The sequence below is a fragment of the Chryseobacterium sp. MMS23-Vi53 genome (assembly GCF_047651245.1).
Classification (GTDB): Bacteria; Bacteroidota; Bacteroidia; order Flavobacteriales; family Weeksellaceae; genus Chryseobacterium.
This window is the reverse complement of record NZ_CP180265.1, coordinates 2,997,004-3,054,674: the sequence shown is the minus strand read 5'-3', so window position 1 is coordinate 3,054,674 and position 57,671 is coordinate 2,997,004. Positions and strand designations below refer to the sequence as shown.

The following is a 57,671-nucleotide window of genomic DNA, read 5'->3' as shown; positions in this document are numbered from 1 at the left end:
ATATTACCGATGAAGCCGGAGACGAGGGTACAAACTCGCAGATGAGCGACTATATCACAGAACAGGAAAAAGAAGTTTGGATGTACAATTCTTATCTTGGAAAATAGTTTTTTTGGCTGGAAGCTGGATGTTATGACAGTTTTAATAAAAATTCTGTCGTATCTTCTCCATCTTCCAACTACATTGAAATAAAATTTTACTAAAAAAATAAAAAAATCACCTTACATTTAGGTGATTTTATTTTTAATTATTAAATTTGCGTATAAATTACACAATTATGCACGACGTACGATTAAACTCTATTCTAGATAACGACTTTTATAAAATCACCATGCAAAACGCAGTGGTAAAATTATTTCCTAGTTCTATTGTAAAATATGAATTCATCAATAGAGGAAAACATCAGTTTCCGGAAGGTTTTGATGCTGCTTTAAGAGAAGCCGTCAACAAAATGGCAGAACTTAAACTGACCAAAGACGAGAAAAAATTCATGGCAAGAACTTGTCCATACATCGATCTTCCTTATTTGGATTTCCTTGAAGGTTATCATTTTGATCCTTCTGAAGTTAAAATACACCAAGAAGGAAGTGATCTTTCTGTAATCGTTGAAGGACTTTGGTATAGAACAATTCTTTGGGAAGTTCCGTTATTAGCTTTAATCAGTGAATTACATTACGAAATGAATCACATGGAAAGAGATTCCAACGAAGTCGTGATGAGCAAAACGCTTGAAAAAGCTGAGGGTTTAGGAAAACTAGGTGTAAATTTTGCAGAATTCGGGACAAGAAGAAGACATTCTTATAAAGTTCAGAATCTGGTAATGGAAGCATTAACACAGAAGAAAGATTCAACTTTCATCGGAAGTTCAAACGTGCATTTCGCAATGAAATACGGTGTGAAACCAATCGGAACTCATGCACACGAATGGTTTATGTTTCACGCTGCGGAATATGGTTTCAAAATGGCCAACGAATTAGCTCTTGAACATTGGGTGGACGTTTACAGAGGCGATTTGGGAGTTGCGCTTTCAGACACTTACACGACCGATGTTTTCTTCCAGCAGTTCGATAAAAAGTTTGCAAAACTGTTCGACGGCGTTCGTCATGACAGCGGCGACCCTCTTGAATTTGCAGACAAAACCATCGCTCATTATGTGAAACATGGAATCAATCCATTATTTAAATATATCATTTTCTCTGATGCTTTAAATCTTGAAAAAGTGGAAGAAATCACCAATTACTGCAGAGGAAAAATCGGTATTTCTTTCGGAATCGGAACAAATTTAACAAATGATGTTGGCTTAAAACCAATGAATATCGTGATGAAATTAATCGGAGTTCAGGCTCCAAATCAAGAATGGATTCCAACGGTTAAACTTTCCGACGAACACGGAAAATATACTGGAGATCCAAAGATGATCGAACTGGCAAAAGAATTTTTAAGAATAAAAGATTAACACGATGAAAAAGAAATTTATTTTAACAGCTTCCCTTTTTGCAGCATTTTTTCCATTTGCTCAAAAGAAAATAGAACCTCCTAAATTCAATCAGGAATTAGCGACAAAGTTAGGTGCTGATAAATACGGCATGAAACCTTACGTCATCGTCATGTTGACAACCGGAACTGCCAAAATTGAAGACAAAGCCAAGATGGGCGAAATCATGAAAGGACACATGGCAAACATTCAAAAATTGGCCGATGAAGGTAAAATTGTTGTTGCCGGACCTTTTATGGGAGACAATAAACAAAATTTTGAAGGTATGTTTATTTTCAACACAAAATCTAAGGAAGAAGCAGAACAATGGGTAAAAACAGACCCTTCCGTTCAGGCAGGAGTTTTTAATTATGAAATTTTCCCATGGTACGGTTCAGCGGCGTTACCGATGTATTTGGAGCATCATAAGGAGATTTCGAAGGAGAATCCGTAAAATAATTTCAAAATTTAACATCAAAAAATCTATAGTTGTTGGCAATTCTGAATTGATAAAAACTTAGTAACCAAACCTCTTTTAATGAAAATGAAAAGTAAAATAAGCATTCAAATACACGCTATTTTTTACATCTCTATTGGTTTATTATTTTCATGTGAAAAAAACTCACAAAAAGATAGCAATTCATATCTGAATGAAAAAAAACACTTTCATTCAAAATTAATTAAAAAAGAAAAAGCCCCTCAAGAATATCAACAATTAGTAAATACCGAAGATTTATTAAAAGTAGAATATCCTTCAAATAGAATGAAATTGCAAGGATTAATTGTCAAAAAAAATATTGATTCTACAAAGCGAAAGCCGATACTTGTATATTTACATGGAGGTTTTGCCTTGGGAGAACAAGATTTATTAGATTGTCAAGTTTTTACCGAACAAGGTTACATTGTATTTGCTCCAAGTTATAGAGGTGAAAATGGAAATGATGGAAATTTTGAGTTGTTTCAGGGAGAAGTTGATGATGCAAAAGAAGCAATAAAATGGATTGCAAAACAGCCATTTGCAGATAGTACAAAAATCTATGTATTTGGACATAGTATCGGAGGAGGGATATCATCAATGCTATCTTTAGAAAAGAATGTTCCCATTGCAAAAAGCGGAAGTAGTGGTGGTTTATACACACCAGATTTTTATGGTTGGGAAGAAATAATTCCTTTTGACAATAAAGATCCATTGGAAGGTAAAATGCGTGTTTTATTAGAAAATATTCCGTCCATGCAAACTAAACATTATGCATTTGTAGGGAAAGAAGACGAAGGATTATACTATCTAAAGGATGGACTTGACGCCAGATCTTACAATTCAAAATTGGAAATAATTTATATTGACGGTGATCATTTTACAAGTTTAGAACCATCAATGAAAAAATTTATTGATATAATAAATGATAAGAAAAAATAAGATTGCAATGAAATAATATCCAAATCCATTTTTTTATCTTTAAATCAAAATAAAAACTAAAATGAAAACCATTGAAGAAGTTCTAAAAAAATTAGACGAAATCATTATTTGGGCTAAAGAAAATCAAAGTCCGATTGGATATTTTACGTGTACTTACCGAATTATGACCGCACAGGTTTTAAAGGGAATTCAACAGAAAAAATTCGAAGACAATCCGCGAATGACACAGCTTGATCTGGCTTTCGCAACCCGTTATATTGATGCCTGGGAAGCTTATTCAAAAGGTAAAAAATGTACAAATTCCTGGTATATTGCTTTTGAAGCTGCAAAAAATAAAAACTATCTTATTCTACAACATATTTTCCTGGGAATGAATGCGCACATCAACCTCGATTTGGGAATTTCTGCAGCTTCCATAATGCCTTACCGAAAAATTAATCCTCTAAAAAAAGATTTTGAAAACATCAACAACGTTATTGCATCCATCAACCAAAAAGTTCAGGATTCATTAAATAAAATATGTTATCCCGTAGATCTGATTGATAAAATTTCGAACGGAAAAGACAATGCTGTTTTAGATTTTGCTATTTCAAAAGCAAGAGATACATCCTGGGCAACGGCTGTTATCGCTTCCAACACACCCAACTTTTTAAGAGAAAATGTGATTGGAATTGTTGATTACGCTGCGGCAAAGGTTGCTTCACAAATTTTAAATCCAAAAATATTGACTCCAGCTTTATTGAAAGAATTAAAGAAATGCGAAAGCAGTGATGTGGTGAAAAATATTGAAATTTTGGCGGCTACGAAAAATGTTTAATTAAAAGAGACACCTATAAAATTTTACGGTTTTCCATAAAAGAAATCCACTTTCCTTTTTGTAATTTTGAAAAATGGAGATGACATATTTAATTATCGGATTTATAGCCGGAGGAATTCTTGGAGCAGTTATTCTTTATTTTGCATTGAAATCATCAACGGTTTCAAGAAATTCTTATGATGAACTGAACAATTTACACATTAAAAACAATTCTGATTTAGAAAATTCTAATCTTAAAATTCAGGAACTGACTCAGAATATCAATAAAGAAAAAGAACTCAACAGCCAACAAACCGATTTACTGAATGATTTAAAGAATGAATTTGCTAAGATTTCCGCAGAATATTCATCTTTGAATTCACAATTTTCGGAGCAAAAGCAATTGAATTCAAAACAAACTTCGCAGATCGAAAGCCTTTTAACTGAGAAACAAAATATTTTCGCGAAAAATTCTGAGCTTTCAGCCATTAATGAAAGTTTGCAAAAGTCTTTGGAAACTCAGAAAGAAGAGATTACGAAAATTCAGGAAGAATCTAAATTGCAATTTGAAAATTTAGCCAATAAAATTTTAGAAGAAAAAACAGAAAAATTCACGACTTTAAATCAAAATAATTTAAAAACAATTCTTGAGCCTTTTCAGGAAAGGATCGTTGAATTAAAAAATAGAGTGAATGAAGCTTACGAAAAGGAAAATAAAGAACGTTTCTCTCTTGCCGAAAAAGTAAAAGAATTGGCCGAATTGAATCAGCAAATTTCTGATGATGCTAAAAAATTAACAAGGGCTTTAAAAGGCGAAAGCAAAACACAGGGAAATTGGGGTGAAATGATTTTGGAAAGCATTTTGGAGAAATCTGGTTTGGTAAAAGGAAGAGAATATTTCCTCGAGCACGAACTTCGCGATGAAGATAACAAAGCGCTTTTCTCTGAATTTTCGGGTAAAAAAATGCGTCCCGATGCTGTGATAAAATATCCGGATGAAAGAAATGTAATCATCGATTCGAAGGTTTCTTTGACTGCATTTACGGAATTGGTTGATGAAACTGATCAAGATGTTTATTTGATAAAATTAAATCAACATTTGTCTTCCATAAAAAATCACATCACGCAATTGAGTCAGAAAGCATACGATGATTATGGCAAATCTTTGGATTTTGTGATGATGTTTATTCCAAGTGAACCTGCTTATATTGCAGCAATGCAGGCGGATCAGAATCTTTGGAATTACGCCTATGAAAGACGAATTCTACTGTTAAACCCAAGTAATTTGATCACTTCATTAAAATTGATCGCAGATCTTTGGAAGCGTGAATATCAAAACAGAAACTCTATGGAAATTGCAGATCGCGGTGCAAAACTGTATGATAAATTTGTCGGTTTCGTGGAAAATTTAGAAAAAGTAGGAAAGAATTTGGATCAGGCAAAAAATGTTTACAATGATGCTTACAAACAGCTTTCGACAGGAAATGACAACCTTGTAATTCAGACACAAAAGCTGAAATCCTTAGGAATTAAAAATAAAAAAGATCTTCCGCAAAGCTTGGTTGATAATTCACAAATCACGCTGGAAACTTCAGAAGAATAAAATGTAGCACCTCAGATCATCTCTGAGGTTTTTTATTTCATAGATTTAAAAATAAATTTTACATAATTTTGCGGAATGTTAATAGAAAGTTTCCAAAACGAAAAAGTTAAAAATATCACTAAACTTCTTACAGATAATAGATTCAGAAAAAAATCTAATGTATTTGTGGTGGAAGGTCAACAGGAAAATGATCGCGCTCAGAAATATGATTTTGAGCCTGTTGAATTTTATATCTGTGAAAATATTTTTCAGAGAGAATTGCCAAAAGGAAAAATTCATTTGGTGAACGATAAAGTTTATGAAAAAATAGCTTACAGAGGAAGTTCGGAAGGAATTATCGGGGTTTACAAAACAAAGGAAACCCAATTAAATTCATTTAAACCAAAAGAAAATTCCACCATCATTATTGTGGAAGGTGTTGAAAAACCTGGAAATTTGGGGGCTATTTTAAGAAGTTGCGAGGCTTTTGGCATTGATGCTTTAATTGTTTCTGATGGAAAAACAGATTTTTACAATCCAAATGTAATCAGATCAAGCGTTGGTTGCCTTTTTGGAATGGACGTTTTTCAAGCGGACAATCAAGAAACATTAGAATTTCTTCAAAAAAACAGCTTCAATATTTATACAACAATCATGGATGAAACGGCTGAAGATCTTTACATAAGAGATTTCAAACAAAAATCTGCAGTTTTGTTTGGGACAGAGCATTCAGGGTTAAGTGATTTCTGGATCGGGAAAGGAAAAAATACATTAATTCCAATGTCCGGAAGCATCGATTCTTTAAATTTAAGTAATGCAGTAGCAATTACTTGCTATGAAACTTTGAGACAGAAGAAGGGGTAATTTGGTTGATGGTTATTCATTGACCGTTGTTAGATTCAACCATTACTAATTATTCATGAAATATAATGCATAAAAAAACCGCTTACTGGGTAAGCGGTTCCTTTATTTTTAAAGCTTAAGCTAAAATTATTTCTTAGCAGCTTCTTTAGTTGCATCTTTAGCAGCATCAGCAGCACCTTTAGCAGCATCAGCAGCTCCTTTAGCAGCGTCAGCAGCTCCTTCAGCAGCACCTTTAGCAGCATCAGCTCCAGCAGCAGTAGTAGCAGCAGCAGCATCTTTAGTAGCATCTACAGCAGTAGTAGCAGCAGAATCAACAACTTTAGCAGCAGAATCAACTACAACAGCAGCAGAATCAGCAGTAGCAGCAGCAGCTGAATCAGTTCCTTCAGTAGCAGTAGCTTCAGTTTTTTTACAAGCAACTAGAGAGATTGCAGCGATAGCAGCTACGAATAATGACTTTTTCATAATAAATTAAATTTAATTTTGTTAATATTGTTTTATAAAATCTTTTTCTGTTCTGTTATTTGAACAAGACAAAGGTATAGCAGATAGAAAATTTGTTTAGGAAAAATAATTGTAATACCTTTGTAAAATAGTTTTACAAATAAACATTACTGAAAATCAATAAATTAATTATTTAAAAATAGTTTGACAGATTTAGATCTATTACATTTTGAGCAGCTAAAAAGGGATGTACAGGCTCAATATTTGAAAGAATACACTCCTTCCTTTGATGATATTTCAAAATGGAAGGGTATAGATATTATATATTTCCAGGAAGATCTTCGAAAAAAAGCTAAAGGAAACATTAGCGAGAAATCTTTTTACACCTATTTTAAAAACTCACCAGTCACCAAAATACCAAGAATAGATATGCTCAATTTGTTGAGTATTTATGCGGGTTATGACTCATGGTATGAATTCAAAAAGCAGCATCTTTTTGCAGGAGAATTATTGACGGATGATGAAGATATGGAAGAAAAAGATATCAAAGAATTAGAAAAGACCGTCTCCGCATCCCTTAATCTTCCAAAAACAGAAATTACACCTCCAAAAATTGAATTTAAGACTCAGGAAGATACTGATTTACAAAAATCGATTACTGAAAATCAAATAATTAAACCAAATTCGGAAAATTCAAAAAATACAGAGTTTGAAGCTCAAAAACAAGATAAAAATTTCTTAAAAAAGAATGCTTGGGCAATAATTACTTCAATTTTAGTTGTTCTTACCGGACTTCTTGGTTTTAAAGATGTAATTTTTTCAAAAACTTATAAATACTGTTTCACAGATGCAGATCGAGGTGTTGGAGTAATCAATACTTTAGAAATAAAAGTGATTAAAGAAAACGAATCCCCAATTCTTTACAAAATAAAGCCGGGAGAATGTTTCTACTATTCTACTAAGGACAAAATCCTAAAAATGCAAATCAGCGCACCATTTTACGAGTATCTGGAAGTAAACAGAAGTCTTGAAAATGCTCCGGAAGAAGAAATGATCGAGCTAAAACCGGATGATTATAAGATGGCAGCTTATTATTTCTCCATAAAAGATGTAACGGGAGCTCCAAAAGAAGAGCAATTGGCTTTAATTAAACAAAAAAGAAATCAGCTAGAGAATTTAATCAGTAATAGTGCGGTTATTTATCAGGTTTATGATAATAATACTTACGGAATCGAAAGACTTGATAAACAAAAATATATTACACTGGTTACAACACCAACCACATCCTTAAAAAATTTAAGTGTAATCGAAATGAAAAAGGATGCGAAAGGAAAAATTATCTCCATTAAATTTAAAATTGCAACCACAGATGAAAAGAATAAATAATTTTTTACTATTTGCAATGTTGCTTCTTGCATTTATTTCCTGTAATGATAAAAAAACAGAAGTAAGCGACCTAGACAAGCTGAGAAACAGCAATAATACAAAGAGTTATCCTGCAACTCAAATGGACAGTGCGCAGGTAATTAACCTGATTACAAAACAAAAAGTTCAGGAATTGCTTGATTTATCTACACTTTATCTTTCTGGAAATAGAAATACGGAGATCGATACCGTCATCTACTCCCAGATGCAAAGTTATTTTCACAAGCCAGACAGCCTGACTTTCAAACGATTATTCAAAGAGTTGGACAGTCTGAAAGTAAAAAGTGTAAAGGTGAATAATCTCGAAGTATATAAAGATTTCTATAAAAAGGATACTTTGGATTTTGCGAAATTCACTGTAGAATATTTTGACAATAAGAATAAATCTTTGGGTAATTTTGAGAAAAATGCTCAATATATCTTAGTTTCTACGCCAAATACAAATAAAGAGTTTAAATTTTTCTTTTTAGATTTTTACTCAAAACCATTAGTGAAGAAAGACAGCACGTCGGTTGCTGTTACCAAATAGTCTAGTGGAATATCATTTTCCCAGACATCATCGATATTTTCATCGGGGTTAAAATAATTAACTCCGATTTTTTTCGTCTTAGTGGAAATATCCTCAAAAAAAACATCATAAAAGCCTTTACCGTAACCTACTCTATTTCCTTTATCATCACAATATAAAAGTGGAGTTATGATATAATCGAAATCGATTTCACCCAAATTTTCATTAGAAATTGGCTCAGGAATTCCCCAATTGCTGGTTTCGAAAACTGTGTCCTTGAAAATCTCAATGTTAATTAATTGATCATCATTAACTTTAGGAACAAAAACACGAATATTTTGATCTAAAAAATAATCAATGAAAATCTGTGTATTAATTTCTTTTCTTTCCAAAATCGGAATGAAAATATGCATCTTCTCTCCTACTTTAGGTTTAAAATAATTAATAAAATTCTCAAAAATCTTTTCAGATAACAAGAAAGCCTCATCAACTGACAAGGCTTTTCTTTTTTGCATATATTTTTTTCTAAGTTCAGCTTTTAACATCTTAATGATATGTTTTTAAGCTTCTAGAATTTTGTATAATTTGTCTGACAAACGAACCCTGAAAGGCAATTCAAAAGTAATTTGATCCCCTACTTTAGCTGTTTCACTGAAATCTCCGTTTACAAAAATCTGATTAATTGTAACTTCCTGCTCTCCCGTTGTAGGTCCTGAAATCAAAACTTTATCTCCAACTGACAATTCATTATTTTCAATTAAAAACTGAGCAATTTTGGATTTAGAATAATAATGCTCTGCTTTTCCGATCAACGTTTTCTTAATTTTTATTTTTTGGCGAATATCTTTCGTTTCCGCTTGTGTCGCTTTTGCTAAAGTCTGAGTTGAAAGATCTCCTGAATTTTTAAATTTCAAGGCATCAGATTTTCCTTTTCTGAAGACTTTATTTCCAACCTGAAGACCTTTTCTTTTTGCAACCTGCTCTTCCCAAGGCAAATGAATCGTTTCATGGCATTCTGTAGAACATGTATTTTCCATTATTGCTTTACACTCATCACATTGGATAAATAATAAATGACAAGCATCATTCGCACAATTCGTATGATTATCACAAGGTTTTCCACACTGATGACATTGCGAAATAATATCATCCGTAATCCTTTCTCCCAAACGGTGGTCGAATACAAAATTTTTACCGATGAATTTACTCTTTATGCCTTCTTCTTTTATCTGACGGGTATATTCAATAATTCCTCCCTCCAATTGGAAAACATTTTTAAAACCTTGATGTTTAAAGTAAGCACTCGCCTTTTCACAACGGATCCCACCTGTACAGTACATCAATAAGTTTTTATCTTCTTTAAAATCCTGTAATTGATCGTTGATGATGGGTAAACTTTCTCTGAAATTTTCCACATCCGGAGTTATCGCGCCCTCAAAATGACCTACTTCGCTTTCATAATGATTTCTAAAGTCCACAACAATTGTGTTCGGATCATCAAGCATATCATTAAATTCCTGAGCTTTCAGGTGAATTCCTTTGTTGGTAACGTCAAAAGTTTCATCATTCAATCCATCGGCAACGATTTTATGTCTTACTTTTATCGTTAATTTTAAAAAAGAATAATTATCCTGCTCCACCGCTACATTCAGGCGGATTCCCTTCATAAAATCGTACTCTTCCAGCGTATTTCGGAAAGCCTCAAAATTGTCCGCCGGAACACTCATCTGAGCATTAATTCCTTCATGAGCAACATAAATACGACCTAAAGCATCAAGTGCATTCCAGGCAATAAATAAGTCGTCGCGAAATTTTTTGGGATCTTCAATTTTGGCATACGCATAGAAAGACAACGTAAGGCGTTCCTTACCAGCTTCATCAATAAGTTGAGCTCTTTCTTCTGCGCTTAAGGTGTTGTACAGTTGCATGCTATAAACGTTTTAAGTGAGAAAAATTTTTGCAAAGGTAAGAATTTTAAAATTAAATTGATTTTGATTAGCGTAATAGCAATTTCAGCAATCAAAAAAACTGTAATTTTTATTTGAAGCTATTTCCCGCTTTCGCTACTCGCTTTTTCTGGTTTTTGGTTCGGCGGCTTCGCCGCCGAACCAAAAACCAGAAAAGAGCTCAAACATGCCGCTCAATCGTGGCTAGGGAGGCAGTCATCCTTTTAAAAATTAGAAATAATCGTCAAGTTTATCATTCCGCAGGAATCTAGGCATGAATTTTTACATAATATTTCTCATACTACGCTTAGATCCTGCCGGGAAAATAAGCTGTTTGTAAATCGAATGGAATCTGAAAATGTAATAATTTGACTAAATTGAAATTTAACTTTTGTCATCTTCACTTCATCATACATATGACACTTTGACATTAATAAAATTTTAAGATTAGTTAATTGTGACAAATAATTACCACTTAATCTGTAAAATAATGTTATTGTAGTTAAATTTTAGTTAAAACTGAAACATTTAATACCAATTGCATACCTATTTAGCATTAAATTTGTTTACAGTAAAAGCGAAAAGATAAATAACATAAATAATTAAGAAAGATATACAATGAAGAGTACTTTAAAAAAACTATTACCATTTGCAGTAGTAGGCGTTATTTCAGGAGCTACTACCGTTGGAACCATTCAATATTTCGGTCATGATTCTAATAACGGAGACCAATCATACTTTACGAAGGCATCAAACGTCTCGTTTGCAGGAATGAATTCTGCTGCGGTAGGAGATGATTTCGTGAAAGCAGCTAAAACAACCGTTCCGGCTGTAGTTACCATCAAAAATTACCAGTCAAGAACAACCAACAGAGCTTCGGATCAGGACTTATTCGATTTCTTTTTCGGAGATCCTTTCGGAGGAAGAGGCGGGCAACAGAGACAAAAACAGCAGCAACAGCAGGCACCGGAAAATATGCCTTCAGGAATGGGTTCCGGAGTAATTATTTCGCCTGACGGATATATTATTTCAAATAATCACGTTGTAGCAGGAGCTAACAAGCTTGAAGTCGTTTTAAGCAATAAAAAATCTTATATAGCAACATTAGTAGGAACGGATCCGAATACAGATATTTCATTATTAAAAATTGAAGAAAAAGGATTGCCTTATCTTAATTTTGCCAATTCTGATAATATTGAAGTCGGACAATGGGTACTTGCCGTAGGAAATCCACTAGGACTAAACTCTACCGTAACAGCAGGTATTGTTTCTGCAAAAGGAAGAGGAATAGGAATTTTAAGTTCACAAGGAAAAGCAGCAAACCCGATTGAAAGTTTCATTCAGACGGATGCGGCAATTAATCCCGGGAACTCAGGAGGTGCGCTGGTAAATACAAACGGAGATCTTATCGGGATCAACTCTGCGATTCAGTCTACAACAGGGTATTATCAGGGATACGGGTTTGCGGTTCCTGCAAACTTAGCCAGAAAGATTGTTGAAGATATCAAGAAATTCGGTATTGTACAAAGAGGTTTCTTGGGTGTAACATCATTGGATTTATCAGACGACCAAATGGTGGCAGCTTACAACAAACAGAAAAAGACAAATTATAAATCCGGTTCCGGGATATTGGTAACAGGATTCGGAGATAACAGTGGTGCTGAAGACGCAGGATTGAAAACAGGAGATGTCATTACCAAAATTGATAATATTGCAATTACAGACTTCGCAGATCTTTCAATGGCGATAGGAAGCAAACGTCCGGGTGATAAAGTTCAGGTAACGTATTCCAGAAATGGTAAAGAAGCTGTGACCACAGTTACTTTGAAGGATCAAAAAGGTGGAACTTCTACCAGAACAAAGGCAGATCTTTCGGTAACCGAAAAAATAGGAGCTGAATTTGACCCATTAAGCGACAGATTCAAAACCGATTATGGATTGAACAGCGGTGTTGTTGCTAAAAACGTAACCGAAGGAAGCGAAATCGCCAAAATCGGAATTGTAGACAACTACATCGTAATCGAGATCAATGGTAAGCCTGTAAATTCACAGAAAGATGTTGAGAAAATTCTTGATAAATATTCCGGAAATGTATCGGTGAAATTTGTGGATGCTTACGGACAGATCTATACAAGAGGATTTAAAATGCCTTAATTGAAGAAATAAGCATATACTTCATATCAAAGAAAGACGCTACAAATTTATTTTGTGGCGTCTTTTTTTAGCTTAATTTAAAATTTCCTTTCTTCTATTTCATCGAAAAAAAGTTTTAATTTTTCTCGTAAAATATCTTTACTTATCTGAGTTCCTATTAAATATCTTTTGCCATTTTTTAACGCGACAAAAATACCGGTTTTTCCTTTAATATTATAAGCCGTAGTTCCGCTTTTCCCGTATCTTACTCCCCAACCACCAAAATCTAAAAGAGGATTGTATGTAACAATACTTATTTCCGATATTTCATCTTTTTTAAAAATCTTCTTCTTGAAAAAAGGAAAATATGAGATAACAATTTCTTGTTCAAAAATTGAATACTTTAAAGTAATCGACAGGAAAAATAATATTAGAATTCCAACGATCAATACAGGAATCAAATTAGATGTTAAAGAATTTTTGAAATAATTAAAAACTACAAATATCAGTAATCCTATTAACGGTAACCATATCAGTAATTGATTAAATTTTTGCTTTTCTTCTAATATAATTTTCAAACTTTTGGAATTTATAATTAAATATAAAAAAACGCTGCAAATTGCAGCGTCCTATTTTATTATGATTTATTCATTTTTTCAGCGATTCTTCTTTTCTTTTTTCGTTCATAAATGACGGCTACAATTTTACCCCCAATCCACGAAAACGGGAAGAATGTAAGGAAAATTGAGACTTTATAGAATGTAGGATGGTAAGGAAAGATTATCACATCCAGCATGGCTATAAAAAGCATTATGAAGCCGATAAGAATAGCATAAGCCACTTTGGCATACTTTACAATGATTGCCGTTGCAACACCTCCAACGGTAGTTCCCAATCCGGAAATAAACAAAAGGAAGCCGAAGAAAGCACCATCATTCTGCATGCTTTGAAGAAATCTTTGCCAATGCTCAAACGGAGCAAAAGCGTCGAAAGTAACCCACTGCGGAAACGCCCTTATTCCAAGAGTAATGATAAGCCCGGCAATTGCGAGACCTATGATAACCGCAAATGTATTTCTTAAAAAGTTCATTAATCCTGATGTGCGATCATTGAAATTTCGATATCAACATTTTTTGGCAGGCAAGAAACCTGTACAGTCTCACGAGCCGGATAGCTGTCTGCATCTAAATAAGAAGCATAAATATCATTCATTACAGCAAAATCGTCCATGCTTTTAAGGAAGATTGATGCTTTTACAACATTTTTAAACGTCATTCCTGCCTCGGTAAGGATAGCCTCAAGATTTTTCATTACCTGATGTGTTTCCTTCTCGATTCCTTCTACCAATTTACCCGTTGCAGGATCTACAGGGATCTGACCAGAGATGTATAAAACACCATTTGCAAGATTTGCTTGTGAATAAGGTCCGATAGCTGCAGGAGCATTTACAGTGTTGATGATTTTTTTCATTAGAATTTATTTTGGGTGCAAATATAAAATTTATATTCTATTTCTATAATCAAATATTAAAAAGGTGCATTTGGCTGCGTAAAACTTCTGTCTTTGTATTTCAGAGCATCGCTTAAGATGTTGGCTTTGATACCGATAAAGAAGTCATATACTTTGTACTGACCAAACGGAACCCAGTTGAAATTGATCGTAAAACTTCGCTGATCTCTCGCAAAACCGATTCTTGTATACGCCAGTTCCTTTGTCACCATGTCATAATGTGTACTTCCGTTGATGTTCCAATAAGGTGTTAATTTAATACTTCCATCCAAACCAACAGAAGCCAATCTTGTCGGAGTTCTTGAAGCCGAACTTTTTGTGTAAGCATAATTAGCGTTAATATTCAATGTCCATGGCTGATCGAAATGAGCGTAATTATCATCATCAAAATAATAATTTTCATTTCTCACCTCTCCTTTCGATTTGTATTTTTTAGCGTAATCTGTTTTCTCTCCGAAAATCTCACTGCTCAAAGGATAAGACATCTGAACATTGAAACCTTGTACACTGAAATGTCCAAAATCCTCTGTTCTGATTCCAACCTCCTGTCCTGGAAGATAAATGATTTTATATGGATCCAATGACAAGCTTGTATTTACGCTTAACTTATTATTAAAGAAAGAGGATTGCCCGTTGATCGTTAAAATCGAGAAAGGGTGATCTTTAGCCGCAAAGTTATAGCTTCCGGAAAGGTTTAAAGATTCAAAAAGTTTTACTTTTTTTACACCAGTAGAATCACTTTTAGATTTCACTTTCATCTCGATGTTGTTCCCGATGTTGAAACCTAAAGCTCCTACCAATCCGCTAGACGGTGCTCCTATAATTCCTCCTTCAAAAATTGAATAGGGTGTTAAAGCTCCGTTTGCATCATAATAATTTTTATAATATCCGTATCCAGAACCCCCAAAATCAGGAGAATAAGTAAAGCCGATACTTGGCGTCATCATATGTCTGATTGCTTCAATGGCAGAACCTTTTTTAAATTTCATCATACCATATAAAGTAGTCTGAATACTTGCTGTTGTAGAAAAAGTAGAATAGCCTGAAATTCCTTTATTGGTTTCTGTAACAACTTTGTTTTGTATCGGGTCGTAAAACTTCTCTACCGTTTTTGTTGTTAAAGCATTATCAATATTAGCTCCTAAACTGAAAGTGAAATATTTTGCAACCGTGGTATTTGTTCCCAAAGCAATATTGTTTTTCAAACCGGTCTGCATTTTATCCCACATCTCCTTTTTGAAAAGCTCGCCTTCATCGGTTTGAACGTAATTCGTTAAGTTGATTCCTGTATTTACCGTTAAGTTTTCCAACAAACCAGTTCTTACCCCTGTTTTAGATTTAAATAAATAAAACTGATTGATCGCAATATTCATCTGTGGCAAACGAAGATCCGACAAACCTGTCGCAAAGTTCTGAGAATAAGAAGCCGTCCCCGTAATCGTTGCTGGTAACTTCAAAAATCTCTTGGTGATCGTTACCGTCGAGTTTTGCTGTGTATTTAATACGTTTTGGTTTAAGATATAATTGTTATTCAGCGTATTGTTATAAAATTTTGTGCTTACAATATCCACCGAAGCCGAAAAAGTAAGGAAAGGATTTGCTTTGGTATCCTGTGTATGTCTCCAAGCAATTCTGTATGTACTTGTTTTTCCGTAATCATCTAGCCCTTTGATTCCACGCACCATGGTTCCGAAATCTGCCGAAAAATTACCATTGTAACGGTATTTCTTTACATAATTCATTTCCGGTCGGAAGTTCCAGCTTCCTTTTGTGTAAATATCGGTAAGAATTTTAAGATCAAAATGTTCCCCAATCGGCTGATAATAACCTAAACCATTCAGAAAGAAACCAACATCCTGCCTTTCCCCGAAACTAGGAATTAAAATACCGGCAGCTCTTTTACTCGAAAAAGGTAAAATCGCAAACGGCATTACCAAAGGTGTCGGAACATTTTCGATATACATCCAGATTGGTCCGGAAACAATGGAAGATTTATTTTTAGTTTTAATTAATTTAAGATAATTAGCCCTTAAAAAATAATCTGCCGCTGTGTCTTTTTTCTTTATAAAATAATCATCGGTCGTATAATCTGCCTGCCTCATGGCAAATACCGAATCATTGTACTTCTTTGTTTTTTTGGCATTAATTACCCCTTCACTTTCCTCAGTACGAGCATCATAAGCAATTGCCTGTTTCGTTTTTGTATTATATTGAAACTGGCTGGTCTCATATTTTTTCCCTGCCTGAGTTGTAATTACAGGTTCAATGATCTTTCCTAAAGAATCTTGTTTTCCGCGAGCGTACATAACACTTTTTTGTTCGTCGATAGAGATATAATCTGCATCAATCTGCATATCTTGGTATTTCACCTGAGCATTTTTGTTCAGATAAACCATTTTTTTCGGAAAATCTCTACGTATATTGTCGGCTTTTGTCTGAAGAACATCTTCTAACGACTCTTTTTTTACGACAATGGTATCCTTTTTGGAAATAGTATCATTAACCGCATTTTTAGGCAATTTTTCAGGAGTTTGTTGTGCTAAAAAATTGTTAAAAATTAGGATAATTAAAATTTGTAATATATTTTTGAAGACGGTTTTGACCAATTTTTTGTTATATTTATATGTATACAATTAAGGCTCAAAATTAATATAATTTTTAAAACTGTAAGATGCACAAAGTAAATTTTAAAATAATTTTATCATTTCTCTTCCTACTCCTTAACACATTTATTTTTTCGCAAAAGAAATTTACCATCGTTTTAGATGCAGGACATGGGGGAAGTGATCATGGAGCAAACAGAAATTATGCAGACATCGGAAGAGTCGCAGAAAAAGACGTTACTCTCGCTATTACGCTGAAAGTCGGTGCAATGCTTGAAAAAAATAAAGATTTCAAAGTAATTTACACAAGAAAGATCGATGAATATCCTTCGCTTTCAGATAGAACAAACCTTGCCAACAGAAGCAAAGCAGATCTTTTTGTATCGATCCACTGTAATTCTTCGGTAAGACCGACAGCCTATGGAACAGAAACTTACGTACAAGGCCCCGATCAGAACGACACCAACTTAGAGGTTGCAAAAAGAGAAAATGATGTAATTTTCTTGGATGAAAAAGATAAACAGACGTTTGGTTCTTACGACGCCAGTTCTCCGGAATCCTTAATAGCATTAAAACTTCAGCAAAGTAAATATCTCGAATCCAGTCTTCTTTTAGGAGGATTGGTTGAGGATAACTTTGTAAATAAAGACAAAAGATCTTCAAGAGGTGTTTTCCAGAAAAACCTACACGTTCTTCGTATGAATGCGATGCCTTCTGTACTTATTGAAACAGGATTCATTAATCATCCGGAAGAAAGTCATTATTTGGCATCAGAAAAAGGTCAGGACGAAATTTCAGAAAGTATTTATCAAGCAATTATTGATTATAAAAAAGCAGTGGATAGAAAATCCGGAGGTCCTGTCATAACAAAAAAACCTGAACCGGATAAACTGGCAGAAGTTGCTTTGAAAAATGATTTCAGAATTTTATTATTAAGTTCTCCAACAAAATATAATGATGGAGATCCTGCTTTAAAAGGATTGAATTACATTCTTCCTATTAAAGAAAATGGACAATACAAATATTATTACGGAGTATCAAATCTGGCTTCGGTAAGAGATATTAATATTAAAACCGCCAAAGACGCAGGATTCCGAAATGCATATGCGGTAGGGTTTATGCCGAATCAAAAATTAAGCGCAGGATATTACACCATCGAGGTGTATGTTGGTGACAAATTGAATGGAAATTCATTTATCATGCAAACCCTGAAAGATGTTGAAAGAAACAAAGAAAGTGGAGTTTTCTACTATACCTACGGAAAAGTGTATACTTTGGAGGATGCCGTGAAGTTACAGAAAGACATTGAAGCTAAGGGAATTAAAAATACCGTGATTCAAAAAGTTCAAAAATAATGTAAAATAATTTTGAAGTTAAAAAGTAATTTATTACTTTTGCAACCTCAAAATTTGGCCTATTCGTCTAGTGGTCAGGACTCAAGGTTTTCATCCTTGCAACAGGAGTTCGATTCTCCTATAGGCTACCAAATTTGATATCATGCCGGATTTAAAAATACAAGAGGCAAATTTGCTTTTTAAGAAAATCCACTCTAACCCAAAAAGTTACGATTTAAAAATCAATGAAGACGGGATTACAGGCAGGGATGATAAAATAAGTTTCAGACTTTACAGGACGGGAGAAAGTGTCGCTTTTGCAGTAACGATTGACGGACTTACCTTCACCAATACCACTGGAGAATGGAACAACGCTATGATTATGCTTTCGAGCACAATCAGGAAAATAGAAAGAGAAGACGAGAATTTTAAAATAGAACAAGCGATCGATAAACTAAGAAAATATTTATCAGAAGAAAATTAAAAATTTCTAAAAATAAATTTGGTAGATAAAAAAAAGTTTATACTTTTGCAACCACATTTGAACGATATGGCAAATCATAAATCAGCATTAAAAAGAATCAGACAAAACGAAGTAAGAAGACTTCGTAACAGATATTACCACAAGACTGCTAGAACAGCTTTGAAGGTGTTAAGAAATGAAGAGAATAAAGCTGCTGCTGCAGAACAATTGCCAAAAGTTATCTCTTTGTTGGATAAATTAGCTAAGAAAAATATTATCCACAAAAACAAAGCAGCTAACTTAAAAAGCAAATTAACTAAGCACGTTAACAAACTAGCTTAATAAGTATAGTTGGCCCGTTCGTCTATCGGTTAGGACCTCAGATTTTCATTCTGGTAAGAGGGGTTCGATTCCCCTACGGGCTACAAACTTAATCACTACTAACCGAGTGTTTAGGATAAGAGTTGAAACTTATAAAAACAAAATACTAACCCTGTAATTTATTTTACAGTTTGGTAGATGGCCCGTTCGTCTATCGGTTAGGACCTCAGATTTTCATTCTGGTAAGAGGGGTTCGATTCCCCTACGGGCTACATAAAAGAGATTCATTTTTTGAATCTCTTTTTTTATTTCTCTTAATAGTGAATTAAGTCAATAGAGATGTAATTAAAATTCCTCTAAAATCCTTTTAATAGGGCTGAACTCAATTAATTTTTGTTTACTAAAATCTTTATAATTAAAATTAACTCAAATATTTATTAAAATTAAAAGTTTAATTCTTAACTTTGTAATTCATCAGATGATATGATGTATTAATAAATATGCAGATCCAAAGAAAAACATTAGCACAGGAAGTAGCAGAAAGATTGGCGGAAGGAATCGTCAATAATGAATTTGCTGTTGGTGAAAAATTACCCACCGAACCTGAGTTGATGAAACTTTTTGGTGTTGGTCGCTCAAGTATTCGTGAAGCGATAAAAATTCTTTCGATTAAGGGAGTTTTGGATGTTCAGCAAGGTGTGGGAACGTTTGTAGTTTCAAATACCATTCAGGAATCTCTGGAATCACAAATGGATAAAGCTCAGATTGAAGATGTGCAGGAGGTACGATCTTTACTGGACGCTAAGATCGCAGCAAAAGCAGCTATTAACAGGAGTGAGGAGCAGTTGAAAAACATTAAAATGTATCTCGATCAAAGAAACAAATTTGCAGAAGAAAATAAAGATCTTGAATGTTATCAGGCGGATATTAATTTCCATATCGCTATTGCGGAAGCTTGTGGTAATACACTTTTAAAGGAAATTTTTAAAATCGCAAGCTCTCATATTCTAAGATCTTTTGAAAGCAGACATAATGATACCGAATCATTTATTATTTCTCAGGATATTCATAATCGCCTCTATTTAGCTATCGAAAATAAAAATGCAAAAGAAGCTGCATTTATAGCTCAACAAATCGTTGATCGGGTTTATTAAAAATTAAAATTTAACAAAATTCATCAGATGACCTGATGAATTTAAAAAAAATAATTATGGAAAATAGTACAATAAAAACCATTGACACAAGTAAAATTGTTTATCCGATTTTATTCATGATCAGTTTCTCACATTTTTTGAATGACCTCATCCAGTCAACAATTCCCTCACTCTACCCGATTATGAAGGGTGAATTCAATTTATCTTTTGCGCAAATCGGAATTATTACGTTGGTTTTTCAATTAACGGCTTCAATTTTACAGCCGTTTGTGGGAATTTATACCGATAAAAAGCCCAATCCAAGATCATTAGCTATCGGAATGGGATTATCCATGGCTGGGTTGCTTTTATTGGCAGCGGCACCTCAATATTATGTTATCTTAATTGCTGTTGGATTGATCGGAATGGGATCGTCGGTATTTCATCCGGAAGCATCGAGAGTTGCACAATTGGCATCGGGCGGGCAAAAAGGTTTGGCACAATCGATATTTCAGGTTGGTGGAAATTCGGGAAGTGCGATTGGACCTTTGCTGGTTGCTTTAATTATTCTGCCTTTAGGACAAGGTTATGTTGGGTTATTTGCCATCGCGGCTTTTATCGGAATTATTGTTCTATGGAGAATCGGAAATTGGTATGCAGAAAGATTAAGTTTAAAAAAATCAGCCAAACATCCGAGTGATGTTATTCATATTAATCTTTCAAAGAAAAAAGTTATTTTCTCGATTACGATTTTATTAGCGTTGGTCTTTTCGAAATATATTTATCTGGCTTCCATGACAAATTATTTTACCTTCTTTTTGATTGATAAATTTCACATTTCGGTAAAAGATTCTCAGTTATATCTCTTCATGTTTTTGGCTGCTGTTGCTGTCGGAACAATTTTAGGTGGGAAATTGGGCGATAAATACGGAAGAAAGAAAATTATCTGGATTTCGATTTTGGGAGCGGCACCATTTACGCTTTTCCTACCCTATCTTTCATTATTTTGGACGATTGCTTTTGCGGTTATCATTGGATTAATTATCGCTTCTGCATTCTCTGCCATTTTGGTATTTGCAACTGATCTTTTGCCCAATAAAATCGGTTTGGTTGCAGGGCTATTCTTCGGATTTATGTTTGGAATGGGAGGAATAGGTTCGGCCGTTTTAGGCGCAGTTGCAGATGATACAAGTATCGAATATGTCTTTAAAATCTGTGCTTTTTTACCATTAATGGGAATCATTACGGCATTTTTACCAAATCTTAAAAAATAAATTTAAAACAAATAAAAGCCTCCACCAAAGGCAAAAGGTGGAGGCAAACAAAATTAGGATATGCTACTAAAGATTTAGTTTTTTATCAATTTCTGCTGATATACTGCTTTCTCGGTTTTTGCAATTAAGATATACACCCCTTTCGGAAGCATACTTACACTTACCTGTCCATTGCTGAACGGTACATTAACCAATTTACCAGACATATCATACACAGAAACGTTTAAAACTTTCTCCTGAGTACGAATATTAAGAATATCAGTCACCGGATTCGGATAAATACTGAATTCTAATTTTTTCACTTCAGTTGTTGCCAATACTGAAGTTGAACTTGTAACTGTTACCGTTTTTTCAACCACTTTTCCGTTTGAATTAAAACTAATTACAATATCAGCCGTTCCGTTTCCAAGCGGAGTGATTATCAACTCATCATTTGTATTGATTGTTGCAGAAACTACATTCGGATTGTTGTTTGACTTCACAGTCTTCACGATTGCAGCCGATAAATTATCTGTATCTGAAATTACGGATTTTAGATCAATTGTTATTACAGAATTTGCATTTACTTGTGTTGGCAAAGTATTATTTATTGTTGGTAAACTATTATCCGGGAAAACCGCTATTGCAGGGAACCAGTAATAATCATTTAAGATTTTTGTATTGGTAATAGCTCCTGTACTGCTGCTATACGTATAAATCCAATTTTTCTGATAATGTGCTCCGTAACCGCTTTCCGTTGTATTTACAATAATTTCGTCTGTTACAGGATTTACTCTTAAACCTGCTCCGTAAGGAATTTGTTTGTAAGTTCCAGTCTGCCCAGGAAGCACACCAAAATTTTCATTAAAAGTTTTATTTGTTACATCAAATTTCACGATCTGAATTCCGGAAACGAAACTGTTAACAGAATTGATCCAATATAAAGTATTATTCTGGCTACTTGCTGTGAAGCTTCCTGCGTTCCAAGCTTCCCAAGATCCTAAATATTTTGTTGTAGGAATGTTGTAAGCTGTCGTTGCAAAAGTTGATGGATTAATATTCACCACTTTCTGATCCTGAATCGCCCAAACACTTCCGTCTTTCGCCTGAACAACCGAGTGATAAGCTCCTGCAATTGTCGCAACCACCATATCTGTATTGGGATTAATCACCAAAACTCCAGTCGATTGTTTTACTGCATAAACGTATTGAGAAGTTCTGATCATGTTTCCGATCTGTCCTGCGTATGCACTTCCACCTCCGGTTGTGGGGATCAAACTTCCAATCGTCATATTATCAATATTAAAAGTAAAAATACCCGTTGATGTTCCGATATAACCTTTATGCTCATTTACCCCGACAAAAGATCTCCCGTCTCCTCCACCGATATTATTAAATCCAGCGATTTTCTGCATGGTCTGCGCATTAGCAACAACCAATCTTCCACCCGGAGTGTATTGAGTATCTCCACCGTCTGCAGCTTGTTTTGAAATAAAATAAAATTTATCCCCATAGATTGTTCCATACTGAGTTGTAGCTCCGAAAGCCTGATTGTTATTGGCATTGCTGTACACTCTGTAATTTACGTTTCCATTAGAATCAATAAAATTAACAGAACCATTAGTGTGACCAAACCACTCTTCATTCACCATAAAATATCCTGCTGAAAAGTTTGTTGAAGCTACATAAGGCGAAACCGCTGTAAATGTAGGAGCAATCGCAACTGGATTAAGAGAAGGGTTGTAATTCCAAACATCATAAGAACCATTCGTCAAAGTTCTGCTAGTTGCACCTACTCCGGAATATCCAAAATCCGCATCTGTAGGATCTTTTACCCAATAAGACCAATATCCGTTGGTTGCCCAACCCGACTGCCAGTGATCTGCTGCGTCTGCAGAAGTATAATCATCAAAATCATAAGAGGTTGTGTTTACAATGCCTGCAACTGGATAATATGGATAGGTTGTATTTCCGTTTTTGTAAAGCGCATTTGTTCCGGTTCCGTTTAGATCAAAACCAAAACCTCCGACAGCAGTTCCAAATTGAGTTCCCTGATACAAAAGAGAGAAAAATCTGTGATCTGCACTGGCAATTGCTTTCAGCATATCTTCACCGGTTGCCGTTCCGTTCCATCTGAAACCCCAAACCAGAGCGTCCGGATTTTTGCTGTCATTCCATTGTACAACGAAAGCTGCTTCGTTTGTTCCTGTTCCTACCCAATATTGGATATCAGAAAAATTAATAGTCGTGACATTTTTAGCCGTGTGATTCTTTTTGGCAGAATTCAGTTGAATATCATTTCGGGGAACCCCCTGTACTTTTATCTGCGCATTCGTAAAAAATGCAAACAGAAAAAGCATTGTTAAAAGATAAAACTTTTTCATTTTTAATTTAATTATAAACATTTAGATTGAATTTTAATTAAGTCGTAAATCATACGCTCCTGCAACTTCCGTAGAAACTTCTCCAAGCCATCCCGCTTCCTGATTGGTTCCCGTATAAACTTTCACAAAATCGATTCCCGGAAGTTTTACATGCTTTCCGTTTCTATCGACTGCCCAGGAAATATCAATATTGGAAGCGTCATCATTATTCGGGGCATTGTCCGCATATCCGTAGTCATAGGATTTTCCTACCCAATAATCGCCCGTTCCGCTTTGATCATAAAAATTGTTCTGAAGTTTTGTTCCGGCAAGCGTGTACGAAGTCCCCGAAAGCCACTGTGGATAGTAGCTTTGGACATGGAAGGTATTTTTTGTTTTATATCCCGAATTCCCCAGATTATCCTCCCATTTCAGATATTCTACATCGGTTTGCCAAAACTCGCTTCCTGGAACGGGCGGTTTATTTTCATTGGGTTTAAAGTATGTAATACTGTAATTTTTTACGGTTGTATTTTTAAAATATTCGCTACCTGCGATTTCGTACCATTCATCTTCGTCTGGTTTTCCATTTTTGTTTCGGTCGTAGGCAACCATGATGATTCCCGGTTCACAAGATCCCGAACGAGACTGACTGGCATCATTTCCCCAAAATGCATTTCCGAGAATTTTAAAATCTCTTCCGTCCATATTCGGAATCGTGTGATCGAAACCAAAAGTCACAGATCCACCGAAACCGCCTAAAGAAATCATGGTAGAGCCTTCTCCAACCAAAGAACTTTTAGCCTTTTGAAGCATTTTATCATAGGTATCTCCATTTTCATATTCTGGAATTTCATTCATGAATTGTCCTACAGCAGGACGAAAATCGAAAACATTAGAAATATATTTACTAAAGTTTCCAGCTTCGTGATTCACAATAATTTTTGAGTTGTAAGTTCTTGTCGTTCCGTTTGATTCAATTTTTAAAGTCAAAGGATATGTTTTCACAACCGGACTGATAAAATCTAATTGAGAATCTTGAGAAATAATAGAATCGTTGATGCTCCAGGTGAAAGTTCCGCCTGTTTTCGGATCTATATTTAAAACTTTAAAACGATCGATCGTATAAGAATCCTGAAGACCATTGAACGTGAGATCTTCTTCGTCATTATCACTTTTACAGGCAACAATTACACTTGCAAGAGAAAGTGATGTGAAAGCAATTTTTAAAAATTTAGTGGTATTTCTTTTCATATTTCAATTCAGTTTATTTGTATAAAAAAGTGAAATGTGCAGGGATATTCCCGCCTTCCGTTTTCCATTTAAAATGTCCGTTTTTATCAAAACAGTAGACAAATCCAGTTGAGACATAATTTCTCGCATCGGTTAAATAAATATCTTCTGTGATTGGATTTACCGCAATTCCGTAAGGCGTTTTGATCGCATCCACATATTCCTGATCGATCAATTTATTTGAAATAATTTCTTCGGTTTTTACATCAATAATTCCGAAAGATTTTTTGTAAGTATGGGTATTGTAATTGAACTCGTTTCCGTAATAATAAAGTTTATCATTTACGATCGTCATTTCGCTTACCGAAAGATGAAAATCTTTCTTTACAATTCCTGTCACCGGATCGACCAAGAACAAACTGGACGGAACCGTATAATAATCACCTCTTGAAGTGACATACAAATCGCCATAATTGTCTTTTTTAACATGATGAAGATTGATTGCAACATCTATCTTATTAGTTTCAGTAAAAGAACTTAAATCTACCACAGAAACCGTTCTGTCATAATTCGGGAACTTGTATCCGCCTGAGTTTGCAACAAATAATTTATCCCCAATAATTTCCATTTCTTCTGGCTGATAACCTACAACCGCTGTTCTCTGGATCGTTAAAGAAGTCGTATCAATTTCAACCACTTTTCCCAACGGAGCGTTTGGATCAATAGAAACAGGCCCTGCATAGCTTGAAGCATAAGCTTTTCCGTTTTTGAAAGTGATGTAACGGCAGTTTTCAAGATTAATGGTTTTAATTCTTTTCGCTGTCTTTGCATCGAGAACTTCAATTTTATTGGAAACATTAATCACTGCGTACATTTTATTTCCATAAATCTGAATATCGTTTCCAACATCTCCCAATTCCTTCACAACATTTGGATTGATTTCTGCATAAATGTTCCGGTGGTAAGTTCCTGTCGTGTAATCGAAAAAATCCAAAGTTGCTTTATTACTTCCCATATTTCCTTCATTCAAAAGATAAAATCCTTTGATAGCAGTATTTTCTGGTGCTGCAAGTCCGGATTCCGTTTCTTCACGATTAATGTATTCATCTGTTCGACAAGAGATCAGCGAAAAAAATGCAAAAATAATGAGACAAAAGTTTAATTTTTTCATAATGTAAAACTTACAATGAGTTTAAAATTTCTTCCCGGCATCGGATAATTCAACACCACGTCATAATATTGGTTGAAAACATTATTCACTTCAAAACTGGCTTTAAACTGATGCGACTGCCAGTTGAATTTTTTCTGAATCGATAAATCGTGTGTATACCAAGGCTGAATATAGTTGTACTGAATATTATTCTGATTCACGTCGTAACGCTCACCAACATAAACAAAACTATAATTGAAACCCCAGTCTTTATACTCAGACATCAGGGAAAAAGTCCCGCTGTGCCACGGTGTGTAAGGAATCTGATGTCCAAAATAAGACTCTTCACGATCTGAAAAATCCCTTGCTCTCTGGAAAGTATAATTTAATAATGGTCTTATTTTTAATTCTCCGAACTTAAAATCTCCCTGAACATTCACATCTGTTCCCAAGATTTCAACGACGCCGAGATTCAGCATTGTCCATCGGAACATACTTCCGTTGGGAGCTGCGATAATCTTGTCTTCGACTTTGTTGAAATAGCCATCAACTTTAGCATAAATTCTCTGGAAAATTTCACTTTTAAATCTTTTCTGATAGGTAAATCCAAAATTGTATTGATTGGTAAATTCAGGTTTTAGCGATGTATTTCCGATCATTGTATAATACAGATCATTAAAAGTCGGCATCCTAAAAATTCTTTTGTAAAAAGCACGTATTGTAAAATCTTTTCCTGCAAAAGGTTGATAATTAAGAAAAGCAGCAGGAGTCCATTCCGTTCTGTCCGGTGATTTTGAATTTTTTTCAACATTTTCTGAAACGAAAGTTCCTAAAACACTTCCTAAAAATTTCAGTCTTTTCCATTCATACGTTGTAGCGAAAGCAGCTAAAGTTGTATAACGGGTAGGATAAGAAAAATTAACCAAGTCTGCATAGAGATTGTTATATTGAAAATCTACGCTTGCACTAATATCCCAATCAGCAGTAAGTGAATATAAGTTGGACGAAGACACATACAGTTCCTTTTGTATATATTGATTTTGTATTTTTATGGACGAAACTGTATCAATATAATGGGTATAATCGTAAGCAAACTTGGCTTTAATCTGAGTTTCTAATTTTGGGAATATTTTTTTCTTAAAACTTCCCTGTACGAAATAATTTTCATCAACCTGTCTTTGTCCTCTTCCATCGAATCTATTGTTTACAATTGCTGCAGGAATTCCACGATTTGATAAATAACCGTAACCTCCGATGTTCCAGCTTCCATTTTTGATGGTTCCGTTTAGGCTTGTTTCAAAGCGTTTGGCGTGAATATCTGAATCAAATCTTTTAGCAATCGTGTCATACGCAATTTCTCCATCCGGATATTTTTTCTTATAACGGTATTTGTAAACACCATCACTTTGTAAAAATTCTGAACTAAAACTCGCTGAAATATTTTCCGATATTTTCTGTTCTAAGCGAAAAGATGGATTAAATAAATCAATCGAACTATTTTTAAATCTTACAACAACATTTGTTTTTTTATTTCCTTTAAAAACAGGAGTTTTAGATTTTAAATAAATCGACCCAGAAGATCCAAAATCTTTTGCAGGTTGAAAAATTTCACTTTTTTGTCCGTTATACAAAGAGATTTCCTCTAAATCATCCAAGGAATATCTTCCTAAATCCACAACTCCATTCTGAGCATTTCCTAATTGAATTCCATCATAAAAAACACCGACATGCTGGCTTCCCATACTTCGGATATTGATTGTTTTTAAACCGCCAATTCCACCGTAATCTTTAATCTGAACACCAGAAAAATACCTCATCGCATCTGCAACCGACTGACTATTCAGTTTTTCCAGATCTTCCCCCGACAAAACCTGCGCAGGAAGGATTTCTTTAAAATTTTTCTTCTTGACATTAACGGTGACAATTGTTTGTTCCTTAATGGTATCTTTTCTCGATTGTGAATATAAAAAGGCAGCTGTTAACACAAAAACTGCGCAAACAACCTTCTGAAGTTGAGATGTAAAAAATGTTGTCACCATTAGCTCATTTCGAATAATGATGACGCTAATGGATATAAGAATACAACGACTAAGCACAGTTGTAAACTGCACAAAATCAGTGATGTCCTAAGCTTTATTCCACGAAAGCGTCAAACGTTAAATCTTCTGGCAGGTCTTCTGACTTACTCCATTTTTGAAATCCTTCCCATTAAAAAACAGTGAATATAATCTTCAAAAACTTGTTTTGTGGAGCTTACAGCAGCGGGTCTGTTCCGGATTTTCACCGGATTCCCTTTTAAGCGCTTTTTACAGCTCACCAGATTGCGGCAAAGATAGAAAATAAATCATAGAATCAAAATTGAATTTAATTCTATGATTTTCAATGAAAAATATTTAAAAATAAATTTTATAATTTCCCTCAGATTACACAAATTTCCACAGATGATGCGGTATATTTTCCGCTTTTTAAATCAACAATAAAAAAATCTGTGAGAATCTGTGTAATCTGTAGGAAACAAAAGCTTAATCTTTCTAAATTCCAAAATTTAGGAAAATACTAAAACGAGATTTCGCTTCAATATCTCCTCCCGCTAAATTGGAATACGCAGGAAGCATCACTTCACTTCCCAAACTGAATTTCTTGTAAGATGCTTCAAATCCCAGCTTTCCGTACAAAGCACTTCCGGCGGTATTGGGCAAAACTTCATCAAACTGTTTGTTTTTGTCATAAACTTCACCTTGAAGACCTGCCTTTCCGGAGAAAATTATTCTATCGTTTGATAGAATCTTGTAAAATCCTGTGGCTGCATAATTCCATTGATTTCCGAAACGGTAATATTTTTTGTTTTCTGTTTTGATGGTGTAATCTGTATTTAATAAAACAGCAACTTTATTTTTCTGAAATTTATAATTCAACACCATTTGATAATCCCAGCTTCCTGTTCCTAATTGAAAACTTGGATTGACACCGGAAATTCCTTTTTCATCAAATTTTCCGAGTGGAACTTTTACACCAATTCCACCATTTAACTGATGAATATTCTCTTTTGAATTTACTAGCTGATAAATTCCCATTAAATTAATATCTCCTATTCCATTGATTTTAATATCTCCCTGCAGGGTTTTCTTTTCATGAAAATGAAACGGTAAACTTGCGTAAACACTTAGTTTTTTCGTCAAAGGAATTTTCCCCCAAAGCTGAATGGTATTAAAATATTGATCCTGAGTTAAATCTTTTACAAATAAATTTTCCTTTGCTTTATAGTGTTGAGCAAAATATTTAATTCCGATAAATTGAGGATTCAATAAAGATTCAAAACCGGACGAACCATTTCCTGCTGCACAGCCACACGCATCGCAATCATCAAAAAACCTCGCGTGAAAATCGGTTGGAATATAAAGACTGTCCTTGATTGTTTTAGCCTGATTTAAATTCAACAAAATCAAACTTATGATTAAAAATATCTTTTTCATGTCTCAGTAAAATTATTCTGCAAATTTTGGATTAGAGATAAAATTTTTATCCGACAATGTTTTCAAAAAAGCGATGATGAATTGCTTTTCCTGAGTATTCATTGCGATTCCAATATGTCCGTTTTGTTTCAATTGCGGATCAAGATTCGGATTGTCTTCTACATTATCTGAATAGAAATTAAGAACCACATCCAATGTGTAAAATCTTCCGTCATGCATGTAAGGAGCCGTGTATTCTACATTTCGTAAACTCGGGACACGGAATTTCATCCAATCGTTTTGATCAAGAGTTACGCGATATCTTCCGGCATCTTTGAATTGCGTATTGTAATACATTCCCGTATTTCTGAAACTCTCATCGGTAAACAATTCTCCGCTGTGACACGAAGCACATTTTTGTTGAAACAAACTCAATCCTTGAGATTCATCTGATGAAAAATTTTCTTTCCCTTGTTTTACTTTGTCATATTTTGAATCTGCGGATACCATCGTTGCCATAAATTGAGATAATGCTTTCAATATTCTTTCACCCGTAATATTTTCATCTCCATAAGCTGATTTGAATAATTTTTTATACTTCGGATCTGAGCTTAATTTCGCAATCACTTCCGGCATTGAGCTATCCATTTCATCTTCATTCGTCATTGGAATGATCGGCTGTTCGTTCAAATTATGAATGACTCCGTCCCACATATATCGCTTTAAAAAAGCCATATTCTGAATCGGCGGTGCATTTCTGATTCCGATTCTGTCATCAACGCCATGACTTACCGTATGACCGTGATGGGTAAACGCATTTTCCTGAATATGGCAGAAACCACAAGAAATTGTATTATTTCGTGAAAGCTTTCCTTCGTAGAATAATTTTCTTCCCAACTCTACTCCATTTTTGGTAACAGGATTTCCAGATGTATCAAAAGTTATTTCCGGAAAGTACGATGGAAAGGTAAGATTGTAAACCTCATCCTTTTCCAATGGTTCGATTACCTCATCGGAACATGATATAAAACTTAGAAAAGTGAAAATAATTAAACCTGTTTTAAATATCTTAATCATTGTGAACATGGTCTACTTTAAACATTTTCGTTAAGTTATTCGTCACGTTCACTAGATGTTGGCTTGAACCCATCATCATATCATTGGTAGAATTTAAAACCAGCGGAGTATCTCCACTTAAATACTGATTAAAATCTGCCAAGATATGAATAGATGGCGTAATCTGGCTTGTTACTCTTGCTGTTGTCGGAAGGTTCAACGTAATTTCCCGGTAAAGGTCGGGAGTTCCATTTGCGGTTACATTGCCCATATTTCCGGTGTGATTCATGAATTCTGTGTCGGGAGAATTGTTTCCGTATTTTCCTTCCAGTTTTACGAAAACATAGCCTGCTGCCCAAGACCATGACATTCCTTTTTGTTTGGCTTTGTTCCAGAATTCGGCTTGTCCGTCCTGTCCCAGTAAATAAGCATTTTGACTGATTCCTAATCCAAATTTTACTTTTTTGTAGTTGTTTTTGGGGATTTCATTAAGATTAACATAGACAATTCCTGCAACTGCATCGGCCTGGTCAATAATGAAAGCTCCTTTATCGGGATTATTTTCGTTGTATTTGAATTCATTTCCGTTTTCATCAATTAAACTGATGTTACTGATAACATATTTGATATTGGAAAACTGATGTTTTTGACCTTGAGAAGACGTTTGAGTCGTTTGATTGAGAACAATATCACCGAGATTATTAAATCCGTTTTCGAATTTGATTTGAAGGTTTCCTTTTGCTTCGGGTGATGAATCGTCTTCATCGTTATTTAGACAAGATGTAAAAGTGAAAAATGTAAAGGCAATACATAATAGTGATAAAAATTTATAAATTTTCATTGTTGATTTTTTAAGTTGAAATTTTTAATTGAATTTGATTAAATAGTAGAACATTTAATCTTTTTAACTGCAAAAGTTTACACAGAATAAGCATACTCTTTGTCATTCCGAAGAAATCTAAGCGGAGTTTTAGAAATTATACCATGAAAATCCTTGCCGAGATTCCTACGGAATGACAACTACACGTTTAATTCTAATTATTTAATTATGAAAACTCTTGCAGTAAAACAAGATTTGAAAAATATTAACTTAAAAAAACCGGTGGTCTGAAAATATGTTTCAAAAACAGAAAAGAATATGCTATTTTGTATAGAAAATTGAGATTTGAAAAGAAAGCGTTTTCTGTTTTATTGATTTGGGCAATTTCAGGAAGAACGTAAATATCCAGCAATTTCTGCCCTGAGTTTTTTGTTTTGTTTAAAGGTGAAGAATCGGTTTCGTTAGTTTTTGCAATTTGTTTGCTTACATAACATTTTCCGTTACAGTGAAGCTCGGGATTGCTTTTGTTGACACACAAAACTTCGGAGATGTAATCATAATTTACAGCATACTCCACCAATGGCACCAAAGGTCGAAATACCACAAATAAAGTGAGGAATATGCTGCAAATTAGGTTCATGAAATTATTTTTTGCTGATCGCTTCCTCGTATCTTCTGCTGATTTCTTTCCAGTTGGTTACGTTCCAGATAGCTGTTAAATAATCTGCTCTTTTGTTCTGATATTTTAGGTAATAAGCGTGTTCCCAAACATCAATTCCAAAAATCGGCGTTCCTTTTTCTTCCACAACATCCATCAAAGGATTATCCTGATTGGGCGTAGACGAAACGAATAATTTTCCGTTTTTATCCACAGATAGCCAAGCCCATCCCGAACCAAAACGGTCTGCTCCTGCTTTTGCCATTTTTTCTTTAAAAGCATCCATACTCCCGAAAGTTTCGTTGATTGCTTTCGCTAATTTTGCAGAAGGCTGTGTATTTTTTTCAGGTGTTAAAACAGTCCAAAATAATTCGTGGTTATAATGTCCTCCTGCATTGTTTCTCACCGCAGCCGGTAATTTTGAAACATTCGACATGATCTGAAACAAAGTCTGTTTTTCCTGTGGTGTTCCTGCAATGGCTTTATTCAAATTCGCTACATACGCCGCCGCATGTTTTGAATAGTGAATTTCCATTGTCTGCGCATCAATATTACCTTCCAATGCATTGTAAGCATAAGGTAATGCCGTTTGCTTAAACTGTCCAAACGCAAATTGTGCCGCGAATACTGCACTTAAAGCAGCTACTTTTAAAATCTTCATAACGTTTTGTTTTTTGTGTGGTTTATGTATTTGGCTGGAAGATGGAAGTTGGAGGCTGGAAGTTTATTACCATATTGTTGATAACATCCCTCTTCCAACACCTAGCTTCCAGTCCTCTATTTCAATAACTTCTTAATATCCTCGATGAGAATTTCTCTGTCGGGGTGATATTTTCCTGTCAGCTTCGGCGTCTTTCCTTCCGGATCTTCATAATTCAATCCTGAGTAATATAAAATAGGCATATTGTCTTTGTTGTATCGGCAACGGATATTGCCATCTTTGTCGACAAGCGCAATCATTCCGCTATGATTCAGGCTTTCGCTCTCATCTTCCTTATCACCAACATAAATATTGAACTGATCTGCCAATTTCCCGATATAGCTTCTGTCACCCGTTAAAAAATGCCAGTTTGGAGATTTTGCTCCTATTTTTTTCGCATGTTCTTTCAATAATTGCGGTGTATCATTTTCAGGATCGATGCTTATGGAAATGATTCCAAAATCGGGATTGTTGATTTCATCTTCGATCGCCCTCATATTCGTGTTCATTATTGGGCAAATCGTAGGACACCTGCTGAAGAAAAACTCGACTAGATAAACTTTTCCGAGCATATCTTTGTTGGTGATTTTTTTATTATTCTGATCTGTCAGTTGAAAATCAGGGACTTTCATTACCGTATAAAGGTTCTTTTTGAAATACCCCATTCCGACACCGATTCCCACAAAAAGCAATGCAATAATTACAATCGGAATAATGACTTTACTCTTCGTATTATTTGGCTTTTTACTTTTGGGCATACTTCTCAGGATTTTTCTTGAATTCGTCTTTGCATAGTGAACTGCAAAAACCGTACGTTTTATTTTTATACACTGCTGTATCTTTCATATCGGGTTCGGTTGGCATGTGACAAATCGGGTCTACTGCATTGACAAATTTCATCGTTTTTGTATTTGATTTCGCTGTTGTATTGGATTTTTTATGCTTTACTTTAGGCGTTTCTTGGGCACAAGCCATTAATGAAACAGACAAAAATGCTGTTAAAATAATTTTTGATTTCATTTTAAATTAAATTGAAATTAATGATAGTATTGAATGAAAATTGATTGTTTTTTTAAACTAAACTTAATATTGAAATTATTTTTAAACGCAACGCTCGCAAAGTTTTTTCGTAAACTTCATGTTGATACGTTCGCAAGGACGTTACACTCAGCAAATGGTAGCTACGCTTATATAATATTAAATTCAACTAAATATTTAGTTTAGAATAAATTTAAGATAAAGGAGGATGGAATATTCGGGAAAAATATTCTGAAGTGTGAAAATCGATATAATCCGAGTTGGTTTTTTTTAATGGAATTTCGAATTGATTTTTATCTGAAAAGGAAAGGATTTCATTAGATAGGAAAACGTCTAATCCTGCAATTTTCACATTCTGATTATTGTTGGATTGCTTTTCTGTTTTGGCTAATTCTTTTTCAACGTAGCATTTTCCTTTACAGGTTGATTGGGGAATATTTCTGTTTTCGCAAAGATTTTTTACGATATAGTCATAATTAACGGCATAATTAATCAATGGCAAAACCGGACGTAATGCAATCGTGAAAATAATGAATATGGAAATGAAAAACTTCAACGATCAATTCTATAGCACAAATATACTGATGAATTTTGTTTTTATGAGGGATTTATGATGAAAGTCAGTTTTTGGTTGGTTGACTTGGTTGATTGTTGATAGATTTTTTAAGCTTTCAAACTTAAAATCGCCAATCGATAACCATCCATACCAAATCCAGACAAAACAGCGTCGCTATTTGCAGCCGTCACAGACTTCTGGCGAAACTCTTCTCTTTTGTATATATTACTAATGTGAACTTCAACTTTCTGCTTTTGAATATTCTTTAAACAATCTGCAATTGCGTAAGAATAATGAGTAAAAGCTCCCGGATTAATTACCAACGCGTCAAAATCATCCACCTGAAGTCTGTTAATCAATTCACCTTCAATATTGGATTGATAATAGTGTATTTCATGAGAAGGAAATTCTGGCCTCAAATTTTCCAAATAATCTTCCATTGAAGTTGTTCCGTAAATTTCTGGTTCTCTTGTGCCCAATAAATTCAGATTAGGACCATTTACAATTAAAACTTTCATACTATAAAATTAATAAGTTTTTTGAATTAAGGATTAAAAATTTAGTTTTAAACTTAAAATTTACTTATTGCATTATTTTTAATGATATTTCTCATATTTAAAAATTTAACATTTTTTATAACTATCTATTTTTGATGGTTTTAAAATAAAATTAAGATAATTTTTATAAAATTTATATTTAAAATTTTAAAGTCTACTTGTTTTGTAGACTTTTTGTTTTTAGATTTGCAACGGCTTATAAAGAAAGATGGAGGGAACTGACCCTATGAAATCTTAACAACCTGCACATTGCAAGGTGTTACATTCAGCCTTGAAAAAGGAAAGATAAGTAAAGTGTTAATCATGATTATTGATGCTATTTGCTGTCTTTTTTACAAAAGGCTAAAATTTAATAAGTAGTAAATAAAATTGATTATGATTAACAAAAATTTAATTAATTCAAAAATTTGGATTCCACCTGTAGCGGCATTTTTTCTAGGTGCTGCCAATGTGAAAGGTCAGGAGGCAAAAAAAGACACTCTTCATGAAAAAGAGATAGACGAGGTAGTTGTAGTGGCTTACGGAAAAGCTAAAAAGACAAGTTATACAGGTTCGGTAGCAACAATTTCGAGTGAAAAAATCAACAGCAGACCTGTTACCAACATAACAAAGGCATTGGAGGGGCAGGTTCCCGGACTTCAGGCGGTAAGTTCTTCGGGACAGCCGGGTTCTACAGCTTCAATCAGGATTCGAGGAATCGGCTCTGTCAGTGCATCGAGCAATCCTTTGTTTGTGGTGGACGGAATTCCTTTTGATGGAAATATCAACTCGATCAGTCCCAACGATATCGAATCGATCAGTGTTCTGAAAGATGCTACGGCAAGCTCATTGTACGGCTCCAGAGGTGCAAACGGTGTGATTATCGTTACCACAAAGTCCGGAAAGAAAGGCGAAGCGAGAGTAAACTTTAATATAAGCCAAGGTTTCTCAAGCAGAGCGGTGAAGGACTATGAACAGGTAACGACCGATCAGTACTATGAATTGTACTGGGAAGCGTTGAGAAATGGGTATAAATCCAGCCAAATTTCTTCTCAACAGGCTGCGCAGATGGCAACGGATAATTTAGTAAACGCTTTGGGAATCAATCCATACGGAACAAATTTTGCAAAACCTGTAGGAACAGACGGCAAATTGGCGACCGGAGCAACTGCCTTATGGAATGATAACTGGAAAGATATTTTGCAGAGAACTGCTTCAAGAAATCAAGTTGATCTGGATTTTAGCGGAGGAAATGAAAAGAGCAATTATTTTTTCTCTTTAGGATATCTGGATGATAAAGGAATCGCTATTGAGTCCGGTTTTAAGAAATACAGCACAAGATTAAAAATCAATTCTGAAGTCAAAAAATGGTTGAATGTCGGAGCAAATTTAGCATACACCAACAGTCTTCAGGAAGCACCGCCTTCATCGGATTCGAGAACAGATAACGTGATTAATGCGGCGAGAATCATTCCGTCTTTTTATCCTTATTATGAAAGAAATGCGGATGGAAACTATAAGTTAGATTCCAACGGAAATTATATTTACGATTTCGGAAAATACAGACCTACAAGCGCTTTGCAGAATGAAAATGCAGCCGCAACACTGCCTTTAGATAAAAATGAAAATAGGGAAGATAACTTCTCAGGAAAAGGTTTTGCAGAATTTACTTTTTTACCGGAATTAAAATTTAAATCTAGTTTTTCAGTCGATTTGGTGAATTACAATGGTCATTATTACACCAATCCATTGTTGGGAGAAGGTGCGGAAATTGGAGGTTCTGTGACGAAAACCAATTCTAGAACATTGTCTTACACGACGAGTAATATTTTAACCTACGATAAAAAATTTGGACAACATCACATCAATATTTTAGGTGGTCAGGAATTTTATCATTACGAATATCAGACGATTTCCGGAAGCAGAAGTCAGTTTTCACTACCCTATTATTATGAGCCGGATGCAGCAGCTTTACTGGGAGGTTTCACGGGAAACAGTGATAAATTGGGACTGCTAAGTTTCTTAGGTAAAGCAGAATACGACTATCAAAACAAATATTTTGTTTCAGGATCGGTAAGAGCAGATGGTTCTTCAAGATTCTCTCCCGAAAACAGATGGGGAACATTTTGGTCAGTTGGTGGATCTTGGAAAGCATCGAATGAAGATTTTATTAAAAATTTAAATTTCTTCAATCAATTGACGCTTCGTGCAAGTTACGGAGGTCAGGGAAATGATAAATTGAGCACATATTACGCTTACCAAAGTCTGTATGCTTTTTACAATAATTTGGGTGAAGGCGGAACGGTTGCCAGTAAATTACCGACTCGTGATCTGAAATGGGAAACCAATTTAAATTTCAATGCAGGTGTTGAATTCTCAATTTTAAATAACAGAATTAAAGGAAACGTAGAATATTTCCAAAGAAAAAGCAAGGATCTTTTATTCGGAATGCCTTTGGCGCCGTCACTGGGCTTCAGCGAATATCAGGCGAATATTGGTGAATTAAAAAATACAGGTTTTGAGTTCTCGTTATTCACAACACCTATTAAAACAAAAGATTTTGAATGGAATGTTGATGTGAATTTAAGCACCTTAAAAAATGAAATCACCAAACTTCCCAAAGGCTCGATTGTAAGCGGAACAAAACTACTACAAGTCGGAGGTTCTGTTTACGATTTCTTCATTCCGGAATGGGTTGGTGTAGATCCAAGCAACGGAAACCCGCTTTGGAAAACCATCACAACCGATGCGAACGGAAATACAGTCGAAGGAACAACTTCCGAATATGCAAAAGCTACAAAAACTTTGCAGGGTTCATCTCTTCCAAAGATAATGGGAGGTTTAACAACAAGCTTCGCTTACAAAAATTTCGATTTTTCAACCTTAGTTTCATTTGCAGTTGGAGGAAAGATTTTAGATACCGATTATACAATGTTAATGCATAACGGAAGTTCGGCAGGGAGAGCGTGGAGCGCAGAAATGCTGAACAGATGGACGCCTGAAAATACAAATACAGACGTTCCGAAATTAAGTACAACCACGAATAACTGGACTTCAACCTCATCAAGATTTTTATATTCAGGAACCTATGCAAGAGTGAAAAATGTAAGTTTAGGATATACGCTTCCATCGGATTATTTTGAAAAAATCGGATTGAAAAAATTCAGAATATATGTTCAGGCAGAAAATCTTTTGACATTCTATAAACACAAAGGAATGGATCCCGAGCAGACATTGGACGGAACAACGTATTACAGATATCCTGCCATGAGAACGATCACTTTCGGATTACAGGCTACACTTTAAAATTTAAATTAAAAACAATGAAAAAATTAAAATATTTATCTTTTGCTTTCATTACAGCATTCACTTTTACAAGCTGTGCAAATGATCTTGAAACAGATCCAACAAACCAAGCGAGTGAAGAAGAAGTTTTTAAAACAGCAGAAAGTGCAGAAACTGTAATTAATGGAACTTGGGCTAAATTCAATGATGATGGAACAACTTACGCAAATATCGGTTATTCAACAGTGTTGAGAACGAGCGATGCGATGGGAAGTGACGTCGCAGTTTTAACCAATAAATATGGTTTCCCCGGAGCTTATGCTTTTACAGATTTGGTTAATAACACGGGAAGCCGGCCGCTTTATATCTGGAATTCTTTATATTCTGTGATTAATAATATGAATAATGTTATTGCCAGAATTGATGCTGCGGAAGGAAGTCAGGAAAAGAAAAATCAGGTGAAAGGTCAGGCAAAAGCTTTGAGAGCATTTTGTTATCTGAATCTGGCGAGTTTTTATCAATTCAGTTATTTGAAAGATAAAACTGCTTTGACGGCTCCGATTTATACAGAACCAACCACGACCAATTCAGTAGGAAAGAAAAAAGCAAGTCTGGAAGAAATTTATACTTTAATTAAAAGTGATTTGACGGATGCAGACAATTTGCTCCAAAATTATTCAAGAAACAACAAGGATAAAATTGACAGATCGGTTGTGAATGGTTTATTAGCAAGAGCTTATCTAAATACAGGGGAATGGACAAAAGCGACAGCTTCTGCAAAAATCGCCAGAAACGGATATGCTTTAATGACTGCTGAAAAATACAAAGAAGGTTTCAATGACATCAGCAACGGAGAATGGATTTGGGGACACGGACAAACACAGGAACAGTCGGGAGAGAGTTATGCGTTCCACTTTTTAGACGTTTCATCTTCGGGAAGTTATTACTACAGCTTTATGGCAGATCCTTATTTTAAAGATTTGTTTGATACTAATGATATCCGTTATTCTTTGTTTTCATGGGATGGAAATCCCGGAAGAGAGGGTCTTTTGAGATATGCCAAGTTTAAATTTAAAGCCAATTTAATTGCAGATATCGTTTTCATGAGAGCGGCCGAAATGTATTTAATTGAAGCTGAAGCTGAAGCCAGAAACGGAAATGTAACGAACGCGGTAACAGTTTTAAATCAATTGAAATCGGCAAGAAATGCCAACCAATATTCTGGTTCTTTGACGCAAAATGATGTGATTAAAGAAGTTTTAATTGAAAGAAGAAAAGAATTGTTCGGTGAAGGATTTTCGTTATCTGATATCATCAGAACGCAAGGAACTGTGGTGAGAAAACCTTTCACTAATTCAAGCGGACAGGCTATCCAGGTGCAGATTACTACTCCGGATGGTGTTGTGAAAACCGTGAACGGAAGAGGTCACACGATTTTTGCATTCCCAGATCAGTCAGCGTTTGTAGCGAACAGCAGATATTATTTGTTCTCGATTCCACAGAAGGAAATTGAGAATAATCCGAATTTATAGTTTAGTTTTTAATTTTTCTCATAAGAGGGGAAGCCACTGCATTTTGTGGTGGCTTTTTTATTTTTTAAGAATAAACCATACTTTATTAGAAACAATTTCTCCAGAAAATACTTTGTATTTCTTCGATTCTCCACTCATAACATCAGTAAACCGTTGGATCATTTCTTTTGGAATATTTAAATGTATTTCATACTCATATTTTTTGTCATTCTCAATTTCAAAATATAAGGTTGCTCCATCATCTGCTGGCGAATTATAGAAAGGTAAGGTAATATCAATACAGAATGATCGGGTTTCTTTGGGAGCTAGCGTTATTGTTCTTTTGTTTATTTGGTGGAAAATTCTGATATCATAAATATCCTTAAACTTCAATTTATTTTTCTTTTTAAATTGTAAAAGCTCTTTATTTGTTGGAAAAGGATCTTTTCTAGTGCCTCTAGTGTAAGGTAGATTTCCAGTTTCCCTTTCTTTTAAAATCCCATTTTCATAAATTCTAAAATCTGCTAATCCAAGATAAAGTTCATCAACACCTTCATTTTCAACATTGCTGAAGCCTGTAGAATCTATCACAATTTTATAATATTCATTTGAATGATTAATAATATCATAGCAAATTTTTATTTTTTTATACGGAGGATATTCCATATCGGAGAAAGGAAATTCTTTAAAATCATCAGGAATTCTAATTTCTAAATCTTGTGCAAAAATAAAATTGGCAAGGAAAATTAACAGCAGCGAGAGTTTCATTAAATATGGTTTAAAGCTTTTGAAAGATGAAGATATTGATTTATTTAAAATCTTCAATCTCAGTATTGGATAAACGTAACTTTTGCAATTGTGTTGCAGGGAGTATTAAAATATTTTTGTAACTTATATAATGAGTTAAAGTTAAGCTAATTCAAAACCCTGCAGAATGAAAACAGACATCGAAAATAAATTAATAGACAAAAACACCAAGCCCACAAGTATGAGGATTTTGGTATACGATTTTTTGAGTTCTCAGGAAGCAGCGTTATCATTATCTGAAATCGAAAACCATTTCGAAAATGCTGATCGTACAACAATTTACAGAACATTAAAAACCTTCGAAGAAAAAGGAATTGTTCACAGCATTCAAGAAAATACGACGACAAAATACAAACTTTGTCACGACGGTTGCGATGAAAGTACACATAAAGACTGGCATCTTCATTTTTACTGTAAAATCTGCAAACAGACGACTTGTAAAGAAGATATTTCTTTTCCCGAAAATATTCAGACCAATTTTAGAATCGATGAAATAAGACTTTTCGCCAAAGGAATTTGTGAAAACTGCCTGGAAAGTTTGCAATAGTGTTGCATTTTGTTTAAACCTAATTTTGATTAAAATTTTTAAGTTATGGAAGAATGTTGCAGCACAAAACCAAAAAAAGAACACAACCACAATCATGAAGGGCATGACCACGATCATGATCATTCTCATGATACAGGAGATCAATCGACGTTTCAGATGTTTCTTCCTGCCATATGTTCTTTTGTCTTACTAATAATCGGTATTGCGTTAGATAATTATATAAAAACCGATTGGTTTACCAGCTGGATTCGGCTGGTTTGGTATTTAATTGCTTACATTCCGGTCGGATTACCTGTCTTAAAAGAAGCTTTCGAAAGCATAAAAAACGGCGATGTTTTTTCTGAATTTTTCTTAATGGGAGTCGCGACAGTCGGAGCTTTTGCTATCGGAGAATATCCGGAAGGTGTGGCGGTGATGCTTTTTTATTCTGTAGGTGAAGTTTTTCAGGCAATGGCGGTGACAAGAGCGAAAAGCAACATCAAATCTTTACTAGATCAACGTCCCGATGAAGTTACGATCTTAAAAGATGGAAAACCCGAAATCGTAAAAGCCGAAAAAGTAAATATCGGAGAAATTATTCAATTAAAATCCGGTGAAAAATTAGGATTGGACGGAGTATTATTATCCGAAACCGCTTCATTCAATACGTCTGCATTAACGGGTGAAAGTAAACCCGACACCAAAACAAAAGGAGAAACTGTTTTAGCAGGAATGATTAATTTAAACACCGTCAGTCAGGTGAAAGTTACAACGGCTTACAAAGACAGTAAATTGAGCAAGATTTTAGAATTGGTTCAAAATGCGACGGCTCAAAAAGCTTCAACCGAATTATTCATCAGGAAATTTGCAAAAATTTACACCCCGATTGTTGTTTTCCTGGCGATCGGAATTACATTGCTACCGTATTTCTTTGTTGAAGATTATCAGTTTAAAACATGGCTGTACAGGGCATTGGTTTTCTTGGTGATTTCATGTCCATGTGCATTGGTGATTTCCATTCCGTTGGGATATTTTGGAGGAATCGGTGCGGGAAGTCGAAACGGAATTTTATTTAAAGGAAGCAATTTTCTTGATATTCTGGCTAATGTTCAAAACGTTGTGATGGATAAAACCGGAACGATGACAGAAGGTGTTTTCAAAGTTCAGGAAGTTAATTTTGATACTGAATTTAATAAAGATGAAATTTTAAAATTCATTAATGCCTTAGAAAGTAAAAGTTCCCATCCTGTTGCAACTGCAATTCATGAATATGTAGGAGAGATTGACCATTCTATTCAACTGGAAAATGTGGAAGAAATTGCAGGGTACGGTTTAAAAGCAGTCATTAACGGAAAAGAATTATTAGTCGGAAATTTCAAATTGATGGATAAATTCAACATCAATTACAATATCAAACCTGAAAACATTGTGTATACTTTAATTGCCGTGGCTTACGATAAAAAATTTGTAGGGTATCTTACGATTGCAGATTCCATTAAAGCTGATGCACAATTAACCATCAATAAATTAAAATCATTAAACGTAAAAACTACAATGTTGAGCGGTGATAAAACCTCAGTTGTAAAATATGTTGCCGACACTTTAGGAATCCAAAATGCTTATGGTGATTTACTTCCTGAAGACAAAGTGAATAAAGTCAAGGAAATTAAAGTGAAAGGTCAAACTGTTGCTTTTGTTGGAGATGGAGTGAATGATGCCCCAGTTGTTGCTTTAAGTGATGTAGGAATCGCAATGGGCGGATTGGGAAGCGATGCGACAATTGAAACTGCAGACGTCGTAATTCAGGATGATATGCCAAGCAAAATTCCGATGGCAATCAACATCGGAAAGCAAACTAAGAAAATAGTTTGGCAAAATATTATTTTAGCTTTTGCCATCAAAGCTATCGTTCTTGCTCTCGGAGCGGGAGGTTTAGCAACCATGTGGGAAGCTGTTTTTGCTGATGTTGGAGTTGCATTATTGGCTATTTTAAATGCAGTTAGAATTCAGCGAATGAAGTTTTAATAAGGATAAAAATGATAATAATCTTTAAATCAATTAATAGAAATAAAGTTTAATCTGTTATGAAAATAAAAAATCCTCATCAAACGATGAGGATTTCTATTTTTAGTTTATTGTTTGCTCTTGTAATTGAGGGCCAGAAGAAATTAATTTTTTACCCTCTTCTGTATTGCAGTACTGCTCAAAGTTTTTGATGTATTTTGCAGCAAGATCTTTTGCTTTTTCTTCCCATTCAGAAACGTCGCTGTAGCTATCTCTTGGATCTAAAATACCTTCAGAGACATTTGGCAATTCTGTAGGAACCTCCAAATTCATGATTGGAATTCTTGTTTTTGGAGCATTTTCGATAGAACCGTCAATGATTGCATCGATAATTGCTCTTGTATCTTTTAGAGAAATTCTTTTTCCGGTACCGTTCCAACCTGTGTTTACCAAGTAAGCTTTTGCACCATGCTCTTTCATTTTTCCGATCAATGTTTTTGAGTACATTGTTGGGTGTAATGTTAAGAATGCTTCACCAAATGCCGGAGAGAAAGATGGTTCCGGTTCAGTGATTCCCCTTTCAGTTCCAGCTAATTTTGAAGTATATCCGCAAAGGAAGTGATATTGTGCCTGGTCTTCATCCAAAACAGAAACCGGAGGCAATACTCCGAACGCATCCGCAGAAAGATAAACAATCTTGCTCGCATGCCCTGCTTTTGAAGGCAAAACGATTTTATTAATATGATAAATCGGATAAGAAACTCTTGTGTTTTCTGTGATAGATCCGTCTGTATAATCAGAAATTCCGTTGTTTACCACAACATTTTCAAGAAGTGCATCTCTCTTAATTGCTCTGAAAATATCCGGTTCTTTTTCTTCAGAAAGGTCGATGACTTTTGCATAACAACCTCCTTCATAATTGAAAACCCCATTGTTATCCCAACCATGTTCATCGTCACCGATCAGATATCTCTTCGGATCTGCTGATAAAGTTGTTTTTCCTGTTCCTGAAAGACCGAAGAACAGAGCAACATCTCCCCCTTCACCTACGTTTGCAGAACAGTGCATGGAAGCCATTCCTTTCAATGGAAGGTAATAGTTCATCATGGCAAACATTCCTTTTTTCATTTCTCCACCGTACCAAGTTCCTCCGATGATTTGAAGCTTTTCAGTAAGGTTGAACATCACGAAGTTCTCAGAATTTAATCCTTGAGCTTCCCAGTTCGGGTTTGTCGTTTTAGAACCATTGATTACTGTGAAATCCGGCTCTCCGAAGTTTTCCAGCTCATAGTGAGAAGGACGGATGAACATATTAGTAACGAAATGCGCCTGCCACGCTACTTCAACGATGAACCTTACTTTTAATCTCGTGTCTGCGTTTGTTCCGCAGAAAGCATCTACAACATAGATCTTTTTCGCATCAGAAAGTTGGTTCAGCACTAAATCTTTACAAGACTTAAAAATTTCTGAAGTTGTCGGCAAGTTTACTTTACCGTCCCAGAAAATTGTTTCTCTTGTAACATCATCCTGAACTATGTACCTGTCTTTAGGTGAACGACCTGTGAAAATCCCTGTTTTTACTGATACTGCACCAGATTCCGTAAGCTCAGCTTTCTCAAAGCCTTGATTTTCAGGAGAAACTTCTGCCTGATACAATTCTTCGTAAGAAGGATTATATACAACTTCGTAATTTCCTTTAATCCCTAATTTTTCTAAATCTTGGATGATTTTAGCGTGTTTCATTTTACTTATATTTTCTATTTCTTTTTTGGGTCTCAACAAATTTAATATTAATTAATTGTTAAAGGTGGTTAAATATAATGATATAAGTCAGAATGGCAAATAAAAAATAAGCCTTATAAAAATATGAAAATCAAGCAATTATCTCCGGCCATTCAAAAATAGTGCGAAAACCTTTTCCCCAAAAATAGTCCTTAAACCCATCAAATTTTGAGCTCATCACAAAATCTCCACCCCATGCTCCCAAACTTTTAACAAAAACAGGACAATCGGCGAAAAATTTAGCCTTAACTGTGGGAATTTCAAGAAAATTTGATATTTTTTGCTCATGAATTAACATTAGTTGAGAAAAATTTTCCAATTCATTACATACTAAAATATTTCTTGTAAGATTCGAAAATTCATCAACCAGTTTTTGAGACTTCAATTTTGACTTGTAAAAATTGATTCCTTCACGACTATCCTGCTTCTGATTTAAATGAATAAAAATAAGCTCATTTTTAAAAGAAGGATCAAAGTCTACCTTTTCATATTTAATTTCTAGAACACTCTGATAAAGCACAGCAGATTTCTCTTTCGCCACCGCAATATCATAACCGCTTCCTCCCAGACTTATCTTATTTAAATAAAAAGGATCGATCTCCGCCCATTCTGCAAGATTCGTCATTAAAGTAGAACTGCTTCCCAAGCCATAATCTGCAGGAAACTGAAGATTTGTTGTTAAATGATAAGTAAAATTACTTTTGAATTGAATTGTAGATAGTAACTGAACGTTTTTTAAAGTCTTTAAAATAAATTCAGCACTTGATGGAATGTTGGTTTCTAAGATTTGCCAGTTTTTGTAATCGATGACAGCTTTCAACCATAGTTTGTTTTGATGATAAGCCTCCCAGAAAATGAGGGATTTCTCATCATCTTTTTCTTCAAAAGAAAACTCTTGTCCCAGCTTGGTAGGTACCGCTAAGACAAGAGCTCCGTCCATTGCGAAATATTCTGAAGTAAGCATCAGCTTTCCCGGTGAAAATATCTCGCCCATGATTTTTTTATTAGATTAAATTGCAGAGGCAACGTCTACAGAACCGTCAATTTTCTTGATTAATCCTTGTAACGTTTTTCCAGGACCTACTTCTAAGAAGTTTGTCGCACCATCTTTAATCATATTTTGAACTGACTGTGTCCATTTTACAGGACCTGTCAATTGTGCAATTAAGTTTTGTTTAATTTCGTCAGGATTTGTTACCGCTGTCGTTGTAATGTTTTGATAAACAGGAATTGTTGCATTTCTGAATTTTGTCTGTTCAATTGCAGCAGCCAATCTTTCTTGTGCAGGTTGCATCAATGGAGAGTGGAATGCGCCATTTACAGGCAGTAGCAATGCTCTTTTTGCTCCCGCTTCTTTCAATTTCACGCAAGCTTCCTCAACAGCAGAAGTTTCACCAGAAATTACCAATTGTCCCGGACAGTTGTAATTTGCAGGCACTACGATTCCACTGATTTGTGCGCAGATCTCTTCAACTTTAGCATCTTCTAATCCTAAAATTGCAGCCATAGAACTTGGATTTGCATCACAAGCAGCCTGCATTGCTTTTGCTCTTTCGGAAATCAATTTCAGACCGTCGTCGAAAGATAAAACTCCGTTCGCAACCAATGCCGAAAATTCTCCCAAAGAATGTCCTGCAACCATTTCAGCTCCAAGACCGTTCACTGCTTTCAAAGCAGCAACTGAATGTATAAAAATTGAAGGTTGAGTGACCTCCGTTTTTTTAAGATCTTCATCCGATCCATTAAACATAATAGAAAGGATATCAAACCCCAAAATTTCGTTGGCAGATTCCATCAAGTCCTTAATGTCTTTTCTAGAATCGTACAATTCTTTTCCCATTCCTACGAACTGAGAACCCTGCCCTGGAAATACAAGTGCTTTCATGTATTAATTTAAAATATTTTGCAAATATAAATATAATGTTAACAATATCCTTTAAACTGATTCAAATCATTTATGGAACTAATCTAATAACTCTGTAACCTGTATTTACGTAAGCGCCATTAGCTTTAGCTTTTACAAACTCAAATTTTGTCGCCAATTGAGTCTGAACTTTATTCATTTGCTTAAAAATTTCTCCTTTTTTGTTCTCTCTTGTCAACATATCGTTTACAACATCGAATCCTACGATTGCATATCTAGGTGGAGTTTTGCAATATTTAGCCTTATAATCAGCAAGGATTTCTTTTTCGAAACTACCTTCTGTGTTTATTTTTCTGTCCATCAGATATACTAGACTTGCCTGACTCAATTCATCCACTTTCTTTTCGAAAACAGGAGCATAATGCATACTGAATGCTTTCACCCCCTGAACTTCTTTAGACAAAGCAATTACTTTATTTGCAAAAGCCTCTCCTACTGCATCATTATCGTTTGCCAAAATAGCAATCACCGGAGCAGATTGTCCTGTCATCATATTTTGATCTACTTTAAGATCTGCCGGAGAATCTACAATCGTAATATTTGCATTCTTAACTGCTTTTTCAAGACCAGCTTTTATGTAATTTGCATTTTCTTTCTTGCTGTCTGCAACAATGTAGATTTTTTGATCTGAATAAGCTCCTTTTACTTCTTCAACAATCTTATCGGCATACGTCTGATCGTTTGTTTCAACAATAATCAGGTTGCTGTAACCGTATAATTCCGGAGAATTGGCGAAAGGTGCAACGATCGGGATTTTCTGATTTTTAGTAAAATCTAAAACATCCACTACATTGGATTTGAAGAATGGTCCGATAATTAAATCTGTGTTATCCGGATTTATCTGTGTCAATGAATTACGGAACGATGCTTCGTTTCCAGAATCCACAATTTTGATATCTAATTTTTGCCCGTTTTTGGCATTTCTTTCAATGGCAAGTTTTGCACCAGTCATAAAATCCATTGCCATCGTTCTGTACTGAGTTTCACCTGTGCTATATCCGAAAGGTAACATCATGACAACACTCAGCGCATCACCGTTTTTCTTCACGTAAGCAGGATCCAGCTTTTTGATTTTTAAAACCATCCCTGTTTTTAAACCATGAGATAATTCGGGATTTAGAGCGATTAATTCGTCGATTGTAATTCCAAATTTGTTCACAATAGAGAAAACGGTGTCTCCTTGCTGAACAGTGTAAGTTACAAAATCATCTGCAACAGAAGTGTTGGCTGTGGTACTTACATTTGATTTTTCAACATTCTCTTTAGATACCTGAGTGACCGTTCCGGATTGATTTCCTAAACTTTTCTTCACCATTATCGTTTCACCAGGCTTTAAACCTTTCTGTTCTAAGCCAGGGTTCAATGCAAAAAGTTCTTCCTGAGAAATGTTAAATTGCTTCGAAATTCTGTAGTAATTATCTTTTGCCTGAATGACATATGCGCCCTCGTCCGCAACAACAGGAGTTGTTGTTTCTATGGGAGTTTCTATAGGTTTCGTAGTTGTTGCAGCTACAGAAGCCTTATCGTCGCCGTATTTTTTGATGCTTTCGAGAGGTAGCGTAATTTCGTCCCCGATTTTCGTGTGAGAATCCAGTTCAGGATTCAGTTTTCTAAGATCGGTTTCTGAGATACGGTATTGTTTTGTGATTCCGTAAATCGTCTGCTTTGGCTGAAGAAAGATCTTCCCAAGCTGAATATTACCATTATTTGCCGGTTTTGTTGAAACCACAGCTTTTGGTGTTGAAGCAACCGTTTTTTCATTTTTCACGGTCAAAACATCTCCAATCGCCAATTTGCCGTCTTTCACCTTTGGGTTTAGTTTCAGCAATTCATCTACAGTTAGTCCGTATTTTTTTGCAATGTTGTACGGATTGTCTCCTTTTACAACGGTGTGCGATTTTTGAGCAGATACACCCAAAATCATACATAAACTGGATAGAATAAAAAACCTCTTTATCATAGTCGATAATTATAACTTTACAAAAATACTTCTTTCAAATTAAATGACAATAGCTAATAATTTTCTAAATCTTTATTATAATCCAAAATGCTTTAACAAGTTGAAAAATTTAACCAAAACCTTTTATTTATAATAAATTAAAAGCTATTTTAACGTTTCACTTGCTTCAAAAATTATTCCTTTTTCGTAATTTATATCGATTCTTTATTAGGATGTTGTTGAGGGTGTTTTTGTTCTCTTCTGAGTTTACTATTATAAATCTAAACCTCATAGGTTTCAAAAACCTATAAGTTTTAGATTTTTGACAGTCGCAAGTTCCTAGCCCTGATTGCAGCAATTGTTTGAGCTCATTTTTTGGGTTTCGGGGCGGCGCGGCTTTGCCGCGCCGCCCCGAAACCCAAAAAATAGCGAGTGCGGAAAGCGGGAAAAAGCTTCTAAAAAAACAAAAAAGACCTAGTTTCCTAAGTCTTTATGTTTTAAAATTTAAGATTGTTATCTTTTGTATTTTTGATATTTTGCAGTGGCAAAACAATTTCTCCGTTTACTTTCAGATTCGAATCCAAATTGGGATTCAGCTTTCGAAGTTCTGTTTCTGAAATATTATAATGACTTGTAATACTTTGAATTGCCTCATTTTTATTTAAAATTATTTTTGCAAGATTAGCATTTCCTTCAGCTTTTTTAGCGGACTGAGTTGTCTTTTTCGTCGTTCCATTTTCAGGAAACATTCCTTTTTCCAGCGCCTTTTGAGTGGCAACTTCATATTCTACAATGTTTTCAACGGGTAAAACCACTTTTCCTCCTGCTTTTAATTGGGAATCTAAATTTGGATTCAACAACCTCAGATCACTTTCCGAAATCCTGTATTGTTTGGCAAGATCGGAAGGTTTTTGGGTCGTCTTTAATATAACATTGGCAAACTTAGATTTTACATCTTCAGTTTTTGAAACTGGTGGTTTTCCTTTAGGATTTATCATTAGGACATCTCCAATTTGCAATTGTCTTTCGCTGAACTGAGGGTTTAGTTTCAACAAATCTTTTACAGGAATGCTATACTGTCTCGAAATACTGTACATATTATCACCCTGAACAGCCGTGTGCGTCGTTTGGGCAGAAATCCCTGTGTAAAGGAATACGCCCAGCAAAGCAATAAAGCTTTTATTCATCATTTAAATTTATATTTTTTTTGCAATAATAAATTTTTTATGATTAAACAGCAATAATAATCAGATTACTTTCTGTAATTTCTATTTTTTCTAAACAAGATTCTATCCAAGAATATCCGTAATCTGCAAAAAAGACACTAAAATTATACACTCTTTCCTGCCAATTCTTAGAAGGATGTACATCTAAAAATAAGTTTTCCAGCCTTTCCAGAAGTTCACTCTGTTTTATCTTTTCTGCATGAAGGAGACGTTTTTTTAATCTTTTGAAAGATTTCATCTGTCGAACCTCTTCTGCCTTTACCATATTCCCGAAAGATTTCTCAGTCGATTCGCTAATCGATTTTAACTCAGAGAACTGACTGTGTAAAAGATTTTCTTTGTCTTCAAGCAGTTTTAAAATTTCATTATTATTTAAAACTTTAGAATTGGTAATCGTTGCGAAATTTTTGAAAAAGTCTCCAATTTTAAGATCTAGCTTATCAATTTTCCCTAACGTTTTTTCCTTTAAAAATAACATTGAATTTCGCGGAATCAGAACAGGAAAAGGAATATTTATTTTCGTGAAATAATCTTTTAATTCCAGCCAGTACATGATTTCGGCGTTTCCTCCAATGTAAGCCAAGTTGGGCAAAACCGTTTCCTGATAAACCGGACGCATCAAAGCATTCGGACTGAATTTTTCAGGATAATTTTCCAATTCATTTAAAATTTCTTCTTCCGTAAAAGAAATATTTCGGTCTACAATATTATATTTCTTCCCGTCAAAATCAATTCTGTCTCTTGTTTCGGACAAATAGAAAAGATTAATTTCACGAGGGTTTACCTGTACTTTTCCGTATTTTTGGGTTAAGAAATCTACTTTTTCCTTTGAATTTTTATACAAACTGAAGTTTAACAGTTCATCTCTGAAAGTTCCCTTGATCTCTTCTTTTAATTCTTTTGAATCTCCGTCAACAATCAATAAACCGAATTCTGAGAACAGTCGATTAACTAAAATCTGAATTGCCTGTGTTAAAGTATTTCCGGCTTTGTAAGCTTCTTTTAACATTAAAATCAACTCAGTTCCGAAGACAAAATCTTTGAATTCTTTTTCAAATTCAGAGATGAAAAATGTATCATTAATTTTAATTCTTCCGACTGCTCCACCCGATTTTTCATTAATCTCATAATAATTACTCTCGGTTTTAAAATGATTGATTTCCGCAAAATCATGATCTTCAGAAGCCATCCAATAAATGGGCACAAAATTGAAATCTGGGAAATTTTCTTTTAAATAAGAGCAAGTTTTGATCGTTTGTAAAATTTTATAAACGAAAAAAGCAGGTCCAGAGAATAAATTCAACTGATGTCCTGTTGTAATTGTGAATGTATTGGATTGCCTTAAATTCTCAATATTTTCAACTTGTTTCGAAGAAAGAGTAAGATGTGATAGCTGCCTTTCTAAAGCACTTGACAAAACTTTCCTATGATTAGAATCAAACGAGTTTTGTTTTTTATGAATTTGATTTTTAAAATTGTCTAAAGAAAATGTACTTTCTTCAAAACCCTCAATATCCCGATTCAAAAAATCTTTGATTAATTGAGGAATGCTTTCTATATCGTGAAAGGATATTTTATTAATAGTTTTCAACTTTGGTTAAAAATTTTAGTTGAACAAATACCAAACAATCCCAAGATTTAATCTAAAGTCATAAACAGGATAACTTGGAAACGCATAAGCCTGGTTGTTTGAAATGACAGTCCCGATTTGCTGACCTTCTATAAAGAAAAACATTTTTTTAACTTTCATATTAAAATAAATGTCTGCGATCGGTTGTCCGCCAATCGAAAATGAACTGGAATTCGGTAAAATATATTCGTTAAGAATCGGGAAATATTGTCTCGAAGCAAATTTCGAGAAATAATAAATCTTGATTCCCGCCTGAACTTCTGCTGCTTTTTTGAATGCTTTTGCCTGATAGAAAATGTTTGCTCGTCCAATGAAACCTGGCATTGGCAAAAGATCTTTGTTGGTCAATGCATTTTGGAATTGTAATCTTGTATTCAGATGAAAACTTCCATAACTGAACGTTGCATCACCTCCAATTTGAGAAATATTCAAAGAACTGTCGCTTTGTCTAGGCATCGCTGTGGCATCGAAGTACGTATAATTTTCTATTCTGAAATAGTTGGCAAACAATTCTGTTTTAAACCATTTTAAATTGATATTTCCTCCAATTTCTGTGATTGCCTGATTTTTTGCGTTCTGCAAATAATAATTAAAATTAATATAATTTGAAGTATTAATTAAATAATTAAATGACGGATATACGCTTTGGAAATTCACCTTAGCATTCACAAAATAGTCTTTGATTGGCTCGAATTTTAAATTGTTTGTAGTCTTTAAATAAGTACCAAATTGACTTCCATTCGAAAATTCTAAGAATGAATTTAACTGAACTTTATCAAAAAGCTTAATTTGTAGATTTCCAACTGCTCCGATTCTGTTTTCTTTGATTTCTGCCGGAGTTGTAAGATTAGGATTGATTATTTCCGTTGCACCAAACTTTAACATCTGATAACGAACACCTGCATCTAATTTAAACTTTTGATTATCCCAAACCAAACTTACCGTATTGCTGAAATTATCTGAATATTTCTTGGTTGGAACCGATGAATTTGGATTAATTAATTCTTCTGGTTCTTTATACCAGTAAGATTCGGGAGAGGTTTCATTATAGTAATATTTGTTTCCCTGATGAGAAATGGTGTGACGAATTCTAAAAGGATATTTTTCCGGATTAAACGGTGTAAACTGATGCGTAAGATAATATCTTCGATAAGAAAACTGAGAGCTGGAACTGGATAGATTCACCTGCATATTCTGCCTGTTTCTAGAGTTACTATCGCCGTTTTGGAAAAGGCTGTCCACTGCAATCCCTCCACTTTCCTGATTGTTCACGTTTTGATGCAAATAGTGGGCAAACAATTCATAATTTCCACTTTTTGAAACGTAATGACCGGAAAATAATGTGTTATTATTTGAAGCTAATGAATTTCTGTACATTCCCTGCGAACGCAGTCCCATATATTCCAAAGCAAAATTGAATCTCTTTCCAATATTTTGAGTATAAGTTGATTTCAAAGCGGCTCCGTTTTTCATTGCATTATGGTAAATGAAAGTCGCCGTCGGAGTTTTCACATCGTAATAATGAATATCGTCTACGCCTAAAATTCCGTAAGATTTGTTGGTTGGTAATAACGACAAGTTTCCTTCTGCATTTACCTCATAAGATAATGGATTGAAACCCGCTCCAATATTAGCAACCTGAACTTTACCAAAATTATCTTTGTTATTGTACTGAGAAAAAATGTAGGTTTTATCGAAAGTCATGACCGTATCAAACACCTTTTTTTCTGAAAACTGTGTCTGATACAAATAGTCATTAATTGTTGGTTTAAATATTTTTAAGGAATCTTTCTTTCCCGAATCAATAACCAACGTATCTTCTTCTTTTGCGGGAAGCTTGTTGGAGTCTGTTTTGTTTACAACCTGGGCTTGAGCGGTAAGGCTGAGGAAGAGTATGATGGAAAGTATATACTTCATGTGCTAATTTATATTTTACAAAACTTCATATGTAACTATTAAAGTTTCCTTATTAAATTTTGTAAAGCAAAAATAAGAAATAATGGGGAATAAAAAACCCCGTCGTGGGACGGGGTTTTTTGAATATTAAAAGTTAGGATTATTTAAAATTTCCTCTTGAGGTATTTTTAAATACATTCTATCATCATCATAAGTAAATGACTGGCCTGCCAAAAATAAGTGGTTTGAACCTCTCGTTACTGTCGCTTTATTTCTCTTTAACGCTAAATAACTTTTCCCTTCTCCCCAAAATTCTAAACGTGTATTTTTATATATTTCATTTTGCAATGCAACACCACTTAAGGCATCAATATAACTAACATCTGCAATTCTATTTTGTAAATAAGTTTTAAGTATAGTTTTCGCTTCAGCTTCTTGTCCTGATTTTGCTAAAGATTCTGCAGCAAGTAAATGGAATTCATCAACTCTCATAAAAATATAATCAGTTGTTATTTGTCTTTGACCCATCGAAACTCTATTAGGATCGAAGAATTTATTACCCGGATAGTTTCTAGCCGGTGTAGTAACAACAAACTGATTTCTTCTATCATCATCAGCTCTCATACTATTATACAAGCCTAAGTCTATCCCTTTTCTGTCACCTACTCCTGCGTAACTATAAGTAAAAACATCTACTTGTCCCCACCAACTAATTAAATCTAATCCATTAACAACATCTAAATTGTATCCCCACATCCAACTTTGTGTATCAAGACTATTGAAACCACCTCCAGACGCTGTAGTAGATCCAGGATGTACCATTCTAATCGCCTGAACCTTAGTGGTTACAGGATATCCGTAATCACTCATTATTTGTTTTGATAATGTAGCAGCTTGCGAATATTGCCCCATAGCTGCATATGTATAGGCAAGAAGTCCTTTTGCGACACCCTGATCAATCATACCTTTGTTTGCTCTATCAAAATCAGCTAAATAATCAATTGCCTTAGTTAAATCGTCAACAATAAGCCCATATACTTGTTCTTGAGTTGATTTCGGAGCTGCAGGTTGTTGTGTTTTTGTATACACTGGAATTGCGGGTTCTCCAGCAGTATATCCTTTTGTATATAGTTGCATTAAGTAAAAATATGCATAGGCTCTGATCGCCTTAGCTTGCCCCATAGCAAATTTATTATCATCTGTAGTTGGTACAGTATCCGTTCCCCCTAAACCATCAATAACATCGTTTGCTCCAGCAATAATTCTATAATAATATCTCCAAGGCTTATAATTCTCAGTCCTTGTAAAGTCAGTTTGTGCTGACATATTGGCAAGCCTTGTATACCATCCATAAGTGACACCTTCCAATACCATATCTTGAGAAAGCATATCACTATAAATATCAAACCCTTTTTGTCCAAAATCATCATGATCAGTTGTTCCTCCAGTACCCGTATTGATCATCATTACATAAAGACCATTTAATTTAGTTTGAACCGGAGCATCTCCAATAGTCTCTGTTGGTGCACTATCTAAAAATTCTTCTTGACAAGAAGTGACTAAAGATGCTAATACTATACCTGATAAAAATAATATCTTTTTCATTTTTTAATTCTTAAAAGTTAATTTTTGCTCCAAATGTTATTGTTGATAATGGGGCATATGAGTAAGTATTTGTTGTACCATTTTCATAAACACTTGGATTCAATCCTTTTCTTTTAGTGCTAATCCATAAATTATCACCGCTTACAAATAAATTTAATCCCGTTAATCCAACAGCTTTAACATAGTTTTGCGGCAAATTATACCCTAATCTAATGTTATTTAATGCAATATAATCTGATTTAATTAAAAATCTACTTGATCTAGAATTGAAGTTAACGTCAGCAGAATAGTTTGATGATAACCTAGGAACATCTGTTATGTCACCTGGTTTTTGCCATCTGTTTAAAATATCTTCGTGCCAGTTGTTATTTCCAATTTGTGAGTTATTCATTAGACCTGCATATGCAGCATCATAAGAGTAACCTCCAATGCTATACAAGAACTGTATTCCTAATGTAAAAGATTTATATCCAAAATCAAAATTAAATGCTCCTCTAATATCTGGAATAGCAGATTTATCTAAAAACTTCAATGTTGCTTGCGAATAGTTTTCTGTAACACCTGTTTTAATATTTGCATTTGGATTTTGAGCCATAAATTCGGATAATGATGCTATTTGCTCGCCAGCATCAAAAGCTCCATTTCCATTATTATCAACATAATTTACATACCATTGCGCTGCACCCGTTGCAGAGTTTACACCAGCATATTCCCTCATATAGTAATCATATAATGATCTACCCTCAGCTCTACCAAATCCTGCTTCCGATAAATCCAGCAGTTTACGTTGTCCGGTAGAAATATCGATCGGCATACGCGTCAACTTGTTTTTTAAAACCTCTCCGTTTAAACCAAAATCAATGTAAAAATCTCCTCGATTTAAAATATGAGCTTTAAAGTCAAATTCTAAACCTTGATTCACTAAAACACCATCGTTTACTTTAACGATAGCATTTCCTGTAGAAGGAGCTAATCTACTATCAAAAATCAAATTATCAGTTTGTCTACGATAATAATCAACATTAAGCTCAATAACTCTATTTTTAAACAACCCTAATTCAAGTCCCCCTTGAAAAGCCTTAACTTTCTCCCAAGTTAAAGTTGGATATCCATTTCTATCATATGTAGCAGCAGGAAGTCCCATAAAGTTACCAGGATTATAAACATTATATCCAGGATAGAATCCCACTCCTCCCTGATCTCCAACAGTACCGTAACTAGCCTTTAATTTTAAATTTTTAATTACTTTATTATCAGATAAGAAATTTTCTCTTGTTACTAACCATCCAATACCGGCTGATGCGAAAGTATCCCATTTATCATTCAAAAATCTTGATGATCCATCTCTTCTGACTGTACCATTAAAGAAATACTTTCCTTTGTAATCATAAGTAAGTTGCCCAAAGTAACTTTCTAAAGCATAGTTATTAACATAAGAACTTGATTGAGATTCACCAATTCCTAAGTTTAATTCAGGAATCATATCGATTATATTAGGTCTACCTGCAGATAAGAATTTTTGTTCCCATGAGTTATTCTCATGTGCTACAAATGCTTGTACATTATGATCACCAAATTTCTTATTAAATCTTAATAATTGAAGCCAATTCCAAGACATTAATTCTGTCTTACTTTTATAAATATATCCGTTTTGCGAAGCAGCCGAACCATAGAAAGGATTTGTTAATTGATCGTTACTACTGTTATAATATTGTCCACCTATTCTAGTTTCGAAACTCAAAAACTTAGTAATATCGGCTTTTAAAAACATATTAGCATTAAGTTCATGCTTATATATTTTATTAGTATTATAGGTAGCATCTGCGATTGAATTTGTTAGAGCACCAAAACCTCTTCCTCCTTCACCATAATCAAATTGATTTCCACCAAAATGTGGATCTGGAACAAGATTGCCATTCGCATCTCTTAAATATAAAGGGTAAATTGATGGGATGTTATCTACAAACCAAAAAATACTCCCTGAATCCGATGATTGTCCGTTTTGATTTGCTTTTGAATAAGCATAACCCAAATTAAAATCCCCTTTTAGCCATGGTCTAGCCTGATGAGATAAATTTAATCTTCCCGTATATCTTTCGAAGTCTGAATTTATTGAGTAACCTTTGTCATCTAAATATCCAATATTTGTATAATATGTAGTTTTTCCACTTCCACCACTTATACTGAGATTATTTTCTGTTCTAATAGAAGTTTGAAATGCATAATCTTCCCAGTTTTCGGGATTATAAAGTCTACCTATTCCCGGTCTAACTTTTCCTGTGGTAGGGTCGATTAATTGAGCGGCAGTAACTCCCCATAAATTGTAATTATTATTTATACCTGCTGCACCAAATAAATTAGCATTAGCATAAGCTGTTGGATCAGCTTGACCAAGTAGCTGTCCTCTATTTCTCATAGCTTCCCAGCTTAATCCAATATATTCTTCAGGAGACTTTATAGTTTCATATCTAGGTAATAAAGACATGTTAAAACCAACCTTAGATTCTAATTGAATAACTGAACTATTTGACCTACCTTTTTTTGTATTTATTACTACAACTCCATTAGCCCCTCTCGCTCCATAAATAGATGTAGCTGTTGCATCCTTCAAAATTACCATATTTTCAATGTCATCAGGATTAATTGCACTAACATTACCCGTATATGGCATTCCATCTAAAACATATAATGGACTTCTATTACCATTTACTGAACCGAATCCACGAATTCTGATTGTTGCATCTGTTCCTGGCTGTCCAGATGGATTAA

At 34.5% G+C, this 57,671-nt stretch carries 49 protein-coding genes, 3 tRNA genes and 2 riboswitches (2 of these 54 only partly in view); of the genes, 22 read left to right on the top strand and 30 right to left on the bottom strand.

Features of this window, described 5'->3' with window-relative positions; genetic code table 11:
• From ACKX2A_RS13600 to ACKX2A_RS13570, 7 genes are all read left to right on the top strand, one after another.
• Window positions 1-107, top strand: partial view of a Dps family protein gene (locus ACKX2A_RS13600; RefSeq protein ID WP_415325313.1) — the final stretch only. 370 nt of this gene lie to the left of the window's left edge; 107 of the gene's 477 nt are visible here — the last part of the coding sequence; the start codon falls outside the window, past its left edge; the stop codon is at window positions 105-107.
• 170 nt (window positions 108-277) lie between these two features.
• The gene (pncB, locus tag ACKX2A_RS13595; RefSeq protein WP_415325312.1) at window positions 278-1,456 is read left to right on the top strand and encodes a nicotinate phosphoribosyltransferase; all 1,179 of its coding nucleotides are present in this window, start codon (window positions 278-280) and stop codon (window positions 1,454-1,456) included.
• Window positions 1,457-1,460: 4 nt separating this feature from the next.
• On the top strand, window positions 1,461-1,928 hold the full coding sequence (locus ACKX2A_RS13590) for a YciI family protein (protein ID WP_415325311.1): 468 nt from the start codon (window positions 1,461-1,463) through the stop codon (window positions 1,926-1,928).
• A 90-nt stretch (window positions 1,929-2,018) separates the two neighbouring features.
• Window positions 2,019-2,891 (top strand): alpha/beta hydrolase family protein, encoded by an 873-nt coding sequence (locus ACKX2A_RS13585; protein ID WP_415325310.1) that lies wholly within the window; start codon window positions 2,019-2,021, stop codon window positions 2,889-2,891.
• Between the two features lie 61 nt (window positions 2,892-2,952).
• Window positions 2,953-3,708 carry a DUF5995 family protein gene (locus ACKX2A_RS13580; protein WP_415325309.1) on the top strand — a complete coding sequence of 252 codons (756 nt, stop codon included), beginning with the start codon at window positions 2,953-2,955 and terminating at the stop codon, window positions 3,706-3,708.
• Window positions 3,709-3,781: 73 nt separating this feature from the next.
• Window positions 3,782-5,290: a DNA recombination protein RmuC gene (gene rmuC, locus ACKX2A_RS13575; RefSeq protein WP_415325308.1), complete on the top strand. Its 1,509-nt coding sequence runs from the start codon at window positions 3,782-3,784 to the stop codon at window positions 5,288-5,290.
• Between the two features lie 75 nt (window positions 5,291-5,365).
• Window positions 5,366-6,133: a TrmH family RNA methyltransferase gene (locus ACKX2A_RS13570; protein ID WP_415325307.1), complete on the top strand. Its 768-nt coding sequence runs from the start codon at window positions 5,366-5,368 to the stop codon at window positions 6,131-6,133.
• A gap of 126 nt (window positions 6,134-6,259) precedes the next feature.
• Here the strand turns inward: ACKX2A_RS13570 and ACKX2A_RS13565 are convergent, their stop codons facing one another.
• The gene (locus ACKX2A_RS13565) at window positions 6,260-6,598 is read right to left on the bottom strand and encodes a hypothetical protein (protein ID WP_415325306.1); all 339 of its coding nucleotides are present in this window, start codon (window positions 6,596-6,598) and stop codon (window positions 6,260-6,262) included.
• Window positions 6,599-6,781: 183 nt separating this feature from the next.
• Here ACKX2A_RS13565 and ACKX2A_RS13560 point away from each other — a divergent pair, with 183 nt between their 5' ends.
• Together ACKX2A_RS13560 and ACKX2A_RS13555 are read left to right on the top strand one after the other, a co-directional pair.
• Window positions 6,782-7,963, top strand: a complete 1,182-nt coding sequence (locus ACKX2A_RS13560; protein ID WP_415325305.1) for a hypothetical protein — start codon at window positions 6,782-6,784, stop codon at window positions 7,961-7,963.
• Window positions 7,947-8,531 carry a hypothetical protein gene (locus tag ACKX2A_RS13555; protein ID WP_415325304.1) on the top strand — a complete coding sequence of 195 codons (585 nt, stop codon included), beginning with the start codon at window positions 7,947-7,949 and terminating at the stop codon, window positions 8,529-8,531. The genes ACKX2A_RS13560 and ACKX2A_RS13555 overlap by 17 nt, the downstream gene beginning before the upstream one ends.
• Here ACKX2A_RS13555 and ACKX2A_RS13550 read toward each other — a convergent pair.
• Both ACKX2A_RS13550 and ACKX2A_RS13545 read right to left on the bottom strand, forming a co-directional pair.
• Window positions 8,477-9,025: a 5-formyltetrahydrofolate cyclo-ligase gene (locus tag ACKX2A_RS13550; protein WP_415325303.1), complete on the bottom strand. Its 549-nt coding sequence runs from the start codon at window positions 9,023-9,025 to the stop codon at window positions 8,477-8,479. The two genes, ACKX2A_RS13555 and ACKX2A_RS13550, sit on opposite strands and share 55 nt — an antisense overlap.
• A 45-nt stretch (window positions 9,026-9,070) precedes the next feature.
• Window positions 9,071-10,438, bottom strand: coding sequence for a rhodanese-related sulfurtransferase (locus tag ACKX2A_RS13545; RefSeq protein ID WP_415325302.1), 1,368 nt, complete (start codon window positions 10,436-10,438; stop codon window positions 9,071-9,073).
• Between the two features lie 636 nt (window positions 10,439-11,074).
• Between ACKX2A_RS13545 and ACKX2A_RS13540 the strand changes: the two genes are divergently transcribed.
• Window positions 11,075-12,610 carry a trypsin-like peptidase domain-containing protein gene (locus ACKX2A_RS13540; protein WP_415325301.1) on the top strand — a complete coding sequence of 512 codons (1,536 nt, stop codon included), beginning with the start codon at window positions 11,075-11,077 and terminating at the stop codon, window positions 12,608-12,610.
• A gap of 77 nt (window positions 12,611-12,687) precedes the next feature.
• Here the strand turns inward: ACKX2A_RS13540 and ACKX2A_RS13535 are convergent, their stop codons facing one another.
• The 4 genes from ACKX2A_RS13535 to ACKX2A_RS13520 are packed head-to-tail and all read right to left on the bottom strand — an operon-like array spanning window position 12,688 to window position 16,704.
• Window positions 12,688-13,167, bottom strand: coding sequence for a hypothetical protein (locus tag ACKX2A_RS13535; RefSeq protein ID WP_415325300.1), 480 nt, complete (start codon window positions 13,165-13,167; stop codon window positions 12,688-12,690).
• Between the two features lie 59 nt (window positions 13,168-13,226).
• Window positions 13,227-13,679, bottom strand: coding sequence for a hypothetical protein (locus tag ACKX2A_RS13530; RefSeq protein WP_415325299.1), 453 nt, complete (start codon window positions 13,677-13,679; stop codon window positions 13,227-13,229).
• Window positions 13,679-14,059 carry a RidA family protein gene (locus ACKX2A_RS13525; RefSeq protein WP_415325298.1) on the bottom strand — a complete coding sequence of 127 codons (381 nt, stop codon included), beginning with the start codon at window positions 14,057-14,059 and terminating at the stop codon, window positions 13,679-13,681. Before ACKX2A_RS13525 ends, ACKX2A_RS13530 begins: the two co-directional genes overlap by 1 nt.
• Window positions 14,060-14,115: 56 nt before the next feature.
• Window positions 14,116-16,704: a putative LPS assembly protein LptD gene (locus tag ACKX2A_RS13520; protein WP_415325297.1), complete on the bottom strand. Its 2,589-nt coding sequence runs from the start codon at window positions 16,702-16,704 to the stop codon at window positions 14,116-14,118.
• 65 nt (window positions 16,705-16,769) lie between these two features.
• On the opposite strand from ACKX2A_RS13520, the gene ACKX2A_RS13515 reads away from it, so the two are divergent.
• From ACKX2A_RS13515 to ACKX2A_RS13480, 8 genes are all read left to right on the top strand, one after another.
• Window positions 16,770-18,056, top strand: a complete 1,287-nt coding sequence (locus ACKX2A_RS13515) for an N-acetylmuramoyl-L-alanine amidase family protein (RefSeq protein WP_415325296.1) — start codon at window positions 16,770-16,772, stop codon at window positions 18,054-18,056.
• Window positions 18,057-18,112: 56 nt separating this feature from the next.
• Window positions 18,113-18,187: transfer RNA gene (locus tag ACKX2A_RS13510), tRNA-Glu, on the top strand.
• An 11-nt stretch (window positions 18,188-18,198) separates the two neighbouring features.
• A complete protein-coding gene (locus ACKX2A_RS13505; RefSeq protein WP_415325295.1) occupies window positions 18,199-18,519 on the top strand; it encodes a hypothetical protein in 321 nt (106 codons plus the stop codon).
• 66 nt (window positions 18,520-18,585) lie between these two features.
• Window positions 18,586-18,840, top strand: a complete 255-nt coding sequence (gene rpsT, locus ACKX2A_RS13500; protein WP_415329473.1) for a 30S ribosomal protein S20 — start codon at window positions 18,586-18,588, stop codon at window positions 18,838-18,840.
• Window positions 18,841-18,851: 11 nt separating this feature from the next.
• Window positions 18,852-18,923 (top strand) — tRNA-Glu (locus ACKX2A_RS13495).
• Window positions 18,924-19,019: 96 nt separating this feature from the next.
• Window positions 19,020-19,091, top strand: a tRNA-Glu gene (locus ACKX2A_RS13490).
• Window positions 19,092-19,319: 228 nt separating this feature from the next.
• Window positions 19,320-19,973 carry a FadR/GntR family transcriptional regulator gene (locus tag ACKX2A_RS13485; RefSeq protein WP_415325294.1) on the top strand — a complete coding sequence of 218 codons (654 nt, stop codon included), beginning with the start codon at window positions 19,320-19,322 and terminating at the stop codon, window positions 19,971-19,973.
• Window positions 19,974-20,029: 56 nt separating this feature from the next.
• Window positions 20,030-21,226: an MFS transporter gene (locus ACKX2A_RS13480; RefSeq protein ID WP_415325293.1), complete on the top strand. Its 1,197-nt coding sequence runs from the start codon at window positions 20,030-20,032 to the stop codon at window positions 21,224-21,226.
• 74 nt (window positions 21,227-21,300) lie between these two features.
• Here ACKX2A_RS13480 and ACKX2A_RS13475 read toward each other — a convergent pair whose 3' ends face one another.
• The 13 genes from ACKX2A_RS13475 to ACKX2A_RS13415 form a co-directional block, all read right to left on the bottom strand.
• Window positions 21,301-23,589, bottom strand: a complete 2,289-nt coding sequence (locus ACKX2A_RS13475; protein WP_415325292.1) for a DUF5074 domain-containing protein — start codon at window positions 23,587-23,589, stop codon at window positions 21,301-21,303.
• 33 nt (window positions 23,590-23,622) lie between these two features.
• Window positions 23,623-24,822, bottom strand: coding sequence for a cell surface protein (locus ACKX2A_RS13470; RefSeq protein ID WP_415325291.1), 1,200 nt, complete (start codon window positions 24,820-24,822; stop codon window positions 23,623-23,625).
• A gap of 13 nt (window positions 24,823-24,835) precedes the next feature.
• A complete protein-coding gene (locus tag ACKX2A_RS13465) occupies window positions 24,836-25,972 on the bottom strand; it encodes a YncE family protein (protein ID WP_415325290.1) in 1,137 nt (378 codons plus the stop codon).
• The gene (locus ACKX2A_RS13460) at window positions 25,969-27,990 is read right to left on the bottom strand and encodes a TonB-dependent receptor plug domain-containing protein (RefSeq protein ID WP_415325289.1); all 2,022 of its coding nucleotides are present in this window, start codon (window positions 27,988-27,990) and stop codon (window positions 25,969-25,971) included. The genes ACKX2A_RS13465 and ACKX2A_RS13460 overlap by 4 nt, the downstream gene beginning before the upstream one ends.
• Before the next feature lie 110 nt (window positions 27,991-28,100).
• Window positions 28,101-28,287, bottom strand: a riboswitch (cobalamin riboswitch).
• A 195-nt stretch (window positions 28,288-28,482) separates the two neighbouring features.
• A complete protein-coding gene (locus ACKX2A_RS13455) occupies window positions 28,483-29,424 on the bottom strand; it encodes a transporter (RefSeq protein WP_415325288.1) in 942 nt (313 codons plus the stop codon).
• Window positions 29,425-29,436: 12 nt separating this feature from the next.
• Entirely contained in the window at window positions 29,437-30,480 is a 1,044-nt protein-coding gene (locus tag ACKX2A_RS13450; protein WP_415325287.1) for a cytochrome-c peroxidase, read from the bottom strand.
• Window positions 30,473-31,300, bottom strand: coding sequence for an MbnP family protein (locus ACKX2A_RS13445; protein ID WP_415325286.1), 828 nt, complete (start codon window positions 31,298-31,300; stop codon window positions 30,473-30,475). The genes ACKX2A_RS13450 and ACKX2A_RS13445 overlap by 8 nt, the downstream gene beginning before the upstream one ends.
• 244 nt (window positions 31,301-31,544) lie before the next feature.
• Window positions 31,545-31,919 carry a hypothetical protein gene (locus ACKX2A_RS13440; protein WP_415325285.1) on the bottom strand — a complete coding sequence of 125 codons (375 nt, stop codon included), beginning with the start codon at window positions 31,917-31,919 and terminating at the stop codon, window positions 31,545-31,547.
• A 4-nt stretch (window positions 31,920-31,923) separates the two neighbouring features.
• Entirely contained in the window at window positions 31,924-32,598 is a 675-nt protein-coding gene (locus tag ACKX2A_RS13435; RefSeq protein WP_415325284.1) for a superoxide dismutase, read from the bottom strand.
• Window positions 32,599-32,714: 116 nt separating this feature from the next.
• Window positions 32,715-33,395 carry an SCO family protein gene (locus ACKX2A_RS13430; protein ID WP_415325283.1) on the bottom strand — a complete coding sequence of 227 codons (681 nt, stop codon included), beginning with the start codon at window positions 33,393-33,395 and terminating at the stop codon, window positions 32,715-32,717.
• Window positions 33,382-33,657, bottom strand: coding sequence for a YHS domain-containing protein (locus tag ACKX2A_RS13425; RefSeq protein WP_415325282.1), 276 nt, complete (start codon window positions 33,655-33,657; stop codon window positions 33,382-33,384). The genes ACKX2A_RS13430 and ACKX2A_RS13425 overlap by 14 nt, the downstream gene beginning before the upstream one ends.
• A gap of 211 nt (window positions 33,658-33,868) precedes the next feature.
• The gene (locus tag ACKX2A_RS13420; RefSeq protein ID WP_415325281.1) at window positions 33,869-34,231 is read right to left on the bottom strand and encodes a hypothetical protein; all 363 of its coding nucleotides are present in this window, start codon (window positions 34,229-34,231) and stop codon (window positions 33,869-33,871) included.
• Window positions 34,232-34,338: 107 nt separating this feature from the next.
• A complete protein-coding gene (locus ACKX2A_RS13415) occupies window positions 34,339-34,749 on the bottom strand; it encodes a type II 3-dehydroquinate dehydratase (protein ID WP_415325280.1) in 411 nt (136 codons plus the stop codon).
• A 232-nt stretch (window positions 34,750-34,981) separates the two neighbouring features.
• A riboswitch (SAM riboswitch) is annotated at window positions 34,982-35,080 on the top strand.
• 83 nt (window positions 35,081-35,163) lie between these two features.
• On the opposite strand from ACKX2A_RS13415, the gene ACKX2A_RS13410 reads away from it, so the two are divergent.
• Both ACKX2A_RS13410 and ACKX2A_RS13405 read left to right on the top strand, forming a co-directional pair.
• Window positions 35,164-38,073: a SusC/RagA family TonB-linked outer membrane protein gene (locus ACKX2A_RS13410; RefSeq protein WP_415325279.1), complete on the top strand. Its 2,910-nt coding sequence runs from the start codon at window positions 35,164-35,166 to the stop codon at window positions 38,071-38,073.
• 17 nt (window positions 38,074-38,090) lie between these two features.
• Complete coding sequence (locus ACKX2A_RS13405) at window positions 38,091-39,584, top strand: RagB/SusD family nutrient uptake outer membrane protein (RefSeq protein WP_415325278.1); 1,494 nt, start codon at window positions 38,091-38,093, stop codon at window positions 39,582-39,584.
• A gap of 57 nt (window positions 39,585-39,641) precedes the next feature.
• Here ACKX2A_RS13405 and ACKX2A_RS13400 read toward each other — a convergent pair whose 3' ends face one another.
• Window positions 39,642-40,388 (bottom strand): hypothetical protein, encoded by a 747-nt coding sequence (locus ACKX2A_RS13400; protein WP_415325277.1) that lies wholly within the window; start codon window positions 40,386-40,388, stop codon window positions 39,642-39,644.
• Between the two features lie 109 nt (window positions 40,389-40,497).
• On the opposite strand from ACKX2A_RS13400, the gene ACKX2A_RS13395 reads away from it, so the two are divergent.
• Both ACKX2A_RS13395 and ACKX2A_RS13390 read left to right on the top strand, forming a co-directional pair.
• Window positions 40,498-40,917: a Fur family transcriptional regulator gene (locus ACKX2A_RS13395; protein WP_415325276.1), complete on the top strand. Its 420-nt coding sequence runs from the start codon at window positions 40,498-40,500 to the stop codon at window positions 40,915-40,917.
• A gap of 45 nt (window positions 40,918-40,962) precedes the next feature.
• A complete protein-coding gene (locus ACKX2A_RS13390) occupies window positions 40,963-42,921 on the top strand; it encodes a heavy metal translocating P-type ATPase (protein ID WP_415325275.1) in 1,959 nt (652 codons plus the stop codon).
• A 102-nt stretch (window positions 42,922-43,023) separates the two neighbouring features.
• Here the strand turns inward: ACKX2A_RS13390 and pckA are convergent, their stop codons facing one another.
• The 9 genes from pckA to ACKX2A_RS13345 form a co-directional block, all read right to left on the bottom strand.
• Window positions 43,024-44,643 carry a phosphoenolpyruvate carboxykinase (ATP) gene (gene pckA / locus ACKX2A_RS13385; protein ID WP_415325274.1) on the bottom strand — a complete coding sequence of 540 codons (1,620 nt, stop codon included), beginning with the start codon at window positions 44,641-44,643 and terminating at the stop codon, window positions 43,024-43,026.
• A 130-nt stretch (window positions 44,644-44,773) separates the two neighbouring features.
• Window positions 44,774-45,676 carry a GYDIA family GHMP kinase gene (locus ACKX2A_RS13380; RefSeq protein ID WP_415325273.1) on the bottom strand — a complete coding sequence of 301 codons (903 nt, stop codon included), beginning with the start codon at window positions 45,674-45,676 and terminating at the stop codon, window positions 44,774-44,776.
• Between the two features lie 15 nt (window positions 45,677-45,691).
• A complete protein-coding gene (fabD, locus tag ACKX2A_RS13375) occupies window positions 45,692-46,567 on the bottom strand; it encodes an ACP S-malonyltransferase (RefSeq protein ID WP_415325272.1) in 876 nt (291 codons plus the stop codon).
• A gap of 70 nt (window positions 46,568-46,637) precedes the next feature.
• Window positions 46,638-48,566, bottom strand: a complete 1,929-nt coding sequence (locus tag ACKX2A_RS13370; protein ID WP_415325271.1) for a LysM peptidoglycan-binding domain-containing protein — start codon at window positions 48,564-48,566, stop codon at window positions 46,638-46,640.
• A 476-nt stretch (window positions 48,567-49,042) separates the two neighbouring features.
• Window positions 49,043-49,735 carry a LysM peptidoglycan-binding domain-containing protein gene (locus ACKX2A_RS13365; RefSeq protein WP_415325270.1) on the bottom strand — a complete coding sequence of 231 codons (693 nt, stop codon included), beginning with the start codon at window positions 49,733-49,735 and terminating at the stop codon, window positions 49,043-49,045.
• Window positions 49,736-49,775: 40 nt separating this feature from the next.
• On the bottom strand, window positions 49,776-51,362 hold the full coding sequence (gene bshC / locus ACKX2A_RS13360; RefSeq protein WP_415325269.1) for a bacillithiol biosynthesis cysteine-adding enzyme BshC: 1,587 nt from the start codon (window positions 51,360-51,362) through the stop codon (window positions 49,776-49,778).
• A 15-nt stretch (window positions 51,363-51,377) separates the two neighbouring features.
• A complete protein-coding gene (locus ACKX2A_RS13355; protein WP_415325268.1) occupies window positions 51,378-53,318 on the bottom strand; it encodes a putative porin in 1,941 nt (646 codons plus the stop codon).
• A 126-nt stretch (window positions 53,319-53,444) separates the two neighbouring features.
• Window positions 53,445-54,902, bottom strand: coding sequence for a RagB/SusD family nutrient uptake outer membrane protein (locus ACKX2A_RS13350; RefSeq protein WP_415325267.1), 1,458 nt, complete (start codon window positions 54,900-54,902; stop codon window positions 53,445-53,447).
• Between the two features lie 10 nt (window positions 54,903-54,912).
• A protein-coding gene (locus ACKX2A_RS13345; RefSeq protein ID WP_415325266.1) for a SusC/RagA family TonB-linked outer membrane protein crosses the window boundary here: on the bottom strand, window positions 54,913-57,671 show its 3' portion. It continues 256 nt past the right edge of the window; 2,759 of the gene's 3,015 nt are visible here — the last part of the coding sequence; its start codon lies off the right edge, out of view; the stop codon is at window positions 54,913-54,915.

Excerpts from the sequence above, each read along its gene's own strand:
- pncB (WP_415325312.1), top strand. The coding sequence starts at position 278 with ATGCACGACGTACGATTAAACTCTATTCTAGATAACGACTTTTATAAA.
- ACKX2A_RS13590 (WP_415325311.1), top strand. The coding sequence starts at position 1,461 with ATGAAAAAGAAATTTATTTTAACAGCTTCCCTTTTTGCAGCATTTTTT.
- ACKX2A_RS13585 (WP_415325310.1), top strand. The coding sequence starts at position 2,019 with ATGAAAAGTAAAATAAGCATTCAAATACACGCTATTTTTTACATCTCT.
- ACKX2A_RS13580 (WP_415325309.1), top strand. The coding sequence starts at position 2,953 with ATGAAAACCATTGAAGAAGTTCTAAAAAAATTAGACGAAATCATTATT.
- rmuC (WP_415325308.1), top strand. The coding sequence starts at position 3,782 with ATGGAGATGACATATTTAATTATCGGATTTATAGCCGGAGGAATTCTT.
- ACKX2A_RS13570 (WP_415325307.1), top strand. The coding sequence starts at position 5,366 with ATGTTAATAGAAAGTTTCCAAAACGAAAAAGTTAAAAATATCACTAAA.
- ACKX2A_RS13565 (WP_415325306.1), bottom strand. The coding sequence starts at position 6,598 with ATGAAAAAGTCATTATTCGTAGCTGCTATCGCTGCAATCTCTCTAGTT.
- ACKX2A_RS13555 (WP_415325304.1), top strand. The coding sequence starts at position 7,947 with ATGAAAAGAATAAATAATTTTTTACTATTTGCAATGTTGCTTCTTGCA.
- ACKX2A_RS13550 (WP_415325303.1), bottom strand. The coding sequence starts at position 9,025 with ATGCAAAAAAGAAAAGCCTTGTCAGTTGATGAGGCTTTCTTGTTATCT.
- ACKX2A_RS13545 (WP_415325302.1), bottom strand. The coding sequence starts at position 10,438 with ATGCAACTGTACAACACCTTAAGCGCAGAAGAAAGAGCTCAACTTATT.
- ACKX2A_RS13540 (WP_415325301.1), top strand. The coding sequence starts at position 11,075 with ATGAAGAGTACTTTAAAAAAACTATTACCATTTGCAGTAGTAGGCGTT.
- ACKX2A_RS13530 (WP_415325299.1), bottom strand. The coding sequence starts at position 13,679 with ATGAACTTTTTAAGAAATACATTTGCGGTTATCATAGGTCTCGCAATT.
- ACKX2A_RS13525 (WP_415325298.1), bottom strand. The coding sequence starts at position 14,059 with ATGAAAAAAATCATCAACACTGTAAATGCTCCTGCAGCTATCGGACCT.
- ACKX2A_RS13515 (WP_415325296.1), top strand. The coding sequence starts at position 16,770 with ATGCACAAAGTAAATTTTAAAATAATTTTATCATTTCTCTTCCTACTC.
- ACKX2A_RS13505 (WP_415325295.1), top strand. The coding sequence starts at position 18,199 with ATGCCGGATTTAAAAATACAAGAGGCAAATTTGCTTTTTAAGAAAATC.
- rpsT (WP_415329473.1), top strand. The coding sequence starts at position 18,586 with ATGGCAAATCATAAATCAGCATTAAAAAGAATCAGACAAAACGAAGTA.
- ACKX2A_RS13485 (WP_415325294.1), top strand. The coding sequence starts at position 19,320 with ATGCAGATCCAAAGAAAAACATTAGCACAGGAAGTAGCAGAAAGATTG.
- ACKX2A_RS13480 (WP_415325293.1), top strand. The coding sequence starts at position 20,030 with ATGGAAAATAGTACAATAAAAACCATTGACACAAGTAAAATTGTTTAT.
- ACKX2A_RS13475 (WP_415325292.1), bottom strand. The coding sequence starts at position 23,589 with ATGAAAAAGTTTTATCTTTTAACAATGCTTTTTCTGTTTGCATTTTTT.
- ACKX2A_RS13470 (WP_415325291.1), bottom strand. The coding sequence starts at position 24,822 with ATGAAAAGAAATACCACTAAATTTTTAAAAATTGCTTTCACATCACTT.
- ACKX2A_RS13465 (WP_415325290.1), bottom strand. The coding sequence starts at position 25,972 with ATGAAAAAATTAAACTTTTGTCTCATTATTTTTGCATTTTTTTCGCTG.
- ACKX2A_RS13460 (WP_415325289.1), bottom strand. The coding sequence starts at position 27,990 with ATGGTGACAACATTTTTTACATCTCAACTTCAGAAGGTTGTTTGCGCA.
- ACKX2A_RS13455 (WP_415325288.1), bottom strand. The coding sequence starts at position 29,424 with ATGAAAAAGATATTTTTAATCATAAGTTTGATTTTGTTGAATTTAAAT.
- ACKX2A_RS13450 (WP_415325287.1), bottom strand. The coding sequence starts at position 30,480 with ATGATTAAGATATTTAAAACAGGTTTAATTATTTTCACTTTTCTAAGT.
- ACKX2A_RS13445 (WP_415325286.1), bottom strand. The coding sequence starts at position 31,300 with ATGAAAATTTATAAATTTTTATCACTATTATGTATTGCCTTTACATTT.
- ACKX2A_RS13440 (WP_415325285.1), bottom strand. The coding sequence starts at position 31,919 with ATGAACCTAATTTGCAGCATATTCCTCACTTTATTTGTGGTATTTCGA.
- ACKX2A_RS13435 (WP_415325284.1), bottom strand. The coding sequence starts at position 32,598 with ATGAAGATTTTAAAAGTAGCTGCTTTAAGTGCAGTATTCGCGGCACAA.
- ACKX2A_RS13430 (WP_415325283.1), bottom strand. The coding sequence starts at position 33,395 with ATGCCCAAAAGTAAAAAGCCAAATAATACGAAGAGTAAAGTCATTATT.
- ACKX2A_RS13425 (WP_415325282.1), bottom strand. The coding sequence starts at position 33,657 with ATGAAATCAAAAATTATTTTAACAGCATTTTTGTCTGTTTCATTAATG.
- ACKX2A_RS13415 (WP_415325280.1), bottom strand. The coding sequence starts at position 34,749 with ATGAAAGTTTTAATTGTAAATGGTCCTAATCTGAATTTATTGGGCACA.
- ACKX2A_RS13410 (WP_415325279.1), top strand. The coding sequence starts at position 35,164 with ATGATTAACAAAAATTTAATTAATTCAAAAATTTGGATTCCACCTGTA.
- ACKX2A_RS13405 (WP_415325278.1), top strand. The coding sequence starts at position 38,091 with ATGAAAAAATTAAAATATTTATCTTTTGCTTTCATTACAGCATTCACT.
- ACKX2A_RS13395 (WP_415325276.1), top strand. The coding sequence starts at position 40,498 with ATGAAAACAGACATCGAAAATAAATTAATAGACAAAAACACCAAGCCC.
- ACKX2A_RS13390 (WP_415325275.1), top strand. The coding sequence starts at position 40,963 with ATGGAAGAATGTTGCAGCACAAAACCAAAAAAAGAACACAACCACAAT.
- pckA (WP_415325274.1), bottom strand. The coding sequence starts at position 44,643 with ATGAAACACGCTAAAATCATCCAAGATTTAGAAAAATTAGGGATTAAA.
- ACKX2A_RS13380 (WP_415325273.1), bottom strand. The coding sequence starts at position 45,676 with ATGGGCGAGATATTTTCACCGGGAAAGCTGATGCTTACTTCAGAATAT.
- fabD (WP_415325272.1), bottom strand. The coding sequence starts at position 46,567 with ATGAAAGCACTTGTATTTCCAGGGCAGGGTTCTCAGTTCGTAGGAATG.
- ACKX2A_RS13370 (WP_415325271.1), bottom strand. The coding sequence starts at position 48,566 with ATGATAAAGAGGTTTTTTATTCTATCCAGTTTATGTATGATTTTGGGT.
- ACKX2A_RS13365 (WP_415325270.1), bottom strand. The coding sequence starts at position 49,735 with ATGATGAATAAAAGCTTTATTGCTTTGCTGGGCGTATTCCTTTACACA.
- ACKX2A_RS13355 (WP_415325268.1), bottom strand. The coding sequence starts at position 53,318 with ATGAAGTATATACTTTCCATCATACTCTTCCTCAGCCTTACCGCTCAA.
- ACKX2A_RS13350 (WP_415325267.1), bottom strand. The coding sequence starts at position 54,902 with ATGAAAAAGATATTATTTTTATCAGGTATAGTATTAGCATCTTTAGTC.